This window comes from Phyllobacterium phragmitis (assembly GCF_002980495.1).
GTDB lineage: Bacteria > Pseudomonadota > Alphaproteobacteria > Rhizobiales > Rhizobiaceae > Paramesorhizobium > Paramesorhizobium phragmitis.
In genome coordinates, this window is record NZ_PVBR01000003.1 from 115,343 (window position 1) to 172,880 (window position 57,538).

Below are 57,538 nucleotides of genomic sequence, written 5' to 3' on the forward strand. Positions count from 1 at the left end.
CGCCCAGCTCTTCGAGCTTCACGCCCTGGCTGAACAACATGCGGAAGACATAGTGGTCCGGCACCACGAAGAGCTCGGCAGGGTCGGGAAACGCCTCGTTTTCAGCATACCAGCGTGGATCGGTGTGACCGTGCGGGCTGATAACAGGCAGATCGCGGATATGGGCATAAAGACCCCGCGCGACAGCGCGAGCGCCGGGATCCGCCGGAAAAAGCCGATCCTCGTCCAGCAGCCGCTGTTCACGCCCTTGCGCGCTTTGCTGCGCTATCGACATCCAGGCTGTCCCTCCCAAGCAGGTTTATCGGCATCCGTCGGAGACCGGAAAATTCGGCCTCGCCGGTGACTGTTCTTCTTAGTAAAAACTGGTATGGTAGATTTGTAAATAGGGAAAACGGATCTGAATGGACATACTTTCGACCAAGGGCGAAAAGCTGGCGGAAAGGCCGGAAACAGGTGATCCGACCATCGCAGACCGCGTGTTCACGACGCTGCATTCGGCCATTTTGACCTTGCAGATGCCGCCCGGCTCCAAGTTTTCGGAAGCCGAGATCGCCAAGCAGCTCGGTGTGTCGCGCCAGCCGGTGCGCGAAGCATTCATCCGGCTCGCGCAGATCGAGTTCGTCCGCATCCAGCCGAAACGCGCCACCGAAGTTTGCAAGATTTCCGAGGCCGCCGTCCTTAACGCGCGTTTCATCCGCGAGGCGTTGGAGGCAGCGGTCGTCAGGGACGCATGTGAGAACTGCTCCGACGAGCTGATCGATCAGCTGGAGGATATTGTCGAGCGCCAGCGCAAGGCGGTCGCCGTCAACGAACGCGAGCTTTTCCACGATCTCGACGACGCTTTTCACCGCTCTATCGCCGAAGGGTCGGGCCGCGGCCTCGTCTGGACGCTGATCAATGAGCAGAAGGCGCAGATGGACCGGGTGCGCTATCTCAGCCTCGCCTTCAACGAACCCGTCGTCATCAGGGAACACGCCGCCATCATCGATGCCCTGCGCGACCGCGCCACATCACGCGCCGAAACGGCGATGCGCCACCATTTGTCACGGATCAATTCGCTGATTGCCGTGCTGCGCCAGCAGCATCCACAGTATTTTGCTGCGACGCAAGCGGTTCAGGGGACGGACGCCGGCCCCCTGAACCTGAGAGTACCCGCGCTGGTCAAGCCGGCGCGGTGATCTTCAGCCTTTTCTTTGCACGCCGGGCCAGGATTAGCGGAAGAACGGCCATTCCAGCGGCAAGCACCCATAGCACCAGGGAAATCTTGCTCTGGAACAGAATGGAGACGTCTCCGCCGCTGATCGCCAGCGCATTGCGCAGATTGATCTCCATGACATGGCCAAGAACGAAGCCGAGGATGATCGGCGCCATATCGAAGCCGAGCTTGCGCAACAGCCAGCCTACCATGCCGATCGCCAGCATCAGCAGGACCGCGAAGCTCGAAGCGTGGGTCGAATAGACGCCGACGATCGACAGCACCAGAATGCCGGGAACGAGCAGCCAGTTGGGAACCGTCAGCACCCGGGCGAACAGATTGACGAGTGGCAGGTTGAGGATCAAGAGTATGATATTGCCGATGAACAGCGAGGCAACGAGGCCGCCGACGATTTCCGGACGCTCGGTAAGCAGCATCGGACCGGGCTGGATATTGTACAGCATCAGCGCGCCGAGCATGACGGCAGTGGTGCCTGAGCCCGGTACGCCGAGCGTCAGCATCGGCACGAACGCGCCGCAGGCCGTGGCGTTGTTCGCCGCTTCCGGTGCTGCGAGACCGCGCATGTCGCCCTTGCCGAAAGTGCCCTCGGTGTCGGACAGGCGCTTGGCGGTGGTATAGGCGATCGCGCTCGAAACCGATGCGCCGGTTCCCGGCAGGACACCGACGACAAAGCCGATGACGGAACTGCGCAAGGCGGTGCCGACGGATTTGCGGACATCGTCAGCCCGCACGATTATCCGCCCGAGTTTCTTGATGACGGTAAAGCCCGATGCCTGGTTTTCAAGGATGAGGAGCGCTTCCGAGATCGAGAACAACCCGATCACCAGAACCACGAATTCGATGCCGTCACCCAGTTCCGGCTCGTTGAAGGTGAAGCGGTAGGCGCCGGACGTCGCGTCGAGACCGACCGTGGCGAGCATCAGCCCGAGCGTGCAGCCGATCAGCGTTTTCACCGGCTGGCTGCCGACCATCGAACCGAGTGTGGCGAAGGCGAAAACCATGAGCACGAAATATTCCGCCGGTCCGAAGCCGATGGCAAGGCTGGCAAGCAGCGGCGCAAACAGCGCCAGACCGGTTGCACCGATCATGCCGCCGACGAAGGACGAAAGCCCGCTCAGCATCAAAGCCTCGCCGGCGCGCCCCTGACGCGCAAGCGGATAGCCGTCGAGAGCGCTCATCACGGCGCCGGCGTCTCCCGGTACGTTGAGCAGGATGGACGAAATCCGGCCGCCATATTCGGCGCCGCAATAGATCGAAGCCAGCAGGATCATCGTGCTTTCGGCCGGCAGGCCCATCGTGTAGGCGATCGGCAAAAGCAGCGCGATGCCGTTGATGGGACCGATCGCCGGCAACGCGCCGACCATCGTGCCGATGAAACAGCCGATGAAGCCGATCGCCAGGTTCTGGAATGTGAGGGCAACGGCAAAGCCGCCCCAGAGATATTCAAGGTTCATGGAAATATCCTCGGTCAGTTTCCCGCCTGCCGCTCAGCCGAAAAGCGCGCCTTTCGGCAAATAGACGTCGAGCAGATAAGAGAAGACGAACCACCACAGGAGGGCGTGCCCGGCTGCACCGATCAGCGCCTTGCGCAACGGCGCTCCGAAAATCCATCCGATTCCCGCCGTCAGCACAAAGATCGACACTGCAAACCCAAGCGGTTCTAGAAGAAGCACGGCAACAATGATGAACGCCGGCACAGCCAGGGTTTTGAGCAGAAGCGAACCGGTTGGAAACGGCTCCGTCAGGCCCGGCTTCCTCAAATGGAACAGGCACAACACCGCAAGGATGATCGCCAGCATCACCGGTATGACGCGTGGCCCCAGCGGATCGGAAGCGAAGGCATATTCGATCCGGCTGCCGCCGATGCCATAGGCGACCGCCAGAAGCAGAAGACAGACGCCGCCTATTCGACCGGCGCGGGAAGCGGTTTTCGTTTTGTCCGACATCGATTTCTCCGTCATTCGCGCAACCAGGACAAGGCGGTCCGCCGATACCGGCGGACCGCCTTATGTGGTTTACATGCCGGCTTCCTTGGCAAGTATCTTGAAGCGGGCGACGTCGGTCTTCACCTGGTCCTCGAAGTCCTTGCCGATGAGAGTGTACTCATAAAGGCCGCGCGCTTCGCGCTCCTTCTTGAACTCCGGCGTTTCGGCCAGCTTCTTGAAGCTGTCGACCCACCAATCATAATCTGCATCGGAGACGTCCTTGCCGACATAATAGCCGCGCCACACCGGCCATTCGATATCGATGCCCTGCTCCTTGGCCGTCGGCACGTCGGCCAAGGAGCCCGGCAGGCGCTCCTTCGACATGACGGCAAGGATGCGGACCTTTCCGGCAACATGATGCTTCGCCATTTCGGCGGCATCGCCGGCGCCGACCTTGACATGACCGCCTTCCAGCGCCGTCAGCACCGCGCCGCCGCCTTCCAGCGCGACGTAGCGCATCTTCTTCGGATCCTGATCTGCAGCCTTTGCAAGGATCGCGCCTTTCATCCAGTCCTGCGACCCGACTGCGCCGCCGCCGGCGATGGCGAAGCTTGAAGGATCGGCCTTATAGGCATCGATGAGTTCGCCAAGCGTCTTGATGGGCGAATCCGCGGCAACGACCAGCACGCCATAATCCGCGCCAAGCGCACCGAGCCACCGCACTGCGGTTTCATCATACTGGCCGAACTTGCCCTGGGCGAGCAGCAGCGCCGAACCCGAGGAAGCGGCGGTGATGAGATTGCCGTCGGAGCCACGCTTACCGATCACATGATTGTAGGCAACGGCGCCGACGCCACCTTCCATATAGGTGACGGCCATCGGCTTGCTGATCATCTTGGCTTCGAGCAGCGCATTGGCCGCGAGACGGCAGGTCAGGTCGAAGCCGCCGCCGGGCTTTGCCCCGGCAAGGCATTCCGGCTTGCTTGGCTCAGCCAATGCGCTTCCGCCCGCCAGCGCCACAAATACGATGCCGGCGACAAGGGCTCCCACCTTAAGGGCTCCAGTCTTCATTTTCATCATGATCCTCTCCCACATTAGATTTCATCATCGACCCGGGGCGGGGTGCAGGACCTTTTGCACAACGGCATGGATACCTTCGCATCGCATGAGATCATGCTGCGTCGGCTCGTTTGCAGGGAAACCACGGATGCGCTGTCGCTTCCGTATTCGGGTGAGTTTTGCGATTTCCTCCGCGCCGCCGTCCGGTCCTTCTCCCGCAGACAGGCTGCGGCCTTCATAGGGGAGAAACCTGTCACCATGCTGTCACGCCGATCCGGCGGCAGAGCAGCTTCGGAGCGCCGTTCCATTATCCGTTTTCCTTGATCGCCGGCAGGTTCCGTGCAAATGCATCGAAAATGCGCATTCTTCTTGTCGAGGATACCCAGGATGTGGGGGAGGCTATCAGCCGCCGGTTCGAGACGGTCGGTCACACCGTGGATTGGGAAACCGACGGCCAGGCGGCGTCCGACATCCTCGACTTCACCGATTACGATCTGGTCATCCTCGATGTGATGCTTCCGGGCCTCAACGGGTTCGAAATATTGCGCCGGTTGCGGCAGGCGAAGAAATCCATCCCCGTGCTCGTGCTGACCGCGCGCTCCGAGATCGAGGACCGGGTGGGGGCGCTGGATCTCGGCGCCGACGACTATCTCGTCAAGCCGTTCGATTTCCGCGAACTGGAGGCGCGCGCCCGCGTCCTCCTGCGCCGCAGCACCGGAGAAGCCACCAACCTGATCGAGTGCGGCGACATCGTTCTCGACCGTTCGAGCCGCAGCGTGCGTGTCGGCAAGCGCGAAGTGCAATTGAAGCGTCGGGAAATGACGCTTCTGGAAATCCTCGCCACCCGCCCCGGCCGCGTCTTCAGCAAGGACGAGTTGCTGGACCAGCTTTTCGGCTTCGACGAGCCCGCCGGCCACAATGCCATCGAACTCTATGTCGGCCGGTTGAGGAAAAAGCTCGAGGGTTCGCGTGCCCGCATCGTCACCGTTCGCGGCCTCGGCTATCAGCTGGTGTCAGATGCCGCAGCGTGAACCTTCGCTTTTCTGGCGCCTTGCGCTGCGTGTTGCACTGGTCTTGTGCATTGGAGCGGGACTGCTGATCACCGCCGCATGGTATTATGCCAGGGCAGCCGCCGACGACGCCTATGACCGGTTGCTGCTCGGCGCCGCGATTCAGATGGCGGAGAGCCTGACTGTCGAGACAGGCCATCTCGTCATCAATCTGCCGTCATCGGCTTTCGAACTGCTCGGGCTTGCGGCCAGCGACCGGATTTTCTACCGCGTCGTCGATCCCGGCGGCCGGACGCTGACGGGCTATGACGATCTCGAAACCGGCATCGATCTCGATAGCGTCCGTGCCGACCCCGTCTTTGCCTCCGCCCAATTTCGCGGTGCGCCGGTCCGCCTGACCATCGTCGCCCGCGCGCTTTCCGATCCGACGCTCTCCGGCTGGGCCCATGTCATCGTCGCGCAGACGACCGAGGCGCGGCGCGCCCTTGCCGGCGAGCTGACCTATCGTGCCGTCATTCTCGTTGCCGCCATGAGTATTCTCGCGCTTGCGGGCACAATGCTCGCCATCCGCTATTCGCTCCAGCCGATCGCTCATCTCGGCGCGGCGATGCGCCGCCGTGATCCGCAGGATCTGACGCCGGTCGAGGTCGAGGCCCCGCGCGAGCTTCAGCCCTTCCTCGCCTCCATCAATCATTTTATGGGGCGACTGAATGAACGGGTCGATCTCCTGCAACGCTTCATCGCGGATGCCGCGCACCAGATCAGGACGCCGTTGACCGCACTTTCGGCACAGGTCGATCTGCTTGGCCAGGATCAGATGGATGAATCCGGTCGCCGGCATCTGGCCCGTGTCAAGAAGCGGGCCGATGAACTGGCACGGCTGACGAACCAGCTCCTGAGCCATGCCATGGTGATCCACCGGTCGGATTCGGTGCAGCTTGCGCCGGTCAATCTGCTGGAAATCGCGAGGCGCGCATTTCGCGTAGCCATACCGATCACGATCGATCCCGATATCGTGGTCTCCTTCGAGGCGACCAGCGATGCCCCGATGGTAGTCGGCGATCCCGTCAGCCTTCGCGAGGCCATCGTCAACGTCATCGACAATTCGCTCCGGCACGGAACGATATCGCGCCTCGAGGTGCGGGTCGTCAGCGACGGCAACACCGCAAGAGTGGAAGTCGAGGATGACGGGCCCGGCATTCCCGTCAAGGAGTGGGAGAAGGTGACGCAGCGCTTCGTCACGTCCAAGGCCCATGAGGGCAGCGGCGGCCTCGGCTTTGCCATCGCATCCGAGGTGGCAACCGCCCATGGCGGCGGTCTCGGGTTCCGGGAAAAGGGAGCGCGCGGCTTTACCGTCTATCTGGAAATTCCGCTTGCGCCCCGGGAAACAGAAGTGAAGAAACAGAAATGAAGAAGATACTGATCCGCTTCTCTGCCATGGCTGCCGCCGTCATCATCGCCGGTTCGGCAAGCGCGCTGGAAGGCAGCCGGCATGTCTTTCCGGCACAACAGCAGGAACGGAGCGTTCTCTCCATTCATGCCGCCACCGATATCGATGCAATGGAACCTCTCATCCTCGACTTCCAGAAAACGGCACCCGATATCGCCGTCGAATATGTCGAATATGTCACCAACGACCTCTACAACGAAGCCGACAAAGCCTGCCGCGACGGCGCGGCGCTCGGTGATATTTATCTCTCATCCTCCGTCGATCAACTGGTGAAGCTCGCCAATGACGGTTGCGCGATACCGCACCGGTCACCGGAGACGCAAAATGTCGCCTCATGGGCGAACTGGCGAGATGAGGTCTTCGGCTTCACCTTCGAGCCATCGGTGTTCGTCTATAACAGCGATCTGGTGCCCGCCGAAGATGTGCCACGGACGCATGTGGAACTCGCCGACCTGCTTCGCCGCAAGCTCGATTTTTATCGCGGCCGCATCGGCACTTACGATCTGCGCAAGTCCGGTATCGGCTATCTGCTCGCATTTTATGACGCACGCCAGACAACCACTGTCTATGGCCGCCTGCTCGAAAGCATGAGCCGGGCCGACGCCGCAGTCCGCTGCTGCAACAGCGAAGTTCTCCAGCAGGTATCGAGCGGCAATTTCTACATCGGCTATAATATTCTGGGCTCCTATGCCTATGCCGAGCACAGGCGGAATCCGCAGTTGAAGATCGTCCTGCCACGTGATTACACGCTGATCCTCAGCCGTGGCGCGTTGATCCCGAAAAACACGGCGCGCGGCGATCTCGGCACCAGGTTTCTCGACTATCTCCTGTCCGCGCGCGGACAGGAGATCGCCCGCGAGAAAGCCTTCTTCTTCTCCGAAAAAGGCCCTTTGCCGCTCGATGTCGACGGCCCGCTGACGCTGGTCGAATCCGGCATTGCGCGGCCGATCCGCATCGGCCCAGAGCTTCTTGCCGCACAGGATCACGCGCAGCGCGAGCGCTTCATTGCCGACTGGAGCAATCTGATCATCGGTCCGGGGAAAACCGGGCGGTAAGCGCGGGATATGAAAAAAACTCTCGACCTGATGTCGGGAAAGGTCATGCTCCTTCGTCTTATGGAAGAGGAATGGCGTCTTTATGGGAAAGAGGAACGGCCCCATGCTCTATGCGATACTCTGCTATAATTCCGAAGATGTCGTCGGCTCCTGGTCCAAGGAGGAAGAGGACGCCGTCATGGGACAGCTCATGGCTGTACAGGACGGGCTTGCCAAGGCGGGCCGGCTCGGTCCCGTGGCCAGGCTCCTGCCGACAACGGCGGCGACGACGCTGCGCAAGAACGGCGACACGCCGCTCGTCATAGACGGGCCCTTCGCGGAGACGAAAGAACAACTTTTGGGCTTCTACGTGATCGAAGCTGCGTCACTAGACGAAGCGCTCGATACGGCACGTGATCTTGCGCGCGCCAATCCCGGCACCGGCTCCTATGAAATCCGCCCGATCATGCTTTTCAATCCCGCGCCAGACCTCACATGACCGACCCCCACTGGATCGATACCGCGCTGACCGCCGCCCGCCCCCAGGCGGTCGGGGCGCTTCTGCGCTATTTCCGCGATCTCGATACAGCCGAAGAGGCGTTCCAGGAGGCCTGCCTGAGGGCGCTCAAGAGCTGGACAAAGAACGGCCCGCCGCGCGATCCGACCGCATGGCTCATCTTTGTCGGGCGCAACAGCGCGATCGACGTGGCGCGGCGTCAGGCCAGGCATCAGGCGTTGCCTCCCGAAGATCAGTTATCCGATCTCGAAGACACCGAATCCGCGGTTGTCGAGAAAATGGACGTCGCCGATTATCGCGACGACATCCTGCGCCTGCTCTTCATCTGCTGTCACCCGGATCTGCCTGCGACGCAGCAGATCGGGCTGGCACTCAGGATCGTTTCGGGCTTGTCGGTCCGTCAGATCGCTCGGGCTTTTCTTATCAGTGAAAGCGCCATGGAACAGCGCATCACCCGTGCCAAGGCGCGTATCGGCTCGGGCGATTTGCCGTTCGAGACGCCCGGCCCCATCGAACGGGCCGAACGGCTCGCAGTGGTCAGCGCCATGGTCTATCTCATCTTCAACGAGGGTTATTCGGCAAGCGGCAATGAGGGCAAGGCGCGCTTCCCGCTTTGCGATGAGGCCATAAGGCTGGCCCGGTTGCTATTGCGCATCTTCCCGACCGAACCCGAGATCATGGGGCTGATGGCTTTGCTGCTGCTCCAGCATGCGCGTGCCGCAGCCCGCTTTGATAACGACGGTGCGATCGTTCTGCTTGAAAACCAGGATCGGAACCTCTGGAACAGGCAGATGATCGCCGAGGGTCTGGCGCTGATCGACAAGGCGATGCGGCACAGGCGTCCCGGCCCTTACCAGATCCAGGCGGCAATCGCCGCGCTCCATGCCCGCGCAGCGCGCGCGGAAGACACCGACTGGGTTGAAATCGAACAGCTTTATTCGGCACTCGAAACGCATACGCCCTCGCCCGTCATTACGCTCAACCGCGCTGTCGCAGTCGCCAAGACACGCGGACCGGCCGATGCGCTCGCCCTCATCGAGCCGCTGGAGGAAAGGCTTTCCGGCTATTTCCACTATTTCGGCGTCAAGGGCGGACTGCTGATGAAACTCGGCCGTACGGAGGAAGCACGCCTTGCCTTCGACCGCGCCATTTCGCTGGCCAATACGGCCGCCGAAGCCGCCCATATCCGCATGCATCTCGACCAGCTTGCGCAGGTCGACGCTTCCGCCTGAACAACTATCTGAGGGCGGCAAGAGGCGATACACGGCCCGCGTCCGCCATTGGAGCGCTGCCGACTGCAAGGCGCATGAGGAGATGGGCTTTCACAAAGGTTGGGGCCCAGTGCGCCGATCAGCTCACGGCGCTCGTTGCCAAACGCTGAACTGCTCCCACCAAAGATTCGACACAAACCGTTCCTAGCCTTGGTCCTTCAACAACAGTTGGAGTGACTTTCATGCACAGACTAGCCATCGTCGCCACGACGTCACTGCTCGCCCTCGGTAGCACGGCCCTTGCCGCTAACAGCCAATTCGGCAGCGTGAAAATAAAAGCCGATACCATTAAAGTCGATAGCAAGAATTTAACGCATGCCTCCGGCAATGTGGTCGTTCTCAGCGGCAAAGCGACGATCAAGATGGACAAGGCTTCCATTTCCAAGAAGGATGGCAAGATCGTCATCGAAGCGGAGCACTGAAAACCGCTCCTTCTGCGGTTTTCGATCTCGGAGCCCGCTGATTTCATCTTTATTTTTTGAGAATTTCCTGCGTTTTGGCACGGTTTGCACCCGTATTTGATGCGCAATTCGTGCCAAATCCTCTTGATCGTGGTAGATGAACTTATCATCACCGCCCTCAGATGCCGATCGCTTCCATGACCCGCTGCTCATCATTGGCAGATCGTAAAGCCGGTTTCCGGTCGCCGCACGGATCGCATTGCCGACAGCGGCGACAGATGTGCTGTCGCGCCGGAGGCACCAATCCGGCGGAAAGGCAATGCCCTTTTTGACCGATCCCATTCGCATCGTTTGCGCTGACGGCGCCTCCCAAGTGGTGATGGGCCACTTGATGGTCAACGCCAGGGATCTTGCCATTCGCCCCCTCTTGGGTGAAACATTTCACGATAATATGGATTGCGTATCGCAGGCGTTTTGGACGCTGGCGGACACACGAATTTTCCCGGAAAAGACAGCAATCTATGCGTGAAAAAAGGGCAAAACACACCACAACCTGAAGGGAAATCTGCGAGAAAAAGTCATCAAGGCTTTGATTTTACGGCGCATCCGTATAGTTTGCCGCAAAATTCGCCGCTCGCCCCCGGAATAAACGAAAATAAGCAGCGTGGCCCCGGGCGCATAAAAGAGCCAACCAGAGAAGGAACAGGAAATGAGCAACTACACCAAATATCTTGCCAGCCATGTGACGTCAGGCGGCATGAGCCGCCGTGAGTTCATGGGCCGCGCCATGGCCGCCGGACTGACACTGACGGCCGCAAGTCAGCTTTTCACGGAAAGCGCCGAGGCCCAGGAGCCGAAGCGCGGTGGCCATCTGAAACTCGGTCTTGAAGGCGGTGCAGCCACTGATTCGAAAGATCCGGCAAAATTCCTGTCGCAGTTCATGTTCGTCGTCGGTCGCTGCTGGGGCGACATGCTGGTCGAATCGGACCCGCTGACCGGCAAGCCGGTTCCCGCACTGGCGGAATCCTGGGAGCCGTCCGCCGACGCTGCGACCTGGACCTTCAACATCCGCAAGGGCGTGCAATTCCACGACGGCAAGGAACTCACCATCGACGATGTCGTCGCCACCTTGAAGCGCCATACCGACGAGAAATCGGAATCCGGCGCGCTCGGCGTGATGAAATCGATCAAGGAAATCAAGGCTGACGGCGGCAAGCTGGTGCTGACGCTGAGCGAGGGCAATGCCGACATGCCGTTGCTCTTGTCGGACTACCACCTCGTCATCCAGCCGAATGGCGGTGTCGACGATCCCGGCGCATCGATCGGCACCGGCCCCTACAAGATGGCAAGCTTCGAACCGGGCGTCCGTGCCACGTTCGAAAAGAACCCCGACGACTGGCGTTCCGATCGCGGCTATGTCGATTCGATCGAAATCATCGGCATGAACGACGCGACCGCCCGTATCGCCGCGCTCTCGTCGGGCCAGGTGCACTACATCAACCGCGTCGGTCCGAAGACGGTCGACCTCCTGAAACGCGCACCGAATGTAGAAATATTCAATACGTCGGGCCGTGGTCATTACGTCTTCATCATGCACTGCAATACCGCGCCGTTCGACAATAACGACCTGCGGCTGGCGCTGAAATACGCCATGGACCGCGAGACGATGGTCCAGCGGATCCTCGGCGGCTATGGCAAGGTCGGCAACGACTTCCCGATCAATGAAACCTATGCCCTCTTCCCGGAAGGCATCGAGCAGCGCAGCTACGACCCCGACAAAGCCGCCTTCCACTACAAGAAATCAGGCCATGACGATTCCGTGCTGCTGCGCACCTCGGAAGTCGCTTTTCCTGGCGCCGTCGATGCGGCGGTTCTCTACCAGGAAAGCTGCAAGAAGGCCGGCATCAACATCGAGGTCAAGCGCGAGCCGGGCGACGGCTACTGGAGCAATGTCTGGAATGCGCAGCCATTCTGCACCTCCTACTGGGGCGGGCGGCCGACACAGGACCAGATGTATTCGACAGCCTATCTCTCGACCGCCGACTGGAACGACACGCGCTTCAAGCGTCCGGATTTCGACAAGCTGCTCTATGAAGCCCGTTCCGAACTCGATGAAGCCAAGCGAAAGGACATGTATCGCGAAATGGCGATGATGGTCCGCGACGAAGGCGGCCTTATCCTGCCGATGTTCAACGATTTCGTGAATGCGGCCAGCAAGAATGTAAAAGGCTACGTCCACGATATCGGCAACGACATGTCCAACGGTTATGTCGCTACCCGCGTGTGGCTGGAAAGCTGACGCCTGAAACCGGGTTCAACAGCCCGAGAACCCCGGAACAAGGATCGCAGGTTCATCCCTGCGGTTCTCCCGATCCGTTTCAGAGCGAGGCCTCTTGTCCATGTCAGAATCCGTAGATACCGGCAGCCCGCCCGGCCAGAAAGAATCCGGTTTGCGCTATAAAGAGCGCTTTCCATTGCTGGCGCTCATCGTCGAGCGGCTTTTGCTGAGCGCCGCGCTGCTTCTTGCCGTTTCCGTCCTTATCTTCGGTGGTGTCGAGGCACTGCCCGGCGACTTCGCCGAGACCTATCTCGGCCAGTCCGCGACACCGCAGGCCGTCGCCAATATCCGCAGCGATCTCGGCCTCGACCGGCCTGTCGTCACCCGTTATTTCGAATGGCTCGGCAATGCCGTGCAGGGCGATTTCGGCACTTCATGGGCGAGCCGCAATTCGGTGAGCGAACAGATCGGCAAGCGGCTTGGAAACTCGCTGTTCCTTGCCTTTTGCGCGGCCATCATATCGGTGCCGCTGGCGGTGGGGCTCGGCATGCTCGCCGTCCATTTCCGCAACCGCATTCCCGACAAGATCATCAATGTGGTCTCGCTTGCCGCGATTTCGCTTCCGGAATTCTTCATCGGCTATCTTCTCATCCTGTTTTTCGCCGTCAAATTCGGCGTGGCGACCTTTCCCGCCACCGTTTATGACAGCATGACCTTCGTCGAGCGTCTGAAGGCCGTCGCGCTGCCCGTCGCAACGCTCGTCCTCGTGGTGCTTGCCCATATGATGCGCATGACGCGCGCCGCAATCCTCAGCGTCATGTCCTCGGCCTATATGGAAACGGCGGAACTGAAAGGCCTCGGCGCTTTCCGCTCCATCGTCCGCCATGCCGCGCCCAATGCGCTGGCGCCGATCATCAATGTCGTGGCGCTCAATCTCGCCTATCTCGTCGTCGGTGTCGTGGTGGTCGAAGTCGTCTTCGTCTATCCCGGCATGGGTCAATATATGGTCGATGCGGTGACCGTGCGCGACATGCCCGTGGTGCAGGCCTGCGGCCTCATCTTCGCCGCCGTCTATATCCTTTTGAACATGCTGGCGGATATCCTCGCGATTATCGCCAACCCACGGCTGAGGCACCCGCGATGAGATTGCGCGACATCCCCTTCACGGCCTGGATCGGCATTGCAGGCATTCTGCTTGCTTTCTTCTGCGCCATCTTCGCGCCCTGGATCGCCCCTCACGGCGAAACGGAGATCGTCGGCAATGTCTGGCAACCGCCCGATGGACAGTTCGTCTTCGGCACAGACAATCTCGGCCGCGATATCCTGTCCCGGCTGATCTATGGAGCAAGAACGACGCTGCTCGTGGCGCTTGCCGCCACCATCATTTCCTTCTCGCTCGGCGTCATACTGAGCTTTACCGCGGCCACGTCACGCGGGCTGATCGATCAGGTCCTGTCGCGCTTCAACGATCTGATGATGTCGATCCCGACGCTCATCTTCGCGCTGGTCGTGCTCGCCGTCCTGCCGCAGAACCTCATCGTCCTGATCCTCGTCATGGCCATTCTCGATTCCACCCGCGTCTACCGGCTCGGACGAGCGGTCGCGCTCGATGTCGCGGTCATGGAATTCGTCGAGGCGGCAAAGCTGCGCGGCGAAGGCCGGCTATGGATCATCTTTCGCGAGATCCTGCCCAACACGCTGTCGCCGCTTCTGGCCGAATTCGGCTTGCGCTTCGCCTTTTCGATCCTGTTTCTCTCCACCCTCTCCTTTCTCGGGCTCGGTATCCAGCCGCCGGCCGCCGACTGGGGCGGCATGGTCAAGGATAACAAGGATGGGATCATCTTCGGCATATCCGCCGCGCTGGTGCCGGGGGCGGCCATCGCCATCCTGGCCATTTGCGTCAACATGGTGGTGGACTGGCTTATGAAACGGACATCCTCTCTGAAAGGGGGACGCGGCGATGCATGAACCTCTTCTTTCGGTCCGCAATCTCAAGATCGAGGCGAAAATCTACCCGCAAGGTGAGCCCCCCCGCGACATCACCATTCTGGAGGACGTGTCCTTCGACCTTGAAAAAGGCAAGGTGCTTGGGCTCATCGGCGAATCCGGCGCGGGAAAATCGACCGTTGGCCTGAGCACGCTCGGCTATGGACGCGGCGGCATCCGCATCACCGGCGGCGAGGTGCTGTTGAACGGCCAGGACATACTGAAGCTTGGAAAGAGCGGCCTGAGATCGCTGCGCGGCGCCAAGGTCTGCTATGTCGCGCAATCGGCAGCCGCCGCGTTCAATCCGGCGCATCGCCTCGGCGATCAGGTGATCGAGGCGAGCGTCGAACATGGCATCATGAGCCGCGAGAAAGCCAGCGAACGGGCGATCTATCTCTTTCGCGTCCTCGGCCTCCCCAACCCAGAAAGCTTCGGCGAGCGCTATCCGCACCAGGTCTCGGGCGGCCAACTCCAGCGGGCGATGACCGCCATGGCGCTTTGCCCCAACCCCGAGCTGATCGTTTTCGACGAGCCCACCACGGCTCTCGACGTGACGACCCAGATCGACGTTCTGGCGGCCATCAAACATGCGATCGAGGAAACCGGTGTCGCCGCTCTCTACATCACCCATGATCTGGCCGTGGTCGCGCAGGTTGCCGACGACATCATGGTGCTGCGCAACGGCAAAACCGTCGAATACGGCACCGCCAGGCAGATCATCGAGGCACCGAAGGAGGACTATACCAAGGCGCTCGTCGGCGTGCGCGAGATGCAGCATGAAGAAGCCGTCGACCAGAGCGAACCGCTTTTGAGGCTCGATAATATCAGCGCCGCCTATTCGAATATCATCCAGGTGCTGTTCGACGTTTCGATGCATCTGCCCAAGGGACAGACGCTTGCCATCGTCGGCGAATCCGGTTCGGGGAAGTCGACGCTCGCCCGCGTCATTACCGGACTGCTTCCGCCCAGCGCGGGAAATGTCGTCTTCGACGGCGAGGTTCTGCCGAAGGCGCTGGCGCAGCGCACACGCGAACATCTGCGCCGTATCCAGATGATCTACCAGATCGCCGATACCGCCATGAACCCACGGCAGACCGTGCGCGATATCATCGGTCGCCCGCTGACCTTCTATTACGGCATGCACGGGCGCAAGAAGACCGAGCGCGTTGCCGAACTACTCGAACAGATCGAGATGGACCCGCAATACCTCGACCGCTATCCCGCCGAACTCTCCGGCGGACAGAAGCAGCGTGTCGCCATCGCCCGCGCACTGGCGGCAAAGCCGGATCTCATCCTTTGCGACGAACCGACCTCGGCGCTCGATCCCCTGGTCGCCGAGGGCATTCTCAAGCTGCTCATGCGGCTTCAGGCGGAAACCGAAGTCTCCTATGTCTTCATCACCCATGACATCGCCATCGTTCGCGCCATCGCGGATTCGGTCGCCGTCATGCATCGCGGCAAACTCGTCCGGTTCGGGCCGAGGCATGTCGCCCTCTCGCCTCCCTTCGACGACTATACCGACCTGCTCCTGCAATCGGTTCCCGAAATGCGGATCGGCTGGCTCGAACAGGTATTGAAAACCCGCCGCATGGAAAGTGCCGGCAATTAGAGCGCGGCTCTTTCCCAGAACGTGCCTGAAACGGCATGCCCCTCCCCTATCTTCAGGACAAACAACCATGGCGACACACCCATTCACCGTGATTGAAAACGAGTGGATCACCCTTGCCGACGGAACGAGACTTGCCGCCCGGATATGGATGCCCGAAGGCGCGGCGGCCGATCCGGTGCCCGCCGTACTGGAATATCTTCCCTATCGCAAACGTGACGGCACGTCTCCGCGCGATGAATCCACCTATCCCGTATTTGCCGCCGCCGGCATTGCCGGCGTTCGCGTCGATATTCGCGGCTCAGGCGAATCCGACGGCGTGATCGATGGCGAATATACGCCGCGCGAACTCGATGACGCCTGCCAGGTGATCGCCTGGATCGCCGCGCAGAAATGGTCGAACGGCTCCGTCGGAATGATGGGGATTTCCTGGGGCGGCTTCAATTGCCTGCAACTGGCGGCCCTGCGTCCGCCAGCGCTGAAGGCGGTCATTTCCATCGCCTCCTCCGTCGATCGCTATAATGACGACATCCATTACAAGAACGGCTGCCAGCTTTCCACGCAGTTGTCCTGGGCCGCGACGATGCTTGCATATCAGTCACGTCCGGCCGATCCGGCCCTTGTCGGCGAGGCCTGGCGCGAGCAATGGCTTGAGCGCCTCGAAGGCGAGCCCTTCTTCATGGAGGAGTGGCTGTCGCACCAGCGCCGCGACGCATTCTGGCAGCACGGGTCGATATGCGAGGATTTCTCCGCCGTTCAGATTCCGGCGTTGGTCATCGCCGGATGGGCCGACGGGTATCGCAATACGCCGCTGATGGCGGCAGAAGGTCTCGGCAGCCAGGCCAAAGTCATCCTGGGGCCATGGGTGCATAAATATCCGCACTTCGCCTGGCCGAAACCGCGCGCCGATTTCCACGGCGAAGCGATCCGCTGGTGGAACCGCTGGCTGCGCGGTGATGAGAACGGCGCAGAAGATCTGCCGCAGGTGCGCGCCTATATTCTCGACGGGCCGCGCCCGGCGCTTCGACGGGACTTCGATCCGGGACGCTGGATCGCCAAGCCGGAATGGCACAAACCGGAGATGGAGGAACTCCACGTCTCGGTGGCAGGCATTCTTGATTTCGGTCCGCGGCGGGAAGGAGACGCGCGCGACGTTTTTCTCAAGTCACCGCTCGATCTGGGAACGACATCAGGCGAATACTTCACCTTGAAGCCGGACGCCGAAATGGCGGGAGACCAGCGTGCCGACGATGCGCAATCCCTCGTCTTCGAAACCGAACCGCTGGCGCAGGCGCGCGATTATCTCGGCCGTCCCGTCCTCACGCTGGAAATTTCCTGTGACGGGGACTGGGCCAATCTTGCCGCGCGGCTCGTGGATATCCATCCCGATGGTACCGCAACCCGTGTCAGCTTTGGTGTGCTGAACCTTGCCCATCGCGACGGCAATGCCCAACCCAAGAAGATGCAAAAGGGCCAGAAAATCACGATCAAGCTGCTCCTCGATGCCTGTGGCTACCGGTTCGAGAAGGGCCATCGCATCCGCCTGGCGCTTTCCACCGCCTATTGGCCGATGATCCTTCCCTCCCCGGCCGATCCTGGCCTGACGATCGATGGGGCAAGCCTTCAGCTCGATCTGCCGAAGCTTGGTGCGCATCGAGACCTCCACATGCCCGAGCCGGAGAATCCCGATCCGCTGCCAAGATATATCGACCATGAACCCGCCGGAACCCGCCGTTCGGTCGAACGCGATCTGGTCGCCGGGAAGACGCATTACCGCATCCATGAAGACACCGGGCTGTCGGAGCATCCGCAAACCGGGCTTGCCACGCGCCAGATCCGCGACGAGGACTGGGCGATCGCGCCCGAGGATCCGCATTCCATGACCGGCCGATCGACCTGGACTTGCGAAATGAAGCGCGGCGACTGGTCGGTGCGCACGATATGCAGCGCCCACCTTGCCTGCACGAAGGACCATTGGCTGGTGAGCGCCCATGTGAAGGCCTATGAGGGCGGAGCGCTGGTTTTCGAAAAGGAATATGAGAAGAAGGTCGCGCGCGATTTCATGTGAAGGATCAGGATCCGTTCATTGTGCCTTATGCGGATCGCTTCGCCTGCCTTCCCGCCTTATGATGCCTTTTTGCCGCCTCCTCACATTTGCGGCGGAACGCCTCGACTTCCGACGAGGGCAGGTGCTCGATGCCTATGAAGCTGTTGCAACATCCCGTTGACCGCCCCTTCACAAAACCTGTTCCCTGGATATTGACAATGCGGTGAATATGGCTTATCTACAGGCCTCGATAGTTGTTTGCCGATATTTGTTTTTGCTGGCGCCTTGTGCGCTCACTTGACGAACTTCCCACTTCAATAATCGAGATAAAGTGGCCGCCGTGCGTCGTACGGTGGTATAAGATGTTGCTATTGAAAGGGTTCGTTATGGCCACTGGCACAGTAAAATGGTTTAATTCCACAAAGGGCTTCGGCTTCATTCAGCCTGATAATGGCGGTCCGGACGTTTTCGTTCATATCTCCGCTGTCGAGCGCGCCGGAATGCGCGAACTCGTCGAAGGCCAGAAGATCGGCTTCGAGATGGAACGCGACAACAAGTCGGGCAAGATGTCCGCAGGTCAGCTTCAGGCTGCCTAACTGTATTTGACCTCGCCATGACCACGGATGTACTGGCATGCTGCAGAGGTGAATTCCAGAAAAGGCCAGGCAATCGCCTGGCCTTTTTGCATGCCGGGAATGCTTCCCATAATGCTTGATATGAAATCTGTAACGACAAGGACGACGCTGGATTGAGACGTGTAACAGATAATGGCTTCGCTGAACGCCGCAAAGCGGCCGCCGAGGCCAAACAACAGCTCCTGAAGAAGTTCGAGACCGCACCGAAGCCCACCGATCCGGAAGTACTGGCAAAACGGGAAGAGCGGATGGCTATATCCGCCGCGCGTGAAGCACGACGTGCCGAACGCGAGCGATTGAAGCAGGAAGAACAAGATCGCCAGCTTGCCGAGGCCGCAGCCTTGGCTGAAGCGGCAGATGCCGAGGCGAAAGCCCAGGCGGAGGCGCAGCAAGCCGAGATGAAAGAACGCATCGCACGCGTCGTTGCGGATGATGCAGAGCGGAAGGCCGAGCGCGATCGTCGATATGCCGCCCGTAAGGCCCGGCAGCGCTGAACCGAAGACCGGACGAAGCCCGAAGATTACAGCGGGATCGACCAGCCTGAAGGCAGCCCCGGGCCGCCTTCAGTATTCGCGGGATTTCGGTGGGCTCAGTTTTGCGGTTCAACCTGCTCGGCCCAGCTCTTCGCCCCGCTTTTCCCGTCCAGGAAAGACCGCACGGTCCTGGCCACCTCAGGCGCCATGAAAACCTCGTAATGCGTCAGGTCCGGAAGGATAGCCAGCCGGTTCTGCGACATGTGCTCACGCATCCAGCCAGCATCCTTCAGTCCGCCGCCGAGCAATTGGTAGAATTCGACAATGTGTTCGGGGCGAAACATATCGCTGTCGCCATAGACGAGCATGACCGGCATGGTGAGCTTCTTCACGTCCGCCGACCAGTCATAGGGCCTGCGCATAAAATCGCCCATCCGGTCGAGCAGCGTCGGGAATTCCTCCGGGTTCGGCGCGATTGCCGCATATGACTGATACATCGGCGTATCCTTCATGATATCCGCCATGCCCGCATTCACTTGCGCCTGCATCGGCAGCATCTCGGGATAGAACCCGTTTTGCGCAAAGCCGCCCGAAACCAGCGCCAACCGGCGCACCATATCGGGATGCTGCATTGCACCGGAAACATTGCTGCTATGCACTATTGTGCATTCCATTCCCCGCGAAATGAATTAGTATCACCTTAGAAGATAGAGCTTCGTAAGGGTTTACCTCCGCCCAAACCCAAGCGATTGAGGCTGGCACTCCTCCTCCCAGTCAGCCTTAACCTAACGACACCCGCCGCACCTCCTCCCGCGGCGGGTGTTGTTTTTTCGGCTTGGGAATCCGTCTCCCCTATATGTTTGGCCCGCTTCCATCCCGGTCAGATCACGATTCCCGCACATTGCGCTTATATGCTCGCGGATACTTTGCCGTTGTTGATCGTATGAACAGCACCGCAGAATAAATCTGCGCTCCGGAAATGAAACTCTCCCGGAAAACGAAAATGACCCGCTGCGGGAGGAGGTGCAGCGGGTCAGATCTTTGAACACGGCAGGGAGGAGAGCGCCATGTTCAGTATTGAGTTCAGGGGAGGAGCCAAAGCATTGAACTCAATGATTCGGTTATATCACACGCGCAAATAAAAACAGAAGCAATTATGCAAATGACGGTTATCAGAACGTTTCTTTCCGGTATTTCTATAAATACAAATCGATAAATACATCCCGTAAAAGTAAGCCATCTTGTATCATTTTGCGTGTATTCTATATCGGCTCCTAATTTGATGGAATCGCCTAGCCTTACGTCATCCTGCACCGTCGGAATTGTGGAGATGGTGAGGGGACTCCTGTGACAAGCACAGGCCCGGGCACAGGAATGACGGTAGATTGACTGTTGGCAGCTAATTGCAGACGTTTTCGCCCGCAGAACGGTTGTTTATAGGGGCGAAAGCATCTCCACTTCCGTCATTCCTGTGCCCGGGCCTGTGCTTGTCACAGGAATCCTGTGTCACCGATGCCGCTGTTGCTACGGTTGGAATAGGGTGTTTGCCACCGTCAAGATTGAGGAACGCCTGAACGCATCGTTTCCGTCTGAAAGTGAAAGGCACTATTGCTAAGCTTTATGAAGACAATTTCAAGAAACCCGGCCGAGATCAGCGGAACGGGCCATAGAGAATTCATCGCCAGCATTCGCTGTCGCGGCGACAACAGCACCGTCAACGGCAACCATCGATGTTCAGGTGGCGTGAGATCCCTGCGTGCTGATGACGGCGTCCGCTTCCTTGCCGTACAATTCCTCGAAATGATCGAAGGCCTTTGAAAAATAGCCGATGCCCTGCGTGGCTGAGCGAAGCGAGCGCGCCAGCTCGTCCAGCGCACTGCCGGAAACAAGAGCCCGAAAGATATCCCAACCCTTTACCGTTTCATTCCGGTCAAAGCCGAGAACCTGGCCTTTGAGGGCTGAAACGATCGGCACGAGGCTGCCGGAGTAGATGGAGGGGATGTGAATTTCAATCCGGAACATCGGCTGCATCAGCACGGCTGAAGCCTGGGAAAGCGCCTGCCGCACACCCATCTTTGCCGCCGCCCGGAAAGCGAATTCCGAACTGTCGACGGAATGATGCTGACCGTCGGTCAGTGTCACGCCGACATCCATAACCCTGAAACCCAGGGGACCTTTTTCCATCGCCTCGCGGGCTCCCGTCTCGACGGCTGGTATGTAGTTTCGCGGAACTGCTCCGCCTTTGACGGTTTTGCCAAAGCTGAAATCTTCACCACGCCCGTTGGGACGGACGCTCAGCTTCACATCGGCGAATTGACCGGCTCCGCCGGTTTGCTTGCGATGACGATAATGGATTTCGGCCGTTTTTGTGATCGTCTCCCGGTAAATCGCACTGGGCGCTTTATCGGACACACCGACGTGAAAGACCTCGGACAACATCTTGCAGATATCGCGCAAATGCACCGGTCCCTGAACGCAGACCAGGTGCGCACCGGTCTCTTCTTCCTGCATGACGCGCAGACCGCGATCCGTTTCGGCGAGCTTTGCCAACATTCCTGAAAGCTTGGTCTCGTCGCGTTCGCTGGCAGGCACGAGAATTCTTTCGAGCATCGGCGGCGGTGGTGCGGTCCATTGTGGCGGCGTCACGGCAGCATCGGCGGCGAGCAGGGACGGAACGGGCAAATGATCCGACTTGACTGCAGCGACGACATCTCCGGCCGCGGCCGCCGCGGAAACGGGCCGACCGGTTACCGGATCCTGCACGGAGCCCAATCCCAAGCCACCCAGTGTGGATCCTTGTTTGAGCCCATCCGCCAGAGCACGGACGAGAACTGTCTTGCCGACGCTCGGGCGATGATAGGCGTGAAAGCTGACGCCAGCCAAAGCGGCCTCGTCAATATTACTGGAAGCGGCAAGGCGCTTTCGCAGCGCGATGACGGGCGGGGCTTCATGACGAAGCGCTTTCATCAATCGCAGCATGCCATTGCCATGGCTTGCCGCGCCGACGAGAACCGGGATGATCTTGTTTTCCCGAAGGACCCGCGAGGCGATGGCATAGACAGCGTCGCTCGCCGGTTCGCGGTCTTCAACGAGTTCCTCCAGCAGCCAGTCATCGAAATCCGAGAGCTGTTCCAGGAGTTCGGCGCGTGCCTCGCGTTCGCGTTCCGCGACGTTTTCCGGCATCTCGACCAGCGACGACGGCTGACCTTCGCGATAACGCCAGGCACGCTCCGATATCAGATCGCAGCTGCCGATGATCCTGTCGCCTTCGCGGATCGGAACCTGCCGGAGAAGCAAAGTGTGGCTGGAATAGTCCTGAAGCGCGGCGATGACGTCTCTCAGCCGCCCTCTCGGCTCATCCATCCGGTTTACGAACAGGATGCAGGGCGTTCCCGAGGCTTCGATCGCCCGTAAATGCGGTGCGGCCAGAACGGCCTCGTCCGGCGCGGAAGAAACACACAGGATACAGGCATCGCTGGCCAAAAGCGCGTCCTGTATATGCGCCAGAGCCTCGTTGGGTCCCGGTGCATCCAGCGCGCACCATGCCTCGTTTCCGAATTCGAACTCCGTCACACCGACGCCATATGGAGAGACGGATTTCTTCGGCACACCTTCCAGCGAGCCCAGTTTTTCCACGAGCGTGGATTTTCCGGTCTGTGACGGTCCAAGGACTGTAAAGCAACGCATCGGCCATCCTCCCTGCCATGATCATGGATTTCCACCGTCAGGATGCCCCCATCTGGCCCGAAGCGCCAGAGACGGACGATTTTTCTTGATCACGTCATTTTTCACGGGCGCGGGATTTGGCGGACCTCCTAAAAGTTTTTACCCCTCATAATTGGGAGGTACCAGCGTTGTTGAGCTTGTGTTATTTTATACTCTTCCGCGATGATTTCGTTAGCATTGGGGGCGTTATGGCTGATCAGACCTATCCAAAGCAGCAATATTCCGTCGAATATTTCGCAAAAAAACATCGCATAACGCCATTGCAAGCGGAAATGATCCTCCGCCGCGCCGGCGGATCGAGAGCAGCCGCCAACGAAGAAGCGATCAAGTTCAAGACCGCTTTGCGACTGCCTTTCCGTATCGATGGCCGCTCGCACGAACGCCGCCCATCTCAGTCACGATGAAGGAGCGGCTTCATAACGATGGAATGATCGAACCGATCCCGTCGCCGTCACCGTTATCTCCCGCATTGTGAGCCGTGACTATGCCGCCAATGGTTCGAAAATCAGCGCCTGATGCAATTGGGCGCCAGCGATAACACCATCCGCAGAAGCAAGGGTCGCGTTGTGCGCAGGACGCGCAATATCGCCGGCCGCGTAGACACCCGGCACCGATGTCATCTTGGCGGCATCGGTGTGGATGACCGCTCCGAACGGTCCATCATCGAATGCACAGCCAAGCCGTTCGGCGATCGGGCTAGCCATGGTGGTCCGTGATCCGATGTAGAGGGCGGAAATTTCCACCAGGCGCCCATCGGCGAGACGGACACCCGCAAGATCGGGCGCATGCCCCTCAAGCCGTGCGATCGGACCGGCCTCTATCGTAACGTTTCGCTGTTCGAGCTTTCTTAATGTCGCGTCATCCGGCATTGGGGCTCCGTTGAGGAAGAATGTCGTGTCTCCCCAATCCGGAATGAGCAGAGCCTGGTGGGTCGACATCGGCACGACATTCAGTACGCCGAGCCTCTGCCCCTTGAATTCATAGCCGTGACAATAGGGACAATGGAGGACGGTTACCCCCCAACGCTCCTTGAGACCTGGAATTTCTTCGGGAAGCCCGTCGATCAACCCGAAGGCCAGGATGAGCTTGTGCGCCCAAAGCTCTTCTCCCGACGCCAATTTCACCACAAAACCGGAACCGTCCGCTCGCGCATCGCTCGCCACCCCGTCAACAAAGCTGACGCTGGGATAGGCCGCGACCTTGGCGCGCGCCTGTGCGATCATCTCGCGCGGCGGCACACCGTCCTGCCCGAAGAACCCATGCGATGCCGCGGCAAAGCGGTTCCGCGGCTGACCCGCATCAACGACACATACCGACCTGCCGGCACGTGCAAGCTGCATAGCGGCCGACAGGCCGGCGAAACTCCCGCCGATAATAACAGCATCATGCCACATGGGTTTGCTCCTTCAGACTTTGGCCGTGTTCAAGAAGACGCTTTCTGAAATCCTGCGCCAGCGCGGCAAGCGTCACATCGTGCAGGCGCGCTATAAGGATGGCTTCGGCCTCGCGGAACGCATTGTCGAGCGCCGCATTCACCGCCTGCTCGACAAGGCAGCCGGGGCTTTCCATGCGATGCCCCATGGCGAGAATGGTCGGAGCGCCAACGGCGCGATAGATATCGGCGAGCGTAATGGCGGATGGATCACAGGCGATCGTCCAGCCGCCGCCATGCCCCTTTTCCGATTTCACGAATCCCTCATCGCGCAAGCCGGCCATGATGCGGCGGATCACGACGGGATTTGTCGTCATCAGCTTCGCCAATTGCTCGGATGTCGCGGGCTTTTCCATCCCGACCATGTGCATGAGGACGTGCAGCACGCCCGATAATCTGCTATCTCTTTTCATGCAACACTATATGTTGCAAGAGAGCCTGAAAGTCAAGCCGGGAGTGCAATGCGATAATTGGAGTATTTATTCTTGTTGCACCGCAAAAATGACATTACTCTCGTATCAGCTTTGATATGCAGCGCCAGCTATCCCATCTGGCGCTGGACTAGCCTGACCATTCGCCCGAGTTGAGGCGATCCGTCTCCTGCTCAAATCAGTCCTTGAGGGTGAAGCTTTCGTGAAAATCATCGTTGAAAACACCGTCTGCCTGAATACCGGGGATGCAGCCATTCTCCTGGCAATCAGGCACATTTTGAGATCGACATGGGGAGAAAATCTGCGTTTTCTGGTCTTCGACAGCCAACCCGCTGTGGCCGCAAGGCTTTATCCCGATAAAGACTACCCGGATATCGAGTTCCACAAGCTCCTCTCGGAATCCGTCTTCAAATACAGATACGACGATAATTTTCTGAAGAATGCTCTCAAGCCGCCTTACAATCGCGTCGCATTGCAGGCCCTGCGCCATTTCGGCAGGAGCCGCCATATCGACGAAACAATCTTCAGCGCAGACGCCCGTCGCGGCCTCGCCATGTACAGGGAGGCCGATCTGGTCGTCACGACGGGCGGGACCTATCTCGTAGAGACATATAATCTCGAGAAGCGGCTCAATCAGTTTCGCATCGATGCCATCCTCGGCAAGGATCCGGTCTTCTTCACCCAGTCTCTTGGCCCGTTCAACAAGAGCTATAATCGTGATGAGCTGAAGCCTATTCTCGATCGCAGTCCGCTGATCCTGCTTCGCGATGCCCGTTCGTTGGGGCACATTCGCGATCTCGTGGACGATCCGGAGAAATGTCACGTGGTGGCGGATGCCGTCTTCGCGCTCGCCGACACGGACAGGATTTCGGGTATCCTCGCCTCCAAAAAGCCGGCGGCCACGACAGGCCGCGTCGCCATTTCCGTTCGGCACTGGAACTATGTCAAGGGCGGGGGCGGTGGCATGGACCGCTACATCGATTCCATCCGCAAGATCGTAACTGCGCTTGTCCGCGAACACGCCAAGGAGGTGACCTTCATCTCCACCTGCCAGGGCGTTCCCGAATACGCGCATGACGATTCCAAGACGGCACGGGCGATCGTCGCGGGGCTCGACCCCGATGTCGCCAGGCATATCAAGGTGGACGCGTCCTTTCACACGCCTGAGCAACTGATGACGCTCGTCAGGGATTTCGATTTCGTCGTCGCCACGCGCATGCACATGATGATCATGTCGCTTTGCGTTGGCACGCCGGTGCTCCCCATCGCCTATGAGTTCAAGACGAGGGAACTCGCCAAACGCATCGGTGTCTCGGACGTACTGCTCGACATCGATACCATTACAGCCGAAGAAGCCAGCGAGAAGCTCAATGCCTTCATCGGCAATCTCGAGCATTATCGCAGCCAAAGCCTCCAGGCGGTGCTGCAGGAATACGCTTCGGCAATGTCGGTGACGGAACTCCTCAGGCCGCTTCTCACCGCCCCATCAGCGGATGGCGCTGGTGACCTTGGACAAGACGGCGGACAGGGCCTTGCGCGGTTGCGGGAAGAGAAGGACCAGGATCAGCGCGATCGCGTAGTTTAGAACGACCGCCAGGGCGACGGCGACAATGTCCGAGTGCGCGGTCAGCGATCCGGGCAGAAGACGATACGTGGCCCAGGCGAGCAGTGCCGATGCGATGAAAAGGCCCTGTATCATGAGAAAATCGGCGGCGGATACCGGACCGACGCGCTGCATGAGAACGGCAAGAACCGGCACCCGCAACACATAGCCGCTGATCGCATAGGCCGCAGCCACGCCGACGGCGCCCCATTGCAGGCCGACGGCAAAGGCCAGAACCGTCGTCAGCGAGGAGTATATACCCCAGCGAAACATTGTTTTCGTCCGGCCCTGGCAGATGAATATCCAGCCTGTCGTACTCGAAATGGGCTGGATGAGGCCTGCGAGCCCCAGCCATGCGAAGATCGGCGCGACGGGCAGCCATCGCTGCCCAAAGAGAATACCGATAACCTGCTCGGAGGTCAGGGTCAGCGCCGCAATTCCCGGTATGGTGACGGCCGCAAGAAGCCAGTTGGTCCGCATGTAGATATCGCGGAACCGCGCCTTGTCGTCCTGGACACGGCTCAACAGCGGGATCATGACCCGCGTCAACGGCTGGTTGATGTTTTGCAGGGGGAATAGCAAAAGCTTGTAAGCCCGGTCGTAATAGCCAAGCTCGACGGCGCCCGAGAACTTGCCGATCAGGATGTTGTCGAGATTGCGGGAAAAGAAGTTGACGATGTTGAAGCCCGTCAGATTGGCGCCGAACGATATTATATCGGAATCGATTCCGAAGACTGGCCGGTCCGGTTTCCACTTGGCTGCTCGCCAGGCTGCAACGAGCGCCACGATCGCGGAGACCGCCGGTCCAATGACCAGCGACCAATAGCCCAATCCCGCATAGGCCGCGGCGATGACAGCCAGAAGTCCTGCCACCGCCGTTATGACGTCGTTGACCGCCAATTGCCCGAACTGAAGCTGCCGGTTCATCAGCGCGAATGGCAACGCCGCCAGGCTGCCGAAGAAAAGCGGCAGGCCTGCTGCAATGGTGATCCCCGTCATGCGCATGTCGCCATAAAATGCCGCGACCGCCGGAGCAAGCGCTGCAACGATCACCGTGCTGCAAAGGCCGACAAGTGCGCTGATCCAGAAAACCTGATTGAGTTGCCTTTGATCGATCGCCTTGCGTTGAATGACCGCTTGCTGCAGCCCGAGGTTCTGAAAGAGCCCGACAAATGCCACGATCGGGCCCACGGATGCGATGAGACCGAAATCTTCCGGCGCCAGCAGGCGGGCCAGAATGATGACGGAGAGGAACTGCAAGCCCATCTTGATGGCTTGCGCACCCGCTGTAACGATCCCGCCGCGAACGGCAATCCGACCGAACTGAGCCGGCTCCGCGTTCACGCGGCCGCCTTTGCTTCAGCCAGCCGGGTAACGATTTGCGCCAGACGATCAGCCAATATTTGCGCGTTGAAGTCAGCCTCGATCTTTCGCCTGGCGGCGAGCGAGACGCGCTCGCACTCCAGCGGGTTCCCGGCGATCCATGCCAGCTTGCCGGCGAGCGTTTCGACGTCCCTTTCAGGCGCCAGAAAGCCCGTCTTCTGGTCCGCGATAAGTTCGGGAATGCCCGAATGGTCGGTGCTGACCACGATCAGGCCGGCTGCCATCGCCTCCATCAAAGCCACCGGGATGCCCTCCATATCCCCATCGGCGGCGGTGACGCTGGGCAACAGGAAGACGTGTGCCTGCCGCAGCGATTGCTTGACTTCATCGTGAGGGCGGTTCCCCAGAAATGTCACCCGATCCGCGATCTCCAGACTTTCCGCCAATCGTTGCAGGGTATGCAGAAGCTCTCCGCTTCCTATGATCGTATAATTCCAGTCGAGCCGCGGCCGCGACTTCGACAGCGCGCCAAGGGCGCGAAGGGCAAACTCTATTCCTTTTTTTTCGGTCAGGCGGCAAACCGAGATGAAGCGCAGCATGCCCTGGTCCCAGGAACGCCATGAATATCCGATCTCGTCGGTCCGCACGCCCATATGTTGCACCATGACCTGATCAGGGGGAGCACCCGCATCGATCAGCACCCTGCGGAACAGATCATTAACCGTCAGTTGAAGACCGCCATGCTCGAAGATAGGCTTGTAACGCCAAAGAGTGTTGTCATGCAGGGGAACACCCACATCATTTCCATGGAATATGGTGACCAGGGGAACGGCGATTTTTCTTCTCTTCAAAACACGGGCGATGCGCAGTCCGTTACCCCCAAAATGGGCGATAATCACATCGAAATTGCGGAGCTTGTCCGAGAATAGAATATCGATAGCCGTCGAGGACTTGTCCCACAGGCTTCCCGACCATCTTCGCAGGAATGGACGCAGCCGCCCGGCGCCCCCCCACCAGCAAACCGTATTGTCAGACAAGGCCTGCCAGTCCCCCGGCCGGCCGCTTTTATATTGCTCCACCGCGTTCTCATTGCAGATGACGCCTACTTCAAAACCTCTTTCCAGCAATCCATGCACTTGGTCCAACACGAAAGTTTCTGACAATGACGGGAACCTGTCTACAACCACCCCAATTTTCATAATCTAGTGTTCTTCCGGTTTCCGAATATTTGCGGCGGTTTATCGTTACGCCCCATTACGCCGCTTGTCTGGTCTTTTTACTGGAAGCTCGATCGAGAACATCGAGGAAAGTTGCAAACTGGCTCTGCGGGTTCAGCTGTGGCCGTTCGGAGAATTTCTTTGCCGCCCGCGAGAGCCGTTCGTATTCGCGTTCGTCGCTCCAAAGCCGCCTGATCGCTTCGACCCATTCCTCGAGCGGAGCATCATAGTCGAGCACCACCCCGCCATCACCGATCGCCTCCGGCAATCCGCCGCGCCGCGAGCCTACGACCGGTATGCCGCTGCAATGGGCCTCGGATGCGACCCGGCCCCATGCCTCCTCCCATTTGCTGGGTGCGAGCAGGATCCTGGTGCGTCCATAGACGGTCTTCATGTCGCTGGTGCGGCTCTCCAGCCTGATATTCTTGAACGGCGCGATCGTCTGTTCGATCTGCGCCCGATGATCGGCGTCAAGCTTCCAGCTTTCCACGATCAGAAAGGGAATATCGGAGCATCGCTCGGCAATGCGCACGGCAAGCTCAAATCCTTTTTCATTATAGGGATTGATCAGCGTCACATACTCGCCCGTCGTCGGGGTCTGGTAAAGACCGGGATCAATCGTCGGCGGAATGACCGTGGCATCGATTCCAAATTTGTTCTTGTAAGCCTGCGCCGTGAATTGGGAGTTCGCGATGTAGTGCGCCGAAGGCAGATCCCGCAGATCTCCGGCCAATTCATGGAATTCGACATTTCTGAGATAGACCACCAACGGCACGTTATACGACTGCAAGGCCTTTCCGATCGGCACCGACTTATGACATTGCACCACTGCGACCTGCGGCTTCACGCGCTCGACGGCAAAGCCCACCGCTTCCCAGGGAAACCAGGCGCGGACAACGGGATATCCGGGGAAATTGTCGATCGCGGCCGGTTGCCGAAGCAGTTTCATCTTGGCGCGGGCCTTGAAGCCAAACACGCCGTCACCGAACAGGGCAGCCAGCACCGCGGCTTCGTGTCCGTGAGCGCGCAACTGTTCAACGAGGTGATGGGTACTCGATTGAACGCCGCCGTTGAATTCCGGATAATAGCCGTTGCCGCCGGCAAACAGAACATTCATGGATGTGGTTCCTCGTTTTTCCGGCGTCTCTACGCCAGCGCCTGCTCCTTTGGCACAGTCAGCTCCGCCGCCACGATCGCTGCCGCCTTTCTACCAATGCTATGATATTCGAGCCCGTAACGGGCCATGATTTTCGGATCATAGAGATTTCGTCCGTCGAAGACGACCGGCGTCTTCAAAGCCTCGCGCATCATGTCGAAGGACGGCGCCCGAAAAACCTTCCATTCGGTTGCAATAAGCAGGGCGTCGGCGCCCCGCAACGCTGCTTCCTTGGTTCCGCAAAGAAGCAGGTCATCACGCTGACCATAGATGTTCTGGCACTCCTGCATCGCCTCGGGATCGAAGGCTTGCACGGCCGCCCCGGCCTGCCACAGCGCCTCCATCAGCACGCGCGACGGAGCCTCACGCATGTCATCGGTGTTCGGTTTGAAGGCCAGGCCCCAAAGCGCGAATGTCTTGCCCTCAAGATCGCCCTTGAAATAGCGGTTCACCTTGTCGAACAGGACCGATTTTTGCTCATTGTTGCGCTCTTCCACCGCCTTCAGCATCCTGGCATCGAAACTGACGCCTTCCGCCGTCTTGATCAGAGCACGCACGTCCTTGGGAAAGCACGAGCCGCCATATCCCAATCCCGGATAGATGAAGTCGTAGCCGATGCGCGGATCGCTGCCGATGCCCCTGCGGACTTCCTCGACATCGGCATCGAGCCTTTCGGCCAGGCTGGACATCTCGTTCATGAAGCTGATCTTGGTGGCAAGCATGCAATTGGCCGCATATTTGGTGAATTCGGCGCTGCGTACGTCCATCACGATCATGCGTTCATGGTTGCGATTGAATGGAGCATAGAGTTCCCGTATCACCTTCTCGGCTTCCTGGCTGCTGGTCCCGACGATGATGCGGTCGGGTTTCATGCAGTCGGCCACGGCCGAACCTTCCTTGAGGAATTCCGGGTTCGACACGACGTCGAATGCGAGATCTTCGCGGGCTCGCTCCTTGAGTATTTCAGCGATCCTGGACGCTATCCGGTCGCAGGTGCCGACCGGCACCGTCGATTTGCTGACGACGATCTTCGGCCCGTCCATTTCGCGCCCGATAATTTCTGCAACGGCAAGCACATATTGGAGATCGGCCGATCCGTCGTCGCCGGGCGGCGTACCAACCGCACTCATCAGGATCCGACCATGCTTCACGGCTGCCGCGGCATCCATCGTGAACCTGATGCGGCCGGCCGCGTGGTTTTCCCTGACAAGCCCCTCGAGGCCAGGCTCGTAAATCGGGATGATCCCCTGGTTCAGCCGCTTCACCTTGTCGGCGTCGATATCGACACAGACGACATCATGGCCGACCTCGGCCAGCACCGCCGCCTGCACCAGACCGACATAGCCAATTCCAAAGACCGTCAAATTCATTCGGTGGGTTCCTATGCAAGCGCCGGATCGCCATTGATCCAATCGTCGTAGGTCTCAAGCCAAAGGCCCAGTATAGCCGGAAAAGCGCCGCTGCTCACCTGGATCGAAATCGATGTCAGCAGCCGAATGCTCAAACTGCCGAGAGTAACGGAATTCCTCATGCGCATTCCCTGCCGCTTTATGAATGGCGCATGAACGACGATAGGAAAAAGATGCTGCAGCGCAATACAACATCGTGACGCCATTGAAATATTTCGTGTGAATGTCGTCCGGCGTAAAGACACGATTACAACATATATATGACACTTTTCTGCCTAATTTCATATTGCTGAAATAAATTTCATCAATATCAACAATAAAAATATTCCATTTAATCCCATCAATAGATCAATCCGGAAGATCAGATGTAATCTCCGCATGAATTCTGTGCCGGGCGTAAACGGACGATGCAAGATGAGATCCGCGCCTGGCATGAGGAAGGTCGCCGCTTGCCGCTCAAGGACGCAGGGAGGGGAAGCGATGTTCTTGTTTTCGAGATCGCTGTCCGACATCAACTGTCCGGCAACGATGGCAGCTATGTCGCGCTTGCGCTTGAGCAAAAGGCATCATTAGCGACAGCCGACCGAAAAATGGCCGAGGCAGCCCGCCGGGAGGGCGTCACCATCGTCGGCCTACTTGCCCGTGGGTAAATGAAGCGACCAACTATCTGATACTCCCGCGGCCCGGCGATGACCGGGCCGCGGGATGAAAGCCTGTTATTGTTCGATCGTCTTGTTCCAGCGGCTGTTCCACTCCGGCCGCTTGGCGTTGATCGCGTCCCAGTCCAACGTCACCGCAGTCTTCATATCGCCGTGGAAGGTCTTGAGCTTCTTTTCCGCCTCCGGCGTCGTCGCCTTGGCTTGTTCGTTCGATGGTACGATATTGCCGGCGGCGAGCGCCTTGGACTGGGCATCGCCTGAGAGAAGATAAGCGGCGAGCTTCTGTGCCAGTTCGGGCTCGGAATTGTTGGCGATGACGCATTCCGCCACCACCAGCATGACGGAGCCTTCCTTCGGCTGGGCATATTCCACCGGGATGCCCTTATCCTTGAGCGTCGAGACGGCGGTCGGTGTCAGCGGGAAGATGGCCGCTTCGCCGGTCTGAACCATTTCCGAAATCTTGGCGGAGTTCGGAATGAATTCGAGAACGTTCTTGCCGATGGTATCGGGGAACTTCTCGAAACCGGGCTCTACATTCTCCTCATTGCCGCCCTCGATGCGGTTGAACATCAAAAAGGCATGCAGCCCGTAGGAGGATGCCGCCGCCGACTGGAAGATGACCTTACCCTCGAATTTCGGATCGGCAAGATCCATCCAGGAGGTCGGGGCCGCCCAGCCGTTCTCGTCGAACATCTTCCTGTTATAGGCGATACCGGTCATGCCGAGGTCGATGCCTGCCGCCATGTCGTCTTTCAGCCGCGCGTTAGGCGCGATCTCATCCAGTTCTGGACTTGGCTTCAGCTTTTCGCACAGGCCCGCGCCGATGGCGCGCACCATCACCCCGTCATCGAGGAACATGAGGTGCATCTGCGGATTGTCCTTGGCCGCGGTCGCCTTGGCGAGGATATCGGAGGATGTGCCCGGCACGACGACGATCTTGACGTCATTGGCCTTTTCGAAATCCGGAAAGACGGCCTGCAGATAGGTACGCTCGAAATTGCCGCCATTCATGCCGACATAAAGTGTCTTCGTCTCCGCCAAGGCAGCACCCGAGGCGGTCAGCGCCAACGCGGCGATGCCGGTGGCAAATGCGGTTCGATGATTGATCATGCTATTAAACTCCCCTTTGTTGCGGCTCTAAATTCTGCCCCGCACCCGAGCCGTGAATGGTGCGGTTGATGGATGTTGCCGCGTTCGATGCGAAGCGGGCGATCGAGAAGGCCTCGATCGGCGTCGTCGAGCGGCCGTCGCGAACAAGCTCGGCCAACACCTCGCCAACGCCAGGTGCGATCTGGAAGCCGGTGCCGGAAAAGCCGAAGGCATGGATCAGGCCCGGCGTCGTCCGGCTCGGCCCGATGACCGGGTTTCTGTCCGGCATCGACGCTTCCGTGCCGCTCCAAACGCGGATGGCATGGGCATGCGCGAGGCCGGGAAAAAGCGCTGCGGCGCGGTTCATCATGGCAAGCGCGCCTTCCCCACTTGGGCGCGAGAAATCCGCGTCGGCAAGCGGCATCCCGCGTTCGCCGCCAACGATGCAATTGCCGCGCTCGACCTGCCTGATATAGATGCCGCCGCCCTCCATGCCGACATTGACGTTCAGCACGGGGCTGAGCGGTTCCGTCACCACCATGGAGGGATAGATGCGTGTGAGCGGCACCGGCTCGCCAAAGAGCGCGGCAAATTGGTCGGCCCAGGCGCCGGCGCTGTTGATGACGATGCGGGCGGCGATATCAGTCCCCTCGCCCGCCTCCAGCGCAAATCCCGCGCCATTGCGGGTGATCTCCGTCACCGGGCTGTTCTCCAGCACATGCACCCCGGCGCGGCGCGCCGCAGCGGCAAAGCCGGTTGAGACGAGGCGTGGATTGGCATGCCCGTCACCGGGACAGAAGGAAGCGCCGACAATGCCCTTCCCGAGAAAGGCGAACCGCCGATGCAATTCGTTATGGCCGATGAGTTCCAGATCTAGATCAAAATCCGATACCTTTGCGGCATAAATCTCGAGCGCGGCCATGTCAGCCTCATCCGCCGCCAGCTTGAGATGGCCCGAGCGCAGATATTCGCCATCGATATCGATCAGCGCCTTCAGGCGCGGCCATATCGCGTGGGCGCGCTGCGCCAGCGGCAATTGTTCGGGCGGGCGGCCCTGGCGGCGCACGCCGCCATAATTGACGCCGCTTGCCTGAGCGCCGCAATAACGCCCGTCGATCAGCGCGACGTCTATACCAGCCGTCCGCAGCGCCAGTGCAGCGGAGCTACCGACGAGGCCGCCACCGATGATCGCAACATCGACATTAAGACGCCGGCTCATTCCACCGTCTCCCGTTTCTGTTCTGTCTTCAGCGTCAAGGGCAGCGGCTTGACTGGGGCCTGCGCGCGCAACCGGCCGACAGCTTCGATGCCCTGCCCGGTTTCGGAGCCAAGAATTTCCGCCGCCGCCGCGCCGCAAAAACGCCCCTGGCAACGGCCCATGCCGATGCGGCTGACGGCCTTGAGCCGATTGACCTCATCGAGCGCGAAATCGCGCACCGACTGGCGCAGAGTGCCGGTGCTCACCTCCTCGCATCGGCAGACGAGCGTTTCATCGGCGACCCGCTTCGCCCAATGTGCGGGGTAGGGAAAGGCTGCCTCCAGCACATCGCGGAAGCGGTCGATATGGCTGATCTTGCGCTCCAGAACCGCTGCCCGTTCAGGCGCGTATGGCAGGTCGCGATCCTCCAGCAGGGCCAGTGCGGCGCGCTCGCCGGCAAGTTCCGCCGCATCGGCTCCGGCGATTCCGGCACCGTCGCCGGCGAGATAAACACCCGCGATACTGCTGCGTCCGCTGATATCGCGCTGTGGCAGAAAAGCCCGGTCACGCGCATTGAAGGAAAAGGCGCAACCGGCGAGATCGGCGAGTTGGGTCTCGGAGCGCAACGACAGGCCATAACCGATGCCGTCGCAGGGCAGGTTGCGCTCGCGTCCGCCCTGCCGCCAGCGGACGCTCGTCACACGCGTTTCGCCCTCAATGGCGAAATCCTCGATGCCATGGTGAATAGCGACGCCGCGCAGCTTTAATTCCGCGACAAAACGCATGCCGCGCAGCACGATGCCGGGGGCAAGCGCCAGGCCGCGCAGGAGATGACGCTTGGCCATCAGCGGGGCGGCGTCGAGCACGGCGGCGACATCGACGCCGGCCTTCATATATTGCCAGGCGACGAGATAGAGCAGCGGTCCGCAGCCGGCGAAGACGACGCGGCTGCCGATGGCGCAGCCCTGCGCCTTGAGGGCGATCTGCGCGCCGCCAAGCGTGAAGACACCCGGCAACGTCCACCCCGGAACGGGCAGCACACGATCGCTTGCCCCTGTCGCCAGGATGAGGCCGTCATAGACGACCTCGCGGCTAACGCCTGCGACCGCGACATGCGCCTTTCCGTTATCGAGGTTCCAGACAAGCGCCTGCGGCCAATAGTCGATGCGCCCGGAAAGTGCCGCGAAATCGCGGTGGAGCCGCTCCGCCTTGGGTGCTTCGGAGCCGTAGAGCGCACGGGTGCTGCGTCCATCTTCGATGAGCCGCTGGCGATAGATTTGCCCGCCGCAGGCCGGTGCTTCATCGACGACGAGCGGACGCAGGCCGGCGGCAACGAGCGCTTGCGCCGCGCGCACGCCTGCCGGACCGGCACCGACGATGAGCGGTTGCCGTTGGTTTTTCATGCGGGGTCTCCTGTCCCCGTGAGGATCTGCATACCGGCGGTGAGCCGTGTCGTGCAGGCGCGGGTCCGCTCGCCATTTGCAAGCGTTACCCAGCAATCCTGACAGGCCCCCATCTGGCAGAAGCCGGCGCGTGGGCTCCCGGAAAACTCGCTGGAGCGCACGGCGATACCGGCGCTGAGGATGGCGGTGAGCAATGTGTCACCCTCCCGCCCGACACAAGGGTTTCCATCGACCGTAAAGGGAACCGGTGCATGATCATGGCGGGAGATGCGGTGAAAAAGCTGCATTGCCTGCCTCACTTTTCGCCCACGAGGATCTTGTCGAGCCCGAACATGCGGTCGAGCACCAGCATGGCGATGGCGGTGAGCGCAATCATCAGGGCCGAAACGGCGGCCATCATCGGATCTATGGACTCGGTCGCGTACATATACATGCGCACCGGCAGGGTGACCGTGGCAGGCGATGTCACGAAGATCGACATGGTCAGTTCGTCGAAGCTGTTGATGAAGGCGAGTAGCCAGCCGCCGGTGACGCCGGGCAGGATCATCGGCAGGGTGATGCGACGAAAGACGGTCCAACGCGAGGCGCCGAGCGTCATGGCCGCCTGCTCGGCGCTACGGTCGAGCCCCGAGAGTGCCGCGATGACCAGGCGCAGCACATAGGGCGTGATGACGATGACATGGCTCAACACCAGCCAGCCGAAGCTGCCGGTGACGCCGATGAGCGCGAAAAGCCGGAGGAAAGCGACGCCGAGCACGAGATGCGGGATGATCAGCGGTGAGAGGAAAAGCGCATTGAGCGCATCGCGACCGGCAAAATGATAGCGGTCTATGGCAAGCGCCGCCGGCACGGCGATGACCGCCGATAGCGTTGCCGCGATGGTCGCGAGCCACAGCGAATTGCCGAAAGCGGTGACGAAATCAGGATAATCCAGAATGGCGCGAAACCAGCGCAGCGAGAACTGCGTCGTCGGTATCGTCAGCGTGTTCTCGGGCGTGAAGGCGACGAGGCAGATGACGACGAGCGGCGCAAGCACGAAGGCGACGACGAGCGTATGGAAAAGGATTGCGACGGGACCATTCTTCTGCATGACGCTTACCCCAGAGCCCGGCGCGCCCGTGCCTCGACGGCACGGTTATAGGCGAGCATGATGACGAGATTGGCCAGCAGCACGATGATGGCGATTGCCGCGCCCATCGGCCAGTTCAGTTCCTGCATATATTCGTCATAGACGAGCGTCGCCGCCATCTTGAGCCGCCGCCCGCCGAGGAGACCGGGGATGGCAAACGCGCTGGCCGAGAGCCCGAAGACGATGAGGCTGCCGGAGAGAAGGCCGATGCTGACCTGCGGCATCACCACGCGCCGCAAGGCGGTAAAGCGCGAGGCCCCGAGGCTCCACGCTGCCGCCTCCACTTGTGGATCGAGCTTCTGCAACGCGGTCCAGACCGGGATGACCATGAAGGGCAGCATGACGTGGACGAGCGCGATGACGATGGCCGTCTCCGTATAGAGCAACTTGACCGGGCCGAGGCCCAAAATTTCAAGGGCGCCATTGATGAGGCCGGTAGAGCCCAGCAACATGCTCCAGCCGAAAGCGCGGACCACCACCGATACGAGCAGCGGGCCTATGATCACCAGAAGGAAGATGGAGCGCCAGGGCTTGCGCATCCGCGACAGGATATAGGCCTCGGGCGCGCCGATCAGCGCGCAGAGAAGCGTCGTCAGGAATGCAAGGCGCAGCGTGCGCCAGAAGATGCCGAGATAATAGCTGTCGGAAAGCACCTCCCCGTAATGGGCGAGCGTATACTGGTCGCCGATGCCGGTGTCGTAATGATAGGTGAGAAAGGAAAGGATGACCGTCAGGACGAGCGGCACGATGACGAGCCCGGCAAAGAGCACCGCAGCGGGCGAAACGAGCAGCCAGGGTGCAGCGGGCGACCGGTTCATGTCGTAGCCTCGCCGCCTGAGGCTTCGATGCGCAAGCTGGCGGGCGTCCAGCCGATCCCGACATGTTCGCCTTCACGCGCCGGCTCCTCACCATCATTCGGCATCGAGACGACGATGACACCGACCGGGGTCTCGATATTGAAGAGCCAGTGCCCGCCGAGAAAGAACCGGCTGGTCACATGCCCGTCGAGGCGGCCTTCGCCCGCCTTGTGCAGACGGAGCTTTTCTGGACGGATCGTTGCCGTTACCACGCTACCCGCGGGAATATCCGCGGCTTCGCTCGCCAGCACCGTGCCCGCCACTTCGATCGCACTGGCCGAGCCATTGCGCCGCCACACGCCTTCAAGCCGGTTCATCCTGCCGACAAAGGACGCGATGAAGGCCGTCGCCGGCTTCTCGTAGAGGCGGTACGGCGCATCGATCTGCGTCATGCGCCCTGCCTCCATCACCACCACACGGTCGCTGATCGAAAGCGCCTCGGCCTGGTCGTGCGTGACCATGATCGTCGTGGTACCGACACTGCGCTGGATACGGCGCAGCTCGAACTGCATCTCTTCACGCAGCTTGGCATCCAGATTGGAAAGCGGCTCATCGAGCAGCAGCACCGGCGGCTCGATGACCAGCGCGCGGGCAATGGCGACGCGCTGGCGCTGCCCGCCCGAGAGCTGGCGCGGATAACGCTCCGCGAAAGCGGAAAGATGCACGAGGGCCAGCATTTCGCCGATGCGCCTGTCCCGCTCGGCACGGGGCACCTTGCGCATCTCCAGCCCGAAGGCGACATTCTGCGCCACCGTCATATGCGGAAACAGCGCGTAGCTCTGAAAGACGATGCCAAGCCCACGCCGGTTCGGCTTCTCATGCGTGATGTCCCGACCGTCGAGCATGATGCGACCGCTCGTCGGCTCGACCAGCCCGGCGATCATCTGCAGCGTCGTCGTCTTGCCGCAGCCGGAAGGCCCGAGCAGCGAGACGAATTCACCTCTGGCGACGCTGAGATCGACGTCACGAACCGCGGCGAGTTCGCCATAGAATTTGTTCACCTGCTCAAGTGTCAGGAAAGCCATGCACCCACCAACAGCGTTCTTTGAAACTCTTCAAAAGAGGCTGCAGCGGTTCTGCATAGTCAATTTGAAATTCCATTTAACAGAATTTTTCTTGACATATTTCCGTCATATGGAATTTCTTCGGTAGTTTACCCAAGTGGATTTCATTTACGGATACCTGAATTCATGCCTGATCAAGAAAAAGGCCCCTCCAGCCTGCGCCGCGCGCTCGCTCTGCTGCGCATCGTCGCTGGTGGCGATCCCGCCGGGATGCGGCTGAAGGATATTGCCGGCACAGCCGGCTGCAGCCAGTCAACGGCGCACCGCGCGCTGCAGGATATGATGGCGGAAGGCTTTGTCGAGCAGGTCGAGGGCGCAAAACGCTATCGCCCTTCGCTCGATTTCTTCGTGCTCGCCGCGCGGGCCGGGCAGGCCGGCGGCATACGCGATCTTGCCCGGCCGGTGCTGCTGCGGCTTGCCACCACCTTGAGCGATACGATCTTCTTTCTGGTGCGCAACGGCTATGACGCGGTGTGTCTCGATCGTGTCGAGGGGCCTTTCCCGATCCGGTCTTTCACCGGCGACATCGGCGGCAAGGTGCCGCTCGGACTTGGCCAGGGCAGCCTGGCGATCCTTGCCCATCTGCCGGAGGCAGAGCAGGAAGAGGTCATCCGTTTCAACATTCCGCGCCTCATCGACCGCGGCTTCCTCGATGAGGCAGGCCTGCGTGCAGCACTTGCCACGGCGCGAGAACAGGGCTGGGTCAATCTCAACACCGGCCTGATCCCCGGCATGGCAGGGGTCGGCGTACCGGTCATCGACGCGCAGGGCCGCCCCGTCGCAGCCCTCAGCGTCGGCACGCTGGCCGAACGGCTTGGTCCGGAACGCCTGCCCGGCGTGGTGCGCATCCTCAAAACCGAGGCAATGAACCTTGCCGCCGGCCTCAATCCCTTCGATGTCACCCTGCGCTATCCCCTGCGCAGCCTCAGTAACATTGGCCGGTAACTGCTTCGTCGTACTATTCCTAGTAGTAAATTCGACGTCCGAACCATGTCAAGTTGCACACGCGATCATTCGTCGCACGCGTGCGTTCAAATACCAAACCAGAAAAATCCACTCCATTCATGAAGTTACAGGGGATATTTTTGATCCTGACATTTTCTTACTCTTGATGACAATGGGGCATATGTCGAACCGAGACCGCCGAATCCAGTAGAAACACAACAACGTTTAACACGATATCACGAATATCATAATTAAATTCCGATATATTGATCAATATCTCTTCAATAATATCCGACATTAAATAAATAAACTTGAAATACTGAGAAAAAACGTTTAATAGTACAACATCAGTTTCTTGATTATCTGGTGATTTGCGATCGCCCCGCTTCCCGGGACATGCCTAGACTCAGGAAGGCTGTGTCCTTCTTCAAGCAGCTGACATCAGGCAGATTCGAGAACGTGAAGAATTAACGAAACCGTTATTTCTTGGGAGGTATTGCGAAAATTGTGGAAAGTTACTAGGTCAAGCGAATTGCGTAACGAGTCTCAAATTACATAATGATTCCAGAGGAGCATATGGTGGTAGAAGAAAAGAACACGACCGATCTTATTGAACTCACGGCCGGGTTAATGTCGGCTTACGTCAGCAACAATTCGGTTCCCGCAGCCGAACTGCCTGCCTTGATTGCGCAAATCCACGCATCATTTTCAGGTCTGGCGACGGGTGAAGCAACAGCGCCTGAAGAAAAGCCGATACCTGCAATCGCGATCAAGAAATCGATCGCGCAGGACTACATCGTCTGTCTTGAGGACGGCAAGAAGTTCAAGTCACTCAAGCGGCACTTGATGACACACTATGGACTTACACCCGACGAATATCGCGCGAAGTGGAACCTTCCGGCGGACTATCCGATGGTCGCGCCGAATTACGCTGCAACCCGGTCGGCCCTCGCAAAGCGAATGGGTCTCGGGCGGAAGGCGAAGGACCCGGTGAAGCGAATCCAGAAGAAGGCGGCCTGACGCATCAGACGTTGCGTGGCTGAAAAAGCCATGGAACCTGTCGCCCACCCAGCGGTGAGCGACGACTGTCAGTTCGATCGCCACGACTCGGCCCAGGCGGCGCCCTTCATTCCCTGAAGGGCGCCGCCATTGTTTTCACCATATATATTTTCCCAGTTTCCGGGCATGTCACGCAGTTGCGCGCTGATCTGATCCGTCGACCATCATCTCGACAGATCCTGAATATTTGCCCGCTTGCGCTAAGCATCCACGCCACGGGAACGCCGCGTTCAAGTCGACGCGCCAAGGACGCTCACAGCTATTTCTTTGCTTTTATGCAGGTGTTCTGTGGTCGCGATCGGGCCATGAGCTGTCCGACGTTCATAATTTGAGAGACGAAAGTACAATGAACCGCCATTATGTGGAATGGCTATCGTCTCAATATGGGAGGAAGAAATGTCCAATGTGCGCGGGGTAAACAGGCAGTTTCGGTCTCGCTCTTTTGTCTATGGAAGGTTTTTTGCGTTCCTGGTAAGCGCAGGTGCGATTGCATCGGCCGCTTTTGCCGAGACCGGCGGCCGGCCGGCTTTGGCTACCACCAATTTTGATTTCAGGGATACGTCTGGTGAAGTCAGGGACCAGACCGCTGAACACGAAGCACGGCTGGAGGCATTTAATGTCACGCTGCGCAACGGTCTTTCCGAGAACCCAAAGTTCGATCTCGTTGCGTTAACCTGCCAGACAGATCAGTGCACCGCCAAAGACCCTGGCCTCGACGTTCTCTCCGCACGAGCAAAAACGGCCGGCGCGAGATTTTTCCTGTTCGGAGAAATCCACAAGATGAGCACACTGGTCGGCTGGGTGAAGTTTGCGGTGCTGGATTTGAATGAAAACAAGCCGGTCTGCGATCGGTTCATGACTTACCGGGGCGACACCGACGAGGCTTGGCAACACGCAGCAAAATTCACTGTGCGCGACATCGAGAAGCACTGCTTTCCGTAAAATCAAAAGACGTTTGCGGATGCGGCGGGTCGATGGTGGTTGCATTGAACATATGTTGGCAACCGCAACATTTCGTTCATGTGATTGGCGGGCCGGGTTGCTATAGTCCCGCAGTGTTCCCGTGGAATGCAACCGCATCGCGTCCCCCAAGCCCCCCGCTCAGAACGCGATGCGGACCCATCCCAGGGTCGCGTCTGCTCCAATCATAGCGGTTTTGAATCTTCAGGGCCTCCCCCAGGCCCTGAAAGCTTATCCGTATGCAGGCGTCAGACGGGCTGAACCGACAATTGCAGCAAACCCTCACCGCGCCCTAATCTCCGGCCCCATCAAACTATACGGCAGCCAGGTCGACAAAACCGGAACATAAGTCACCAGAATCAGAAACAGGAAAAGCACGCCGACAAATGGCAAAGCGGCGCGCACCACCTGGATGAGGCTCATTCCGGTGATACCCGAGGTCACGAAAAGGTTGAGGCCGATCGGCGGCGTGATCATGCCGATCTCCATGTTCACGACCATGATGATGCCGAGGTGGACCGGGTCGATGCCGAGTTCCATCGCGATCGGAAATACCACCGGCGCGACGATAAGCAGGAGACCGGAAGGCTCCATAAATTGTCCGCCGAGCAGCAGCAGGATATTGACGGCGATCAGGAAGGTGAACCAGTTGAAGCCGGCATCGAGCATCATTCCGGTGATTACCTGCGGTATCCTTTCCGACGTCAGCACATGCGCGAACAGCAGCGCATTGACGATGATGAACATCAGCATGATCGTCGTGCGCGCGGCGTCTACCGTAACCTTGCGGGTTTCCTCGTTGAAGAATGCCGCGGGCAGAGAGCGTATCATCAATGACAGGTTGCGGCCCCAGATCGGGGCGCTGGCGGCAAGTTGCGACGGGATTGCGCCGAGGCTCTTGCGTTCGCCGCGCCACAGCGAATAGGCGACGAGAACGGCCAGCGACATCACAAGCCCGGCAACCGTGCGTGACCCGAAACCGACATGGTATGTTTCGGACCGACCGACCGCGAAAAAGGACAGGATCATCCACACGAAGAAGAATGAGATGGCATAGACCATGGCCGAAAAGCCGACGCGCCCGCGCCGCGAATCCGTATCCTTGACCCAATGCTCGCCTTTCATCGGTCCCATGTCGCGATAGATGAACACCGCAACGAAGAATGCATAGATTGCGGCGACCGAAGCCGCCTCGGTGGGCGTGAAGACACCGCCATAGATGCCGCCGAGAATGATGATGATAAGGAACAGTCCCCAGCCGGCTTCCTTGCCGCCTGCGATCAGTTCGGAAAAGCCGCGCCATGGTTCGGCCGGCAATCCCTTGATCCTGGCCATGATATAGATCGCCACCATTAGCATGAGCCCTGCGACGAGGCCCGGAACCACACCGGCGAGAAACATCCGGCCGACCGAAACATCGGTAGCGGCGGAATAGACGACCATGACGATCGACGGCGGGATCAGGATGCCGAGCGTTCCGGCATTAGCGATGATGCCGGCCGCGAACTCCTTGCTGTAGCCGACCTGCCGCATTCCGGCGATGGCGATGGTGCCTATCGCGACCACCGTCGCCGGCGACGAACCGGAGAGTGCTGCAAACAGCATGCAGGCGAGCACCGAGGCCATGGCGAGGCCGCCGCGGAAATGGCCGACCGTTGCGATGGCGAAACGTATCAGACGCTTGGCCACCCCGCCCGTCGACATGAAGGCGGACGCCAGAACGAAAAACGGAATGGCCAGCAGCGTGTAGTTCTGCGAGGCGGTGAAAAGCTGCAGCGCCACCGACGACATCGAATCCGTTGAGAAAAACGCGATGGTGATGATCGACGAAAGGCCGAGCGCGATGGCGACCGGCGCGCCAAGAAACAGCAGCCCGAGGACGAGGATGAACAGGATTGAGACTTCCATCGCGATCAGTCCCTCAGGATGTTCTTGTTGTCGGCAACGAGGTCTTCAGCCTCATGTCCGGCAATGATCAGTTCGCGTTCTCCCCTCCAGATCTGGACGATCGCCTGCAGGGACCGAAATCCGAGAAGCGCCAGCCCGATCGGAAGGATGAGATAGGCAATCCAGCGCTGAACGCGCTCCTGCGTCCCGAATGTGTGCTGGATCCATTCGGGATAGCGCAGATCGTCGAGCCCGATTCCCGCATTGAAGAAGCGGGTCCAGTAGAAGACCGCTCCGCCCTTCGTTTGCGCACCAAAGATCGATAGCCAGTCGGCCGATAGCAGGATTGCCGCATAAAGGATGACCGTGAAGGCCCCGAACAGCGCGGCACCCCTGAACAGCCGCTTTGGAAAGAGGCGAATGGCCGCGTCGACGCCGAGATGAAGCCCTTGTTTGATGCCGTATCCCATGCCGAAGAGGATCATCCAGGCAAACAGGATGCGGGTCAGTTCCAGCGCGCCCGACCAGCCGCTGTTGAACCCGTAACGCGCTACGACCTGGGAAAAGGAAATGATGGTGATCGCCGCCAGCAGCACCGCCAGAATGTTTTCTTCCACCCGTGTCACCGCCGCCGGATACCGCCGTTCGATCAGGAACAGCGCGACGATCAGTGCAAGGATGGCGAAGTAGGGCCAGTAAGCGACCATTTATGTTCCCCTGGATGATCCGCACTCTGACGGGCGGCTCTTGCTACGACAAACAATTGTTAAATCATGGGGACCGGGCGCAGCTTGCGCCCGGTCCGAAGCTTGTTCAGTTGCTCTCGTTCGACGCGACAGCGGCATCAATCAGATCCTTGCCGATGTCGCCCTCGAACTTGGTCCAGACGGGCTTCATCGTCTCCACCCACTGCGCGCGCTGCTCGGGGGTCAGTTCCCGAACGGTGCCGCCGGCGTCGATGATGTTCTGGCGGTTCTTGGCCTCGGTCGCCGCGACGGCGGCGTTGGCCTCCATCGTCACGTCATCGACGACCTTGAGGAACTGGTCACGAAAATCAGGTTCAAGACCGTCCAGCCATTCGGTCGAGGTCACCAGCAGATAGGCGAGGAGCTGGTGGTTGGTCTCGGTGATGCCATCCTGCACCTCGAAGAACTTCTGCGTGTAGATGTTCGACCAGGTATTTTCCTGACCGTCGACAACGCCGGTCTGCAGCGCGCCATAAACTTCCTTGAAGGCGAGTTTCTGGGCCGAGCCGCCCATCGCCTCGATCATCGCCTGGGCCACGTCTGAGGTCTGGATGCGGAACTTGAGCCCCTTGGCGTCGCTCGGAACCAGCAACGGCTTGTTGGCGGAGAACTGCTTGAGGCCGGACGACCAGTAGCCGAGGCCCGTATAGCCCTTGTCTTCCATGACGGTCAGCAGGGCCTTGCCGTTGTCGCTGGTGATGAAATTGTCCACGGACTTCAGGCTTGAAAACAGAAACGGCAGGTCAAAAAGCCGATATTTCAGTGTGTAGGCCTCGAATTTGGACAGCGAGGGCGCGGCAAGCTGCACGTCGCCAAGAAGCAACGCCTCAAGCACCTTGTCATCGTCGAAAAGCGTCGAATTCGGGAACACCCGCATACAGGCCTTGCCGTTCATTTCCTTGTTGACGCGCTCGGCAAGAAGCGTGGCGGCATCGCCCTTGGGATGACCGGTCGCCGCCACCACGTGGCTGAATTTGATGATCATCTCGCCATCGTCGCAATCGTCGGCCAGCGCCGCCGAGGCGCTGAAAGCGAGGGCGACGGCGGATACCGTGCCAAGAAGCAGTTTCTTCATAAGTCAGTCCTCCACATCGGGCATGCAGCGCCCATGACAAAAGCCCGGCGGCCGCTTCTGCCGGCCGACGGACAAATCACCATGATCGGAAGGTGCGCGAGAGTTCCCCGGCCCCGCGCGTTTGCGCGTCATCAGCCAAGTTTCCCCCGACGATGCCTCCCGGCCATCGCGATAAAATTATGTAAGCAATTCATGTGCCAGTTCGCCGACATGCCGGAAACCCGCTATCTTCCGGGCCGCATCTGAAACGATGAGGCGACAGGTCACGGAAAATGGGTCAATTCCTACCCATCAACATCCCGACAATGCGTGTTCCTTTACCCGTCGCGGTCGCCATCCGGATCGGATCCGGTTTCGATGCCGAGGCGTTTCATCTTGTCGTAGAGCCCCTTGCGCGAAATGCGCAATGCCTCGTAGGTCGGCTTCATCGCGCCGCCGTTGCGCACCAGCTCGGCCTCGATGACCGACCGCTCAAAGCGTCGGACGCGCTCGGCCAGGTCGCCCGCGGGATCGTCGTCCGTTTCCGGTTGCGCGGGTGCCGAGCCCGAAAACCCGCCCCACATGCCAAGCACGAAACGGTCCGCATAGTTTCTCAATTCGCGCACATTGCCCGGCCAGTCATAGGCCATCAGTTGCGCCTCCAGGGCACGCGGCACGTCGGGTATCTCGCGCCGGTAGCGCCCACGCGCCTCGCGCGCCAGATGAAAGAACAGCAGCGGAATGTCGTCACGCCGCTCGCGCAACGGCGGCAGTGCGAGGGTCACGACATTGAGGCGGTAATAGAGGTCGGAACGGAATGCCCCGCGCGCGCCGGCCGTGGCCAGATCGGTCTTGGTCGCTGCGACGAAGCGGACGTCCAGGGCGATGGATTTGTTCGAGCCGAGCCGCTCGACCGATCGCGCCTCGATCGCCCTCAGCAGCTTGGCCTGCAGGCCGAGCGGCATGGATTCGATCTCGTCCAGGAAGATGGTGCCGCCATTGGCGTGCTCAAGCTTGCCGACGCGCAGCTTCTGCGCCCCGGTAAATGCGCCGGGCTCATGGCCGAAGAGTTCAGCCTCGATGATGTCAGCGGGCAGCGCCGCGCAATTGATGGCGACGAAATTGCCTTGCGCGCGTCCGCCCAGATCATGCAGCGCGCGGGCCACCACTTCCTTGCCGGCGCCGGTTTCACCGGTAACAAGCACATCCACGTCTGTGTCGGCCAGCATGACGATCTGTTCGCGCAGGCGCGTGATCGCCGGACTGCGGCCGACCAGCCGCATCGACAGCGCCTCGCGGCCATCGAGTTCGGACCGCAATGTGCGGTTTTCCAGAATGAGACGCCGTTTTTCCAGCGCGCGCTCGATAACGGCGTAGAGACGCGACACCGGAAACGGCTTTTCGATGAAATCGTAGGCCCCGGCACGCATCGCCTCGACCGCCATCTGTACGTCGCCATGCCCTGTTATGAGGATCACCGGCAGGGTAGGATCGATGGCGAGGGCCTGCCGCAGGAGTTCCATGCCACCCATCCCAGGCATGCGGATGTCGCTGACGATGATCGCGTATGCCTCGTGGCCGATCTGCGACAATGCGGCTTCGGGGGCCCGGTGCACCGCAACCGGCAGCCCCTCCAGCTCAAGGCCCTGGGCCAGGGCATGGCGCAGATCGTCGTCATCGTCGACAAGATGGACGATCGGCTTCCCGGATCCCAGTACGTTCATGGTCTATTCCGCAGCAATGCCGTGCGCTTCGGCGAGCTTGAGCGTTATCGCGAAGGTGCAATTGCCTTCTTCCTGATCATGCAAAACGATCTGTCCCCCGAATTCCCGAACGATGTTGTAGGCAATGGACAGGCCGATGCCTATGCCCTCGCCTGCCTGCTTGGTGGTGAAGAAGGGCTCGAATATGAAGGCGCGGTGCGCCTTGTCAATGCCGGGGCCGCTATCCGATACATTGATGGTCAATTCATCGCTCAGCGATGCCAGAGTGATGCGAACCACGCCATCATCCTGACCCGCCATGGCATCGATGGCATTATTGACCAGATTGACGAATACCTGGGACAGCCGAATGCGGCCGCCCAGCACAGACAGTGTGCGCAGTGCCGGATCGAGTTCGATCGCGACATGCGCCTTGCGCGCTCTTGGACGCACCAGAATAAGCGCTTCGTCGAGCACGGCCGCCAGAGGCACGATGCCCGTCGTCGTGCCCGATTTCCTCGAAAACGACAGCAGGGCACGCGACAGCTCGGCCATGCGGTCGACCATCGCCGCAATGCGCGAAAAATTGTCCGTCGCCTGTTCGGAGCACCCTTTCGACAGCAATCTGGCGCCATTGTCGGCATAGGTGCGGATGGCGGCGAGCGGCTGGTTGAACTCGTGACTTAAAGTGGCGGACATTTGACCCAGGGCAGCGAGCTTTGCCGCCTGAACGAGCTCGGTCTGCGTCTTGCGCAGCTTGTCCTCGGCCAGCCGGCGTTCCTCGATCTCTCGTGACAGCGAGACATTCGTTCGGCTGAGCGCAAGCGTCCTGTCGCGCACCATCCGCTCAAGGCGCAGCGCGGCGGCGCGATCCTTGCGCAGTTTCAATACCGCCGTTTCACGGCGGCGGATCAGAAGAAATACGGCCGTCGCCAGCACCAGACAGGCAAGTGCGGCAGCGAGTGCACCAAACAAGCGCGCCTCTTCCAATGGCTTGCGGTCGGCCAGGACATGCAATTGCCAATCCAGAAGCGGCAAGTCCCGGGAAAGATCGATATGAGCGACATAATCGTTCCCTGCCCTGAACCGCTGCGTACCCGAGGCTTCCTCGGCGATGGCGCTGACCGGCCTCAACTTCCATTCGGAACGGTTGGTCAGGAAAACCGTGCCCGAGCGATCACTGACGAAAATCGGGTTGGCCGAAAGCGACCATGTCGCCTCGACACTGTCAAACCCGACATAAACGACGACGACCCCGATCATGGCACCGCGACGACGCACGCCGGAACTGAAGGCGTAGCCACGCTCCCTGTTGTCGAGCGACACGACGGCGCGGCCCAGTTGGCCCTGCCGGGCGGCTTCGATCAACGCCCTTCGGCCCGCCGGATCATCGTCGAAAACGCGGCGCGCGGAGGCGAGCAAACGCCCGTCCGGCAGGAAGAAAGCAACTTCTTTTGCGCCTGACAGGCCGGTCACCTCTTCAGCCTTGCGGCGCGCCTTGCCGATCAGGTCCGGCGTGAGGCCTGTTTCGGGAAACAACGCGGCAATGTCGTCCTGGCGTGACAGAAGCGGCGGCAAAACCCTGTATTTATCGAGCATGCCGGCCAGTATCTCGGCCTGAACTGCAAGCGTTTCCGCGGCCTTTCGCCGGATCTGGACATCGGCGCGGTCACGCCAATAGGTGGAGACGACATAGATCGCGGCAACCGAAATCAGGGCAACGGCGATCGCGGCCGCCACCCTGGCAATGCGAAAACGCGAACGTATCTTGTGGCCGCTGATCATCGACGCGCAATTCCTCCCATCCAAGCGTTTACCAGAATGAGGCTGCGAAAAACAGCAGGCAGGCCATCACCTGCGCGCAATCGAGCCAGACAGCCCGGAAGGGCGATAAGCCGATAAACGCCCAGGAACTCGCAAAATCCTGCGCAGCGATGCGGATTTCAGGTCATATTGATTTGATGCCGATCAGACGACCGACTTCACCCGTTCCCAGCCATTTTCGAGGTGAATGTCCAACTCGCGGGCCAATGTCTCGGCATCGCGGGCCTCCAAAGCGGCGATGATCCGCTCGTGCTCGGCCACCGCGGACGCCCATCGCTCCGCTCCCTCATGTCCGATGAAACGGATACGCTTGACGCGCGATTGCAGCAGACCATGGACTTCGGTCAGCGGAGCGTTATCGGCAAGGGCGACGATGCCGGTGTGGATCTGCTGGTTGAGCTTGTAATATTCCAGGCGCTCGCCGGCCTGGTAATGGCGCACCATGGCATCGTGCAGCACGCGCAGCCGCGCTATTGCCTCGTCGCTCGCCTTGGCGCAGGCAAGGCGCGCCGCCAGCATCTCCATCGACCGGATGACGATCAGCATGTCCTCGACATCCTTTGCCGAGAAGCGCTTGACCACGGCGCCGCGGCTCGGCACCAGTTCGACAAGCCCTTCGCTGGCCAGGAACTTCAGCGCCTCGCGCAGCGGCGTGCGCGAGACGCCCAATTCCTCACCAAGCTGGTTCTCATAGATGCGCTGACCGGGTTGCAGATCACCCTCGATGATCATGTCGCGCAAGCGGCTGACGATCTCGCCATGCAGCGACTGACGGGAAATCGCTGTGACCGTACGCCGCCCAGCCTGTTCGATCACTTCTGAAGCCATCGTCTCTCTCCCGCTTTCGGTCCTGCCGGCCACCCAGCTTGCACAGCCTGCCAGCCCTGTTGAAAACCATTTTCGCATTCGCAACGGCAAAATGATACCGCCTTCCATGTATTATTTTTTATACTGTATACAAAATGCTTGCATAAGGGAAAATCCGCTTGTAATCTCCAGACGGTATCGAAGAAGGAGGAGCTTTCATGGCCGCAAGCGAAACAGGCGTCGAGGCGCAGGCGAACCGTCCTGTCCTGGCCTTCGCCATGGGCGATCCGGCGGGCATCAGTTCCGAACTGACCGCTCGGATACTCTCCTTGCCGGAGCTTCGGAATACCGCGCACTTGGTCGTCATCGGCGACCGCCGCATTCTGGATGAGGGCGCGGCAATCGCGAAGGTCACGCTCGACCTGGATTATCGCACGCCGGCCGATTTCTCGACCGATGTCGCCGAGCGGCCCGTCTTCATCGATCTGGGTCATCTCGACCCCGGCGATGTCACGCGCGGCGAGGCGACGCTTGCCGGTGGCATGTTCGCGACCGAGAACTTCCGTTTCGCGCTGCACCTTGCCGATAAGGGCCACGTCGATGGCGTCTGCTTCACGCCCTTTAACAAAAAGGCGATGCGCTACGCTTATCCCGGCTATGACGACGAGATTCGTTTCGTCTCCGATGTGCTCTCCTTCAAGGGCAGGATGCGCGAATTCAACGTGCTCGAGCGGGTATGGAACGCACGGGTAACCTCGCATATCCCGCTATCGGCGGTTTCGGCCCATATCAGCCAGCAAGCCATTCTGGCGGAGGTCGAGCTGACGGTTGCGTGTCTGCGTCTTGCGGGAATCGACGAGCCGAAGATCGCGGTGGCGGGGCTCAATCCGCATGCCGGCGACGGCGGCAGCTTCGGGATGGAGGAAATCGAAATCATCGAGCCGGCGGTAGAGCGGGCGAAGGCCGAAGGTTATGCCGTAGAGGGGCCGTTCCCCGCCGACACCGTCTTCCTGCGCGCGCTGAAGGAAGGTTTTCACGCCGTGTTGACCATGTATCACGATCAGGGCCAGATCGCGATGAAGATGATGGGTTTCGACAAGGGCGTGACGATGATGGGCGGCCTGCCGTTCCCGCTCTGCACGCCAGCCCACGGCACGGCCTATGATATTGCCGGCCGCGGCATCGCCGATGTCGGTGCATCGCGCGAGGCCGTGTTGCTGGCGGCGAAGATGGCCAGGCGGCAGGCAGTCTTGAAGGAGGCTGCCGAATAGACTGCCCCAATAGACTGATTGATGAAACTGGGTCGAACCGCCGGGGGTAGGAGCTTGCGGCGGGACGGTCCGACAACCGGGAGGAACCGATATGCTGAAACAGATTACCCTGGCGCTGCTTGCGCTGACGACCACGGGGCCGGCACTCGCCTTCGAGCCGACGCGGCCGGTCGAGTTCGTCGTCACATCGGGCCCAGGCGGCGGCACCGATAATTTTGCCAGAACGGTGCAATCCATCATCGCCAAGCACAAGCTGATGAATGCTCCAGTCGTCGTCACCAACAAGGGCGGCGGCAGCGGAGCGGAGGGCTTCGTCTACGCCGCCGGCTACAAGGGCGACCCCTACAAGCTGACATTCGGCACCAACAATGAATATCTCCTGCCGAGCGTCGCGGCGGTTCCCTATGCGCCGGAAGACCTGACGCCCGTCGCAACGCTTGCGCTGGATGAATTCCTGATCTGGGTGAATGGCCAATCCAAATTCGGCGACGTCAAATCATTCGTGGAGGCGGCGAAGGCCGAGCCGAAGGCGCTCCAGTTCGGCGGCAGCCAGTCGAAGGATACCGATCAGATTCTCGTCTCGACCATTGCGGACGTGACGGGGGCGGAATTCCGCTACATTCCGTTCAAGAGCGGCGGCGAGGCAGCCGTTCAGCTGGCCGGCGGTCATATCGACGCCAATGTGAACAATCCCAACGAAAATCGCGGCCAGTGGCAGGCCGGCATGGTGAAGCCGCTCTGCGTCTTCCGCCCGGACCGCTTTCCGCAAAGCGAACCCGTGCATGAGGGCAAGGGCTGGCACGATATACCGACCTGCGCCGAGGCCGGCCTGGCGATCGACAATTATCGCATGCCGCGCACCGTCTGGCTGCCGGCCGGTGTCGACGAGGACGCGGTCGCCTTCTACCGCGATGTCCTGAAGAAAGTTTCCGAGACACCGGAATGGGCGGATTACGTTGCCAAGACTTCGCAGACATCGCAGTTTATGGCGGGTGATGAATTCAAGGCCTATCAGACCCGCGACAGGGATAATGTCCAGAAAGTGCTGAAACGCGAGGGTTGGCTGGTCGAGTGAACCAATCCAGGGGGACGCTCCCAAAGGGGCGTCTCCCATTCCTGCAACGCTCGGGAGGCGAGCATGGCTGAATTTGAAAAGCAATCAGTGTCGCGCAAGATGATGGAAATCATCACGGCGCTCCTGACGGCGGGGGCGGGTCTCGCCATCTGCTACGGGTCGTGGCGGAGCGGTATCGGCTGGAGCGACATGGGACCGGAAGCGGGCTATTTTCCCTTCTATGTCGGCGTCCTGATCATCCTGGGCAGTCTGGTGACCCTGCTGCGCAGCATGTTCTTTTACCAGCATGACGGCGAGGTGTTCCTCGATATCGAGAGGGCCAGGCCGGTTCTCGGTTTCTTTCTGCCGCTCGTCGCCTTCATGATCGTTTCGCTGCTTCTCGGCCTCTATGTGGGCACGGCGCTCTACATTTGCGGCGCCATGATGTGGCAAGGAGGCTATCGCTGGTGGATATCCGCCCTGGCGGCACTGGCCGTCACCGGCCTTTTCTATCTCGTGTTCGAGATCGGCTTTCAGGTTCCGCTTTTGAAGGGACCTATCGAGGGCTGGCTCGGCATCTACTGATCCGACGATAGACGACGATCTCCGGATCGTCGGAACCGCTTGGGAGGAAACAGGCGATGGGCAATTTCGGCTATCTGATGGACGGCTTCGCCACCGTCCTCACCATGCATCATCTCATGATCATGATGATCGGGGTCATGCTGGGCATCCTGGTCGGCGTGCTGCCGGGCCTCGGAGCGCCGAACGGTGTCTCGCTGCTCCTGCCGCTGACTTTCACGATGGATCCGATCTCGGCCATCATTCTTCTCTCCTGCATGTATTGGGGTGCGCTTTTCGGGGGATCGACCACCTCGATCCTTTTCAACATTCCCGGAGAGCCTTCCTCGGTCGCGACCACGTTCGACGGCTATCCGATGGCCAAGAGTGGCCAGGCGACGCGGGCGCTGACGCTTGCCTTCATGTCCGCCGGCATCGGAGCGCTGGCCGGCGTCGTGATGATCACGCTGCTTTCCGGCTGGGTCGCGCGGTTTGCGCTGCAGTTCTCATCGCCGGAATTCTTCGCCGTCTATTTCCTCGCCTTCGCCAGCTTCATCGGCATGAGCGCCAACGCACCCGCCAAGACATTGGTCACGATGATGCTGGGCTTCGCCTTCGCCACCGTCGGCATGGACACGATCTCCGGCGGGCTTCGCCTCACCTTCGGCATTCCGGATCTGATCAAGGGCATTTCCTTCCTCGTTGCCGTCATGGGTCTCTTCGGCATCGGCGAATTGCTTTTGACGACGGAGGAGGGGCTGCGCTTCGACGGCATCAGGGCGCGCGTCAGGCCCCTCGACGTGCTGAAGACGCTGAAGGAGATGCCGCGCTATGGCTGGTCGATCCTGCGCTCGACGCTGATCGGCATCTGGATGGGCATCACGCCCGCCGGTCCGACCGCCGCATCCTTCATGAGCTATGGTCTCGCCCGGCGATTCGCCAAGGACAAATCGCAATTCGGTAAGGGCGATCCGCGCGGCATCGTCTCGCCGGAAACCGCCGATCATTCTGCCGGTACGTCGGCTCTGCTGCCGATGCTGGCCCTCGGCGTTCCCGGTTCGGCTACCGCCGCGGTGATGATGGGCGGGCTGATGATCTGGGGCCTGACGCCGGGGCCGATGCTCTTCATCGACAGGCCTGATTTCGTCTGGGGACTCATCGCATCGATGTATCTCGGCAATGTCGTCGCCGTGCTTTTGGTGCTCGCCACCGTTCCGCTCTACGCCTCGATCCTGCGGGTGCCGTTTACGATCGTCGGACCGGTGATCGTCGCGATCATCTTCTCCGGCGCCTATCAGGTGGCCAATTCGACCTTCGATATGTGGCTGGTGCTCGGCTTCGGGGTTCTCGGCTATCTCTTCAAGAAGCTGAATTACCCGATTGCGCCACTCGTCCTCGCCATGGTTCTCGGCGACAAGGCCGAGGATGCCTTCCGCCAGTCGATGCTGATGTCGAATGGATCGCTGAGCATCTTCTGGTCGAACCCGCTCGTCTCGGGGATCATGGCGCTCGGGGTCCTGATGCTCATCTGGCCGCTGCTCGCCAGGGCTGTCGGCCTGCGCAGCTTGCACCGCCGCGCCGCCGGGCATCCGGCCAAGGTCTGATGCCTGCGCCCGCCTCCTGCCTTTGCTAGAAAAGGACCGACTTTCATGAACTTCCACGATTATTTTGCCGACGCGACCCGGCCTGTCGAAGCATGCATCGTCGGCACCGGCGGGTTCGGCCGAAGTTTCCTGGCGCAGGCGCAGCGTGTTTCCCTGATGAATGCGCGCATCGCGGTGGATATCGACAGCGCCACGGCCTGGACCGCCCTGAAATCCGTGGGGGTGGAGACTATAGCCGAGTGTCACAGCCAGGAAGAGGCGAGCCGCGCCTGGGCGGAGGGTTGCTCCATCGCCGCCGGCGCGCTCCAGCATGTCGTCCATCTGCCGTTCGATGTGCTGGTCGAGGCGACCGGCCATCCCGAAGCGGGCGCCCGCCATGCCGAACTCGCGATCGAAGCCGGCAAACATGTTGCGCTGGTCTCGAAGGAGGTCGACAGCGTCATCGGTCCCGGTCTCGCCTTGCTCGCCGCCGGCAAGGGAAAGGTGGTTACGCCGGTCGATGGGGACCAGCCGAGCCTGCTGATCGGCCTCGTCACCTGGGCGGAAATTCTCGGCTTCGAGATCGTCTGCGCCGGCAAGTCGAGCGAATATGATTTCGTCTTCAATCCCACGACCGAAACGTTGACGAGCAACGGCGTCACCATCGATGCCGCCGGCTTTGCCCGTCATCTCGATCCTGGCGAGGGTGACATTGCCGAACTCGTCGCGGCACGGGCGAAGGCGGCGGCGAAACTGCCGCAACGCGCGGTTCCCGATCTCTGCGAACTCGCCGTCGCGGCCCATTCCATCGATCTCGTCCCCGACCGGCCGGAGCTTCATTGTCCCCTCGCCCGTATATCGGAGGTGCCAAGCTTGTTTTCGACGCGGGAGGATGGTGGGCTTCTCCAAGGCGGGCGGCGGATGGATGTCTTTCACTGCCTGCGCCTTCCCGGCGAAATCAGCTTTGCCGGCGGCGTTTTCGTCGTGATCCGCTGCCGGGATGCGGCAAGCTGGGAACTTCTCGCCGGGAAAGGGCATATCGTCAGCCGCAACGGCGCGACGGCCATGGTCTATCTGCCCCGTCATCTTCTGGGTCTGGAGGCTGCCACCAGCGTGCTCGAAGCGGGGCTCAAGGGGCTCTCCTGCGGCTCCCGGCATCCCCGGCCGCGCTTCGATCTCGTTGCCATTGCCGATGCCGATCTTGGCGCCGGGACATTACTGACGGCCACCGGGCATCATCACGCGATCGAGAACGTCTCGTCGGCGCTCATTCCGGGAGCACCGCTCGAAGCGGAGCGGCCGGCGCCGTTCTACCTCATCGCCAACCGACGGCTGGTCCGCCCGGTGAAAGCCGGCAGCGCGATCCGTCTCGGTGATATCGCCGCAGAGGATTCGCGCCTTCTCGACTTACGCCGGCGGCAGGATGCGCTCTTCTTCGGGAACGCATATGACGCCGAGCATGAGTTGGGAGAGAAGCGTCGCGGACAGCCATCAGACGCGCCCGGCTGTTTGGAGCATGGCAGACCGCAGGAGGAGAAACCCTCGATATAAACAGCGTCGCCCTTATCGAAAATCGCCCGATGACGCCGTTTGACTATATCAAAATGTCTGATATGGATCAAATCAAAGATTTGAGGGCGACGCTATGAGCAACCGGTTCCTGATGATAACTCCGGACAGCGGAAAGGAGGTCTTGAAATGCCTTTCCGCCCCGGCGCGCTTGTCGATACTGGAACTGCTGCATAGCCGCGGCCCCCTGAACGTCAACGAAATCGCGGAAATCCTCGACCTGCCGCAATCGACCACCTCCACCCATCTCAACCTGCTCGAAGAGGTCGGCCTCATCCGGACGGAGGCGCAGAAGGCGCGCAAGGGCAGTCAGAAAATCTGCCACGCCATACATGATGAGATCGTGCTGTCCTTTGCCAGCCCGGCCAAGACCGCCGACGAGGCGATCGAGGTCGCCATGCCCGTCGGCCTTTACAGCGGTTACGATGTCGCCGCGCCCTGCGGAATGTGCTCGCAGGATGGCATCATCGGCTATCTCGACAATCCGGATACGTTCCTCACCCCTGACCGGATGAAAGCCGGATTGCTATGGTTTACAAGGGGTTATGTCGACTATCAGTTCCCCAACAACGCCAGGATCAAGGGATCGAACGTCAAGGAACTGGAACTGATCCTGGAACTCTCGTCGGAGGTTCCCGGCACCTCCGACAACTGGCCGTCCGACATCACGCTGTCGATCAATAGCAAAGCCATCGCCACCTGGACTTCCCCCGGCGACTTCGGCGACCGACGCGGAAAATATACCCCGGACTGGTGGAAGCTTCGCGGTAGCCAATACGGCGTCCTGAAATGCTTCCGCGTGACATCCAGTGGCACATTCATCGACGGCGTGCGTGTTTCCGACACAAGCCTCGATGACCTCGACCTCCTCGGCCATCGCTCGATCCGCCTGCGTATCGAAGTGCCTGAAACCGCAGAGCATCCGGGCGGCATCAATATTTTCGGGCGGGGCTTTGGAAACTACGATCAGGATATCGTCCTGCGGCTGAAAACCTGATGCATCGCCGCCACTTGATCGGCAAGACCGGTTGACGCCCGTGCAATCGCGTGTATCTTATCCTCAATAATGATATATATCTGATTTTCAGATATAATGGGAGGAAAGCATGCGGGCAGCCGGAACCGTCCACAGCGGCTACATCATCAGCACTATCGATCCACGCCTTTACGGTTCATTCATCGAGCATCTGGGCCGCGCCGTCTACACCGGCATCTACGAACCCGATCATCCGACCGCGGACAGCAATGGCATGCGCCAGGACGTCATCGATCTCGTCCGTGAACTCGACGTGCCGATCGTGCGCTATCCCGGCGGCAATTTCGTTTCGGCCTATGATTGGGAGGACGGAGTCGGCCCGCGCGATCAGCGCCCTGTCCGCCTCGACCTCGCCTGGCACAGTTCGGAGTCCAACCAGGTCGGCATCCACGAATTTGCCGACTGGGCCGAAGCCGCCGGTACGCAGATGATGCTTGCGGTCAATCTGGGTTCGCGCGGGCTCGATGCGGCGCGCGCCTTCCTCGAATATGTCAACCATCCGGGCGGCAGCTATTGGTCTGACCTGCGCCGCAAGAATGGCCGCGAGGCGCCGTGGGGCGTCAAGATGTGGTGCCTGGGCAACGAGATGGACGGTCCGTGGCAGATCGGCCAGAAGACGGCGGACGAATATGGCCGCATCGCGTTTGAGACCGCAAAGGCCATGCGGGCCTTCGACAAGTCGATCGAGCTCGTCGTCTGCGGATCGTCATCGCCCAAGATGGCGACCTATCCGGCGTGGGAAGCCACGGTGCTCGACTACACCTATGATTCCGTCGATTACATCAGCCTGCACATGTATTTCGACAATCACGCCGATAACACAGCCGATTATCTGGCGCAGAACGCCCGCCTCGACGATTATATCGGCACCATCG

54 protein-coding genes and 2 pseudogenes (2 of these 56 cut by a window edge) are annotated in these 57,538 nt (G+C 60.1%); 27 read left to right on the forward strand and 29 right to left on the reverse strand.

Annotated features, from left to right (window positions below):
• Positions 1-274, reverse strand: partial view of a glucuronate isomerase gene (gene uxaC, locus C5748_RS04630; protein WP_105740772.1) — the start only. 1,169 nt of this gene lie to the left of the window's left edge; the window shows 274 of its 1,443 coding nt (coding positions 1-274); its start codon is at positions 272-274; its stop codon lies beyond the left edge, outside the window.
• 127 nt (positions 275-401) lie between these two features.
• Here uxaC and C5748_RS04635 point away from each other — a divergent pair, with 127 nt between their 5' ends.
• A complete protein-coding gene (locus C5748_RS04635; protein ID WP_105740773.1) occupies positions 402-1,178 on the forward strand; it encodes a GntR family transcriptional regulator in 777 nt (258 codons plus the stop codon).
• Here C5748_RS04635 and C5748_RS04640 read toward each other — a convergent pair.
• The 3 genes from C5748_RS04640 to C5748_RS04650 form a co-directional block, all read right to left on the reverse strand.
• Complete coding sequence (locus C5748_RS04640; RefSeq protein ID WP_105740774.1) at positions 1,162-2,670, reverse strand: tripartite tricarboxylate transporter permease; 1,509 nt, start codon at positions 2,668-2,670, stop codon at positions 1,162-1,164. The genes C5748_RS04635 and C5748_RS04640 overlap by 17 nt on opposite strands.
• A gap of 33 nt (positions 2,671-2,703) precedes the next feature.
• The gene (locus C5748_RS04645; RefSeq protein WP_245428799.1) at positions 2,704-3,162 is read right to left on the reverse strand and encodes a tripartite tricarboxylate transporter TctB family protein; all 459 of its coding nucleotides are present in this window, start codon (positions 3,160-3,162) and stop codon (positions 2,704-2,706) included.
• Positions 3,163-3,231: 69 nt separating this feature from the next.
• On the reverse strand, positions 3,232-4,221 hold the full coding sequence (locus tag C5748_RS04650; protein WP_245428801.1) for a Bug family tripartite tricarboxylate transporter substrate binding protein: 990 nt from the start codon (positions 4,219-4,221) through the stop codon (positions 3,232-3,234).
• Between the two features lie 335 nt (positions 4,222-4,556).
• Between C5748_RS04650 and C5748_RS04660 the strand changes: the two genes are divergently transcribed.
• From C5748_RS04660 to C5748_RS29395, 7 genes and pseudogenes are all read left to right on the forward strand, one after another.
• Complete coding sequence (locus tag C5748_RS04660) at positions 4,557-5,231, forward strand: response regulator transcription factor (RefSeq protein WP_105741015.1); 675 nt, start codon at positions 4,557-4,559, stop codon at positions 5,229-5,231.
• The gene (locus tag C5748_RS04665; protein ID WP_105740777.1) at positions 5,218-6,621 is read left to right on the forward strand and encodes a sensor histidine kinase; all 1,404 of its coding nucleotides are present in this window, start codon (positions 5,218-5,220) and stop codon (positions 6,619-6,621) included. The genes C5748_RS04660 and C5748_RS04665 overlap by 14 nt, the downstream gene beginning before the upstream one ends.
• Complete coding sequence (locus C5748_RS04670) at positions 6,618-7,715, forward strand: ABC transporter substrate-binding protein (RefSeq protein ID WP_105740778.1); 1,098 nt, start codon at positions 6,618-6,620, stop codon at positions 7,713-7,715. The genes C5748_RS04665 and C5748_RS04670 overlap by 4 nt, the downstream gene beginning before the upstream one ends.
• 103 nt (positions 7,716-7,818) lie before the next feature.
• Positions 7,819-8,193, forward strand: a complete 375-nt coding sequence (locus C5748_RS04675) for a YciI family protein (protein ID WP_105740779.1) — start codon at positions 7,819-7,821, stop codon at positions 8,191-8,193.
• Complete coding sequence (locus C5748_RS04680) at positions 8,190-9,443, forward strand: RNA polymerase sigma factor (protein WP_105740780.1); 1,254 nt, start codon at positions 8,190-8,192, stop codon at positions 9,441-9,443. The genes C5748_RS04675 and C5748_RS04680 overlap by 4 nt, the downstream gene beginning before the upstream one ends.
• Before the next feature lie 10 nt (positions 9,444-9,453).
• Positions 9,454-9,592, forward strand: a pseudogene (locus C5748_RS28780) (SRPBCC domain-containing protein); the annotation flags it as partial.
• 72 nt (positions 9,593-9,664) lie between these two features.
• Positions 9,665-9,904 (forward strand): LptA/OstA family protein, encoded by a 240-nt coding sequence (locus C5748_RS29395; RefSeq protein ID WP_105740781.1) that lies wholly within the window; start codon positions 9,665-9,667, stop codon positions 9,902-9,904.
• On the opposite strand, the gene C5748_RS28500 is transcribed toward C5748_RS29395, so the two are convergent.
• Positions 9,791-10,300, reverse strand: a complete 510-nt coding sequence (locus C5748_RS28500; RefSeq protein ID WP_199194721.1) for a hypothetical protein — start codon at positions 10,298-10,300, stop codon at positions 9,791-9,793. The genes C5748_RS29395 and C5748_RS28500 overlap by 114 nt on opposite strands.
• Between C5748_RS28500 and C5748_RS29400 the strand changes: the two genes are divergently transcribed.
• From C5748_RS29400 to C5748_RS04730, 8 genes are all read left to right on the forward strand, one after another.
• Complete coding sequence (locus C5748_RS29400) at positions 10,203-10,412, forward strand: hypothetical protein (protein WP_105740782.1); 210 nt, start codon at positions 10,203-10,205, stop codon at positions 10,410-10,412. The two genes, C5748_RS28500 and C5748_RS29400, sit on opposite strands and share 98 nt — an antisense overlap.
• Before the next feature lie 180 nt (positions 10,413-10,592).
• Positions 10,593-12,182 carry an ABC transporter substrate-binding protein gene (locus tag C5748_RS04700; protein ID WP_105740783.1) on the forward strand — a complete coding sequence of 530 codons (1,590 nt, stop codon included), beginning with the start codon at positions 10,593-10,595 and terminating at the stop codon, positions 12,180-12,182.
• A 100-nt stretch (positions 12,183-12,282) separates the two neighbouring features.
• Positions 12,283-13,305: an ABC transporter permease gene (locus tag C5748_RS04705; RefSeq protein WP_105740784.1), complete on the forward strand. Its 1,023-nt coding sequence runs from the start codon at positions 12,283-12,285 to the stop codon at positions 13,303-13,305.
• A complete protein-coding gene (locus tag C5748_RS04710; RefSeq protein ID WP_105740785.1) occupies positions 13,302-14,129 on the forward strand; it encodes an ABC transporter permease in 828 nt (275 codons plus the stop codon). Before C5748_RS04705 ends, C5748_RS04710 begins: the two co-directional genes overlap by 4 nt.
• Complete coding sequence (locus C5748_RS04715) at positions 14,122-15,756, forward strand: ABC transporter ATP-binding protein (RefSeq protein ID WP_105740786.1); 1,635 nt, start codon at positions 14,122-14,124, stop codon at positions 15,754-15,756. The genes C5748_RS04710 and C5748_RS04715 overlap by 8 nt, the downstream gene beginning before the upstream one ends.
• A 67-nt stretch (positions 15,757-15,823) precedes the next feature.
• Positions 15,824-17,821 carry a CocE/NonD family hydrolase gene (locus C5748_RS04720; RefSeq protein WP_105740787.1) on the forward strand — a complete coding sequence of 666 codons (1,998 nt, stop codon included), beginning with the start codon at positions 15,824-15,826 and terminating at the stop codon, positions 17,819-17,821.
• Between the two features lie 350 nt (positions 17,822-18,171).
• A complete protein-coding gene (locus C5748_RS04725) occupies positions 18,172-18,396 on the forward strand; it encodes a cold-shock protein (RefSeq protein ID WP_105741016.1) in 225 nt (74 codons plus the stop codon).
• 152 nt (positions 18,397-18,548) lie between these two features.
• The gene (locus C5748_RS04730) at positions 18,549-18,929 is read left to right on the forward strand and encodes a DUF6481 family protein (RefSeq protein WP_105740788.1); all 381 of its coding nucleotides are present in this window, start codon (positions 18,549-18,551) and stop codon (positions 18,927-18,929) included.
• A 95-nt stretch (positions 18,930-19,024) separates the two neighbouring features.
• Here the strand turns inward: C5748_RS04730 and C5748_RS04735 are convergent.
• The 5 genes and pseudogenes from C5748_RS04735 to C5748_RS04755 all read right to left on the reverse strand — a co-directional run.
• A pseudogene (locus C5748_RS04735) lies at positions 19,025-19,543 on the reverse strand (alpha/beta fold hydrolase); the annotation flags it as partial.
• Positions 19,544-20,642: 1,099 nt separating this feature from the next.
• Complete coding sequence (locus C5748_RS04740; RefSeq protein ID WP_105740789.1) at positions 20,643-22,595, reverse strand: elongation factor G; 1,953 nt, start codon at positions 22,593-22,595, stop codon at positions 20,643-20,645.
• Positions 22,596-22,723: 128 nt separating this feature from the next.
• A complete protein-coding gene (locus tag C5748_RS27790) occupies positions 22,724-23,011 on the reverse strand; it encodes a hypothetical protein (protein WP_146119477.1) in 288 nt (95 codons plus the stop codon).
• Positions 23,012-23,116: 105 nt separating this feature from the next.
• Positions 23,117-24,028 carry an NAD(P)/FAD-dependent oxidoreductase gene (locus C5748_RS04750; protein WP_105740791.1) on the reverse strand — a complete coding sequence of 304 codons (912 nt, stop codon included), beginning with the start codon at positions 24,026-24,028 and terminating at the stop codon, positions 23,117-23,119.
• Complete coding sequence (locus tag C5748_RS04755; RefSeq protein WP_105740792.1) at positions 24,018-24,479, reverse strand: Rrf2 family transcriptional regulator; 462 nt, start codon at positions 24,477-24,479, stop codon at positions 24,018-24,020. The genes C5748_RS04750 and C5748_RS04755 overlap by 11 nt, the downstream gene beginning before the upstream one ends.
• Positions 24,480-24,699: 220 nt before the next feature.
• Here C5748_RS04755 and C5748_RS04760 point away from each other — a divergent pair, with 220 nt between their 5' ends.
• Positions 24,700-26,082, forward strand: coding sequence for a polysaccharide pyruvyl transferase family protein (locus C5748_RS04760; RefSeq protein ID WP_105740793.1), 1,383 nt, complete (start codon positions 24,700-24,702; stop codon positions 26,080-26,082).
• Here C5748_RS04760 and C5748_RS04765 read toward each other — a convergent pair.
• The 13 genes from C5748_RS04765 to C5748_RS04820 form a co-directional block, all read right to left on the reverse strand.
• Entirely contained in the window at positions 25,984-27,444 is a 1,461-nt protein-coding gene (locus tag C5748_RS04765) for a lipopolysaccharide biosynthesis protein (RefSeq protein ID WP_105740794.1), read from the reverse strand. The two genes, C5748_RS04760 and C5748_RS04765, sit on opposite strands and share 99 nt — an antisense overlap.
• Entirely contained in the window at positions 27,441-28,622 is a 1,182-nt protein-coding gene (locus C5748_RS04770; protein ID WP_105740795.1) for a glycosyltransferase, read from the reverse strand. Before C5748_RS04770 ends, C5748_RS04765 begins: the two co-directional genes overlap by 4 nt.
• 55 nt (positions 28,623-28,677) lie before the next feature.
• Positions 28,678-29,757 carry a glycosyltransferase gene (locus C5748_RS04775; protein ID WP_105740796.1) on the reverse strand — a complete coding sequence of 360 codons (1,080 nt, stop codon included), beginning with the start codon at positions 29,755-29,757 and terminating at the stop codon, positions 28,678-28,680.
• A 29-nt stretch (positions 29,758-29,786) separates the two neighbouring features.
• Positions 29,787-31,166, reverse strand: coding sequence for a UDP-glucose dehydrogenase family protein (locus C5748_RS04780; RefSeq protein WP_105740797.1), 1,380 nt, complete (start codon positions 31,164-31,166; stop codon positions 29,787-29,789).
• 11 nt (positions 31,167-31,177) lie between these two features.
• Positions 31,178-31,327 carry a hypothetical protein gene (locus tag C5748_RS28150; protein ID WP_158259807.1) on the reverse strand — a complete coding sequence of 50 codons (150 nt, stop codon included), beginning with the start codon at positions 31,325-31,327 and terminating at the stop codon, positions 31,178-31,180.
• Positions 31,328-31,486: 159 nt separating this feature from the next.
• Complete coding sequence (locus C5748_RS29405; RefSeq protein ID WP_425350201.1) at positions 31,487-31,765, reverse strand: hypothetical protein; 279 nt, start codon at positions 31,763-31,765, stop codon at positions 31,487-31,489.
• A gap of 156 nt (positions 31,766-31,921) precedes the next feature.
• Positions 31,922-32,974, reverse strand: a complete 1,053-nt coding sequence (locus C5748_RS04790; RefSeq protein ID WP_105740799.1) for an ABC transporter substrate-binding protein — start codon at positions 32,972-32,974, stop codon at positions 31,922-31,924.
• A 4-nt stretch (positions 32,975-32,978) separates the two neighbouring features.
• Positions 32,979-34,172, reverse strand: a complete 1,194-nt coding sequence (locus C5748_RS04795) for an NAD(P)/FAD-dependent oxidoreductase (RefSeq protein WP_105740800.1) — start codon at positions 34,170-34,172, stop codon at positions 32,979-32,981.
• Positions 34,169-35,554 carry an FAD/NAD(P)-dependent oxidoreductase gene (locus C5748_RS04800; RefSeq protein WP_105740801.1) on the reverse strand — a complete coding sequence of 462 codons (1,386 nt, stop codon included), beginning with the start codon at positions 35,552-35,554 and terminating at the stop codon, positions 34,169-34,171. Before C5748_RS04800 ends, C5748_RS04795 begins: the two co-directional genes overlap by 4 nt.
• Positions 35,551-35,841 (reverse strand): (2Fe-2S)-binding protein, encoded by a 291-nt coding sequence (locus tag C5748_RS04805; protein ID WP_105740802.1) that lies wholly within the window; start codon positions 35,839-35,841, stop codon positions 35,551-35,553. The genes C5748_RS04800 and C5748_RS04805 overlap by 4 nt, the downstream gene beginning before the upstream one ends.
• An 8-nt stretch (positions 35,842-35,849) precedes the next feature.
• Positions 35,850-36,644, reverse strand: a complete 795-nt coding sequence (locus C5748_RS04810; RefSeq protein ID WP_105740803.1) for an ABC transporter permease — start codon at positions 36,642-36,644, stop codon at positions 35,850-35,852.
• A gap of 5 nt (positions 36,645-36,649) precedes the next feature.
• Entirely contained in the window at positions 36,650-37,501 is an 852-nt protein-coding gene (locus C5748_RS04815; RefSeq protein ID WP_105740804.1) for an ABC transporter permease, read from the reverse strand.
• Complete coding sequence (locus C5748_RS04820) at positions 37,498-38,565, reverse strand: ABC transporter ATP-binding protein (protein ID WP_105740805.1); 1,068 nt, start codon at positions 38,563-38,565, stop codon at positions 37,498-37,500. The genes C5748_RS04815 and C5748_RS04820 overlap by 4 nt, the downstream gene beginning before the upstream one ends.
• 165 nt (positions 38,566-38,730) lie before the next feature.
• Here C5748_RS04820 and C5748_RS04825 point away from each other — a divergent pair, with 165 nt between their 5' ends.
• The 3 genes from C5748_RS04825 (at position 38,731) to C5748_RS04835 (ending at position 41,550) form a co-directional block, all read left to right on the forward strand.
• Complete coding sequence (locus C5748_RS04825; RefSeq protein WP_105740806.1) at positions 38,731-39,549, forward strand: IclR family transcriptional regulator; 819 nt, start codon at positions 38,731-38,733, stop codon at positions 39,547-39,549.
• A gap of 576 nt (positions 39,550-40,125) precedes the next feature.
• Entirely contained in the window at positions 40,126-40,569 is a 444-nt protein-coding gene (locus C5748_RS04830) for a Ros/MucR family transcriptional regulator (RefSeq protein ID WP_105740807.1), read from the forward strand.
• Between the two features lie 435 nt (positions 40,570-41,004).
• A complete protein-coding gene (locus tag C5748_RS04835; RefSeq protein ID WP_158259808.1) occupies positions 41,005-41,550 on the forward strand; it encodes a DUF2380 domain-containing protein in 546 nt (181 codons plus the stop codon).
• Between the two features lie 300 nt (positions 41,551-41,850).
• Here the strand turns inward: C5748_RS04835 and C5748_RS04840 are convergent, their stop codons facing one another.
• The 6 genes from C5748_RS04840 to C5748_RS04865 all read right to left on the reverse strand — a co-directional run bounded on the left by C5748_RS04840 (position 41,851) and on the right by C5748_RS04865 (position 49,610).
• On the reverse strand, positions 41,851-43,476 hold the full coding sequence (locus tag C5748_RS04840; protein ID WP_105740809.1) for a TRAP transporter large permease: 1,626 nt from the start codon (positions 43,474-43,476) through the stop codon (positions 41,851-41,853).
• A gap of 5 nt (positions 43,477-43,481) precedes the next feature.
• On the reverse strand, positions 43,482-44,162 hold the full coding sequence (locus tag C5748_RS04845) for a TRAP transporter small permease (protein WP_105740810.1): 681 nt from the start codon (positions 44,160-44,162) through the stop codon (positions 43,482-43,484).
• A 106-nt stretch (positions 44,163-44,268) separates the two neighbouring features.
• Complete coding sequence (locus C5748_RS04850) at positions 44,269-45,276, reverse strand: DctP family TRAP transporter solute-binding subunit (protein WP_105740811.1); 1,008 nt, start codon at positions 45,274-45,276, stop codon at positions 44,269-44,271.
• 317 nt (positions 45,277-45,593) lie between these two features.
• The gene (locus tag C5748_RS04855; RefSeq protein WP_105740812.1) at positions 45,594-46,979 is read right to left on the reverse strand and encodes a sigma-54-dependent transcriptional regulator; all 1,386 of its coding nucleotides are present in this window, start codon (positions 46,977-46,979) and stop codon (positions 45,594-45,596) included.
• A 3-nt stretch (positions 46,980-46,982) separates the two neighbouring features.
• Positions 46,983-48,743 (reverse strand): ATP-binding protein, encoded by a 1,761-nt coding sequence (locus tag C5748_RS04860; RefSeq protein WP_105740813.1) that lies wholly within the window; start codon positions 48,741-48,743, stop codon positions 46,983-46,985.
• 183 nt (positions 48,744-48,926) lie between these two features.
• Complete coding sequence (locus C5748_RS04865; RefSeq protein WP_105740814.1) at positions 48,927-49,610, reverse strand: GntR family transcriptional regulator; 684 nt, start codon at positions 49,608-49,610, stop codon at positions 48,927-48,929.
• 197 nt (positions 49,611-49,807) lie between these two features.
• Between C5748_RS04865 and C5748_RS04870 the strand changes: the two genes are divergently transcribed.
• The 7 genes from C5748_RS04870 to arfA all read left to right on the forward strand — a co-directional run.
• Positions 49,808-50,860: a 4-hydroxythreonine-4-phosphate dehydrogenase PdxA gene (locus C5748_RS04870; protein WP_105740815.1), complete on the forward strand. Its 1,053-nt coding sequence runs from the start codon at positions 49,808-49,810 to the stop codon at positions 50,858-50,860.
• A 91-nt stretch (positions 50,861-50,951) separates the two neighbouring features.
• Positions 50,952-51,935 carry a tripartite tricarboxylate transporter substrate binding protein gene (locus C5748_RS04875; protein WP_105740816.1) on the forward strand — a complete coding sequence of 328 codons (984 nt, stop codon included), beginning with the start codon at positions 50,952-50,954 and terminating at the stop codon, positions 51,933-51,935.
• Between the two features lie 63 nt (positions 51,936-51,998).
• A complete protein-coding gene (locus C5748_RS04880; RefSeq protein ID WP_105740817.1) occupies positions 51,999-52,499 on the forward strand; it encodes a tripartite tricarboxylate transporter TctB family protein in 501 nt (166 codons plus the stop codon).
• Between the two features lie 56 nt (positions 52,500-52,555).
• A complete protein-coding gene (locus tag C5748_RS04885; RefSeq protein WP_105740818.1) occupies positions 52,556-54,079 on the forward strand; it encodes a tripartite tricarboxylate transporter permease in 1,524 nt (507 codons plus the stop codon).
• 45 nt (positions 54,080-54,124) lie between these two features.
• Complete coding sequence (locus tag C5748_RS04890) at positions 54,125-55,609, forward strand: NAD(P)H-dependent oxidoreductase (protein WP_245428803.1); 1,485 nt, start codon at positions 54,125-54,127, stop codon at positions 55,607-55,609.
• A gap of 94 nt (positions 55,610-55,703) precedes the next feature.
• Positions 55,704-56,624 (forward strand): ArsR/SmtB family transcription factor, encoded by a 921-nt coding sequence (locus C5748_RS04895; protein ID WP_105740819.1) that lies wholly within the window; start codon positions 55,704-55,706, stop codon positions 56,622-56,624.
• Between the two features lie 109 nt (positions 56,625-56,733).
• A protein-coding gene (arfA, locus tag C5748_RS04900; protein ID WP_105740820.1) for an arabinosylfuranosidase ArfA crosses the window boundary here: on the forward strand, positions 56,734-57,538 show its 5' portion. Its footprint extends 704 nt past the window's final position; only the first 805 of its 1,509 coding nucleotides appear in the window; its start codon is at positions 56,734-56,736; its stop codon lies beyond the right edge, outside the window.

Bases quoted from the DNA above. Each gene is read 5' to 3' on its own strand.
- C5748_RS04705 (WP_105740784.1), top strand. From the start codon at position 12,283: ATGTCAGAATCCGTAGATACCGGCAGCCCGCCCGGCCAGAAAGAATCC.
- C5748_RS04850 (WP_105740811.1), bottom strand. From the start codon at position 45,276: ATGAAGAAACTGCTTCTTGGCACGGTATCCGCCGTCGCCCTCGCTTTC.
- C5748_RS04780 (WP_105740797.1), bottom strand. From the start codon at position 31,166: ATGAATTTGACGGTCTTTGGAATTGGCTATGTCGGTCTGGTGCAGGCG.
- C5748_RS04645 (WP_245428799.1), bottom strand. From the start codon at position 3,162: ATGTCGGACAAAACGAAAACCGCTTCCCGCGCCGGTCGAATAGGCGGC.
- C5748_RS04665 (WP_105740777.1), top strand. From the start codon at position 5,218: ATGCCGCAGCGTGAACCTTCGCTTTTCTGGCGCCTTGCGCTGCGTGTT.
- C5748_RS04675 (WP_105740779.1), top strand. From the start codon at position 7,819: ATGCTCTATGCGATACTCTGCTATAATTCCGAAGATGTCGTCGGCTCC.
- C5748_RS04650 (WP_245428801.1), bottom strand. From the start codon at position 4,221: ATGATGAAAATGAAGACTGGAGCCCTTAAGGTGGGAGCCCTTGTCGCC.
- C5748_RS04875 (WP_105740816.1), top strand. From the start codon at position 50,952: ATGCTGAAACAGATTACCCTGGCGCTGCTTGCGCTGACGACCACGGGG.
- C5748_RS29395 (WP_105740781.1), top strand. From the start codon at position 9,665: ATGCACAGACTAGCCATCGTCGCCACGACGTCACTGCTCGCCCTCGGT.
- C5748_RS04865 (WP_105740814.1), bottom strand. From the start codon at position 49,610: ATGGCTTCAGAAGTGATCGAACAGGCTGGGCGGCGTACGGTCACAGCG.
- C5748_RS04700 (WP_105740783.1), top strand. From the start codon at position 10,593: ATGAGCAACTACACCAAATATCTTGCCAGCCATGTGACGTCAGGCGGC.
- C5748_RS28500 (WP_199194721.1), bottom strand. From the start codon at position 10,300: ATGGCAAGATCCCTGGCGTTGACCATCAAGTGGCCCATCACCACTTGG.
- C5748_RS04890 (WP_245428803.1), top strand. From the start codon at position 54,125: ATGAACTTCCACGATTATTTTGCCGACGCGACCCGGCCTGTCGAAGCA.
- C5748_RS04710 (WP_105740785.1), top strand. From the start codon at position 13,302: ATGAGATTGCGCGACATCCCCTTCACGGCCTGGATCGGCATTGCAGGC.
- C5748_RS04715 (WP_105740786.1), top strand. From the start codon at position 14,122: ATGCATGAACCTCTTCTTTCGGTCCGCAATCTCAAGATCGAGGCGAAA.
- C5748_RS04755 (WP_105740792.1), bottom strand. From the start codon at position 24,479: ATGAAAAGAGATAGCAGATTATCGGGCGTGCTGCACGTCCTCATGCAC.
- C5748_RS04640 (WP_105740774.1), bottom strand. From the start codon at position 2,670: ATGAACCTTGAATATCTCTGGGGCGGCTTTGCCGTTGCCCTCACATTC.
- C5748_RS29400 (WP_105740782.1), top strand. From the start codon at position 10,203: ATGCCCTTTTTGACCGATCCCATTCGCATCGTTTGCGCTGACGGCGCC.
- C5748_RS04870 (WP_105740815.1), top strand. From the start codon at position 49,808: ATGGCCGCAAGCGAAACAGGCGTCGAGGCGCAGGCGAACCGTCCTGTC.
- C5748_RS04880 (WP_105740817.1), top strand. From the start codon at position 51,999: ATGGCTGAATTTGAAAAGCAATCAGTGTCGCGCAAGATGATGGAAATC.
- C5748_RS04750 (WP_105740791.1), bottom strand. From the start codon at position 24,028: ATGTGGCATGATGCTGTTATTATCGGCGGGAGTTTCGCCGGCCTGTCG.
- C5748_RS04740 (WP_105740789.1), bottom strand. From the start codon at position 22,595: ATGCGTTGCTTTACAGTCCTTGGACCGTCACAGACCGGAAAATCCACG.
- C5748_RS04800 (WP_105740801.1), bottom strand. From the start codon at position 35,554: ATGAAAAACCAACGGCAACCGCTCATCGTCGGTGCCGGTCCGGCAGGC.
- C5748_RS04670 (WP_105740778.1), top strand. From the start codon at position 6,618: ATGAAGAAGATACTGATCCGCTTCTCTGCCATGGCTGCCGCCGTCATC.
- C5748_RS04885 (WP_105740818.1), top strand. From the start codon at position 52,556: ATGGGCAATTTCGGCTATCTGATGGACGGCTTCGCCACCGTCCTCACC.
- C5748_RS04835 (WP_158259808.1), top strand. From the start codon at position 41,005: ATGTCCAATGTGCGCGGGGTAAACAGGCAGTTTCGGTCTCGCTCTTTT.
- C5748_RS04820 (WP_105740805.1), bottom strand. From the start codon at position 38,565: ATGGCTTTCCTGACACTTGAGCAGGTGAACAAATTCTATGGCGAACTC.
- C5748_RS04775 (WP_105740796.1), bottom strand. From the start codon at position 29,757: ATGAATGTTCTGTTTGCCGGCGGCAACGGCTATTATCCGGAATTCAAC.
- C5748_RS04635 (WP_105740773.1), top strand. From the start codon at position 402: ATGGACATACTTTCGACCAAGGGCGAAAAGCTGGCGGAAAGGCCGGAA.
- C5748_RS04795 (WP_105740800.1), bottom strand. From the start codon at position 34,172: ATGAGCCGGCGTCTTAATGTCGATGTTGCGATCATCGGTGGCGGCCTC.
- C5748_RS28150 (WP_158259807.1), bottom strand. From the start codon at position 31,327: ATGAGGAATTCCGTTACTCTCGGCAGTTTGAGCATTCGGCTGCTGACA.
- C5748_RS04860 (WP_105740813.1), bottom strand. From the start codon at position 48,743: ATGATCAGCGGCCACAAGATACGTTCGCGTTTTCGCATTGCCAGGGTG.
- C5748_RS04770 (WP_105740795.1), bottom strand. From the start codon at position 28,622: ATGAAAATTGGGGTGGTTGTAGACAGGTTCCCGTCATTGTCAGAAACT.
- C5748_RS04830 (WP_105740807.1), top strand. From the start codon at position 40,126: ATGGTGGTAGAAGAAAAGAACACGACCGATCTTATTGAACTCACGGCC.
- C5748_RS04805 (WP_105740802.1), bottom strand. From the start codon at position 35,841: ATGCAGCTTTTTCACCGCATCTCCCGCCATGATCATGCACCGGTTCCC.
- C5748_RS04840 (WP_105740809.1), bottom strand. From the start codon at position 43,476: ATGGAAGTCTCAATCCTGTTCATCCTCGTCCTCGGGCTGCTGTTTCTT.
- C5748_RS04790 (WP_105740799.1), bottom strand. From the start codon at position 32,974: ATGATCAATCATCGAACCGCATTTGCCACCGGCATCGCCGCGTTGGCG.
- C5748_RS04825 (WP_105740806.1), top strand. From the start codon at position 38,731: ATGCCTGATCAAGAAAAAGGCCCCTCCAGCCTGCGCCGCGCGCTCGCT.
- C5748_RS04895 (WP_105740819.1), top strand. From the start codon at position 55,704: ATGAGCAACCGGTTCCTGATGATAACTCCGGACAGCGGAAAGGAGGTC.
- C5748_RS04810 (WP_105740803.1), bottom strand. From the start codon at position 36,644: ATGCAGAAGAATGGTCCCGTCGCAATCCTTTTCCATACGCTCGTCGTC.
- C5748_RS04660 (WP_105741015.1), top strand. From the start codon at position 4,557: ATGCGCATTCTTCTTGTCGAGGATACCCAGGATGTGGGGGAGGCTATC.
- C5748_RS04680 (WP_105740780.1), top strand. From the start codon at position 8,190: ATGACCGACCCCCACTGGATCGATACCGCGCTGACCGCCGCCCGCCCC.
- C5748_RS04845 (WP_105740810.1), bottom strand. From the start codon at position 44,162: ATGGTCGCTTACTGGCCCTACTTCGCCATCCTTGCACTGATCGTCGCG.
- C5748_RS04815 (WP_105740804.1), bottom strand. From the start codon at position 37,501: ATGAACCGGTCGCCCGCTGCACCCTGGCTGCTCGTTTCGCCCGCTGCG.
- C5748_RS04855 (WP_105740812.1), bottom strand. From the start codon at position 46,979: ATGAACGTACTGGGATCCGGGAAGCCGATCGTCCATCTTGTCGACGAT.
- C5748_RS04720 (WP_105740787.1), top strand. From the start codon at position 15,824: ATGGCGACACACCCATTCACCGTGATTGAAAACGAGTGGATCACCCTT.